The sequence below is a fragment of the Microcoleus sp. Pol17C6 genome, from assembly GCF_036701145.1.
Lineage (GTDB): Bacteria > Cyanobacteriota > Cyanobacteriia > Cyanobacteriales > Microcoleaceae > Microcoleus.
On sequence record NZ_JAUBQH010000001.1, the window covers coordinates 1 to 57,671 of the forward strand.

58 protein-coding genes (1 of these 58 running past the window's edge) are annotated in these 57,671 nt (G+C 46.0%); 34 read left to right on the plus strand and 24 right to left on the minus strand.

Going from position 1 to position 57,671, the window contains the following annotated elements; all coding sequences use genetic code 11:
• A partial coding sequence (locus QUA25_RS00005; protein ID WP_333034947.1) for a DUF3370 family protein occupies window positions 1-111 on the plus strand: 111 nt, incomplete at its 5' end.
• A 35-nt stretch (window positions 112-146) separates the two neighbouring features.
• Here the strand turns inward: QUA25_RS00005 and QUA25_RS00010 are convergent.
• The 5 genes from QUA25_RS00010 to QUA25_RS00025 all read right to left on the minus strand — a co-directional run bounded on the left by QUA25_RS00010 (window position 147) and on the right by QUA25_RS00025 (window position 4,617).
• The gene (locus QUA25_RS00010) at window positions 147-275 is read right to left on the minus strand and encodes a hypothetical protein (RefSeq protein WP_333034579.1); all 129 of its coding nucleotides are present in this window, start codon (window positions 273-275) and stop codon (window positions 147-149) included.
• 79 nt (window positions 276-354) lie between these two features.
• A complete protein-coding gene (locus QUA25_RS29365; RefSeq protein WP_333206223.1) occupies window positions 355-411 on the minus strand; it encodes a hypothetical protein in 57 nt (18 codons plus the stop codon).
• A 199-nt stretch (window positions 412-610) separates the two neighbouring features.
• Complete coding sequence (locus QUA25_RS00015; protein WP_333034582.1) at window positions 611-1,903, minus strand: dihydrolipoamide acetyltransferase family protein; 1,293 nt, start codon at window positions 1,901-1,903, stop codon at window positions 611-613.
• Between the two features lie 173 nt (window positions 1,904-2,076).
• On the minus strand, window positions 2,077-2,517 hold the full coding sequence (locus QUA25_RS00020; RefSeq protein ID WP_015179467.1) for a YlqD family protein: 441 nt from the start codon (window positions 2,515-2,517) through the stop codon (window positions 2,077-2,079).
• A gap of 150 nt (window positions 2,518-2,667) precedes the next feature.
• Window positions 2,668-4,617, minus strand: a complete 1,950-nt coding sequence (locus QUA25_RS00025; protein WP_333034586.1) for a long-chain fatty acid--CoA ligase — start codon at window positions 4,615-4,617, stop codon at window positions 2,668-2,670.
• 135 nt (window positions 4,618-4,752) lie between these two features.
• On the opposite strand from QUA25_RS00025, the gene QUA25_RS00030 reads away from it, so the two are divergent.
• Window positions 4,753-5,973, plus strand: a complete 1,221-nt coding sequence (locus QUA25_RS00030; RefSeq protein WP_333034588.1) for a leucine-rich repeat domain-containing protein — start codon at window positions 4,753-4,755, stop codon at window positions 5,971-5,973.
• A 12-nt stretch (window positions 5,974-5,985) separates the two neighbouring features.
• Window positions 5,986-6,747, plus strand: a complete 762-nt coding sequence (locus QUA25_RS00035; protein ID WP_333034589.1) for a leucine-rich repeat domain-containing protein — start codon at window positions 5,986-5,988, stop codon at window positions 6,745-6,747.
• Here QUA25_RS00035 and QUA25_RS00040 read toward each other — a convergent pair.
• From QUA25_RS00040 to QUA25_RS00050, 3 genes are all read right to left on the minus strand, one after another.
• Window positions 6,715-6,849, minus strand: a complete 135-nt coding sequence (locus QUA25_RS00040) for a hypothetical protein (RefSeq protein ID WP_333034591.1) — start codon at window positions 6,847-6,849, stop codon at window positions 6,715-6,717. The genes QUA25_RS00035 and QUA25_RS00040 overlap by 33 nt on opposite strands.
• A 172-nt stretch (window positions 6,850-7,021) precedes the next feature.
• On the minus strand, window positions 7,022-8,134 hold the full coding sequence (locus QUA25_RS00045) for a hypothetical protein (RefSeq protein ID WP_333034593.1): 1,113 nt from the start codon (window positions 8,132-8,134) through the stop codon (window positions 7,022-7,024).
• A gap of 59 nt (window positions 8,135-8,193) precedes the next feature.
• Window positions 8,194-8,292, minus strand: coding sequence for an RQC domain-containing protein (locus tag QUA25_RS00050; RefSeq protein WP_333034595.1), 99 nt, complete (start codon window positions 8,290-8,292; stop codon window positions 8,194-8,196).
• A gap of 777 nt (window positions 8,293-9,069) precedes the next feature.
• Between QUA25_RS00050 and QUA25_RS29370 the strand changes: the two genes are divergently transcribed.
• From QUA25_RS29370 to QUA25_RS00090, 8 genes are all read left to right on the plus strand, one after another.
• Window positions 9,070-9,231, plus strand: a complete 162-nt coding sequence (locus tag QUA25_RS29370; protein WP_333453329.1) for an HNH endonuclease — start codon at window positions 9,070-9,072, stop codon at window positions 9,229-9,231.
• A 116-nt stretch (window positions 9,232-9,347) separates the two neighbouring features.
• On the plus strand, window positions 9,348-9,629 hold the full coding sequence (locus QUA25_RS00060; RefSeq protein WP_333034597.1) for a hypothetical protein: 282 nt from the start codon (window positions 9,348-9,350) through the stop codon (window positions 9,627-9,629).
• 393 nt (window positions 9,630-10,022) lie between these two features.
• On the plus strand, window positions 10,023-10,229 hold the full coding sequence (locus QUA25_RS00065) for a hypothetical protein (protein WP_333034600.1): 207 nt from the start codon (window positions 10,023-10,025) through the stop codon (window positions 10,227-10,229).
• Window positions 10,230-10,615: 386 nt separating this feature from the next.
• Window positions 10,616-10,798: a CsbD family protein gene (locus tag QUA25_RS00070; RefSeq protein WP_333034601.1), complete on the plus strand. Its 183-nt coding sequence runs from the start codon at window positions 10,616-10,618 to the stop codon at window positions 10,796-10,798.
• A 77-nt stretch (window positions 10,799-10,875) separates the two neighbouring features.
• Complete coding sequence (locus QUA25_RS00075; protein WP_333034603.1) at window positions 10,876-11,319, plus strand: hypothetical protein; 444 nt, start codon at window positions 10,876-10,878, stop codon at window positions 11,317-11,319.
• A gap of 116 nt (window positions 11,320-11,435) precedes the next feature.
• Window positions 11,436-11,948 (plus strand): hypothetical protein, encoded by a 513-nt coding sequence (locus tag QUA25_RS00080; protein ID WP_333034605.1) that lies wholly within the window; start codon window positions 11,436-11,438, stop codon window positions 11,946-11,948.
• A 434-nt stretch (window positions 11,949-12,382) separates the two neighbouring features.
• The gene (locus QUA25_RS00085) at window positions 12,383-13,165 is read left to right on the plus strand and encodes a DsbA family protein (protein WP_333034607.1); all 783 of its coding nucleotides are present in this window, start codon (window positions 12,383-12,385) and stop codon (window positions 13,163-13,165) included.
• Window positions 13,166-13,528: 363 nt separating this feature from the next.
• Window positions 13,529-15,967 carry a VIT domain-containing protein gene (locus QUA25_RS00090; protein ID WP_333034608.1) on the plus strand — a complete coding sequence of 813 codons (2,439 nt, stop codon included), beginning with the start codon at window positions 13,529-13,531 and terminating at the stop codon, window positions 15,965-15,967.
• A gap of 233 nt (window positions 15,968-16,200) precedes the next feature.
• Here QUA25_RS00090 and rpe read toward each other — a convergent pair whose 3' ends face one another.
• Entirely contained in the window at window positions 16,201-16,902 is a 702-nt protein-coding gene (gene rpe, locus QUA25_RS00095) for a ribulose-phosphate 3-epimerase (protein WP_015179568.1), read from the minus strand.
• A gap of 245 nt (window positions 16,903-17,147) precedes the next feature.
• Between rpe and QUA25_RS00100 the strand changes: the two genes are divergently transcribed.
• The 3 genes from QUA25_RS00100 to QUA25_RS00110 all read left to right on the plus strand — a co-directional run bounded on the left by QUA25_RS00100 (window position 17,148) and on the right by QUA25_RS00110 (window position 19,692).
• Complete coding sequence (locus tag QUA25_RS00100) at window positions 17,148-17,522, plus strand: hypothetical protein (RefSeq protein WP_333034612.1); 375 nt, start codon at window positions 17,148-17,150, stop codon at window positions 17,520-17,522.
• Window positions 17,523-17,626: 104 nt separating this feature from the next.
• Entirely contained in the window at window positions 17,627-19,042 is a 1,416-nt protein-coding gene (locus tag QUA25_RS00105) for an LCP family protein (RefSeq protein ID WP_333034615.1), read from the plus strand.
• Between the two features lie 221 nt (window positions 19,043-19,263).
• Window positions 19,264-19,692: a DUF202 domain-containing protein gene (locus QUA25_RS00110; RefSeq protein ID WP_333034617.1), complete on the plus strand. Its 429-nt coding sequence runs from the start codon at window positions 19,264-19,266 to the stop codon at window positions 19,690-19,692.
• Between the two features lie 168 nt (window positions 19,693-19,860).
• Here QUA25_RS00110 and QUA25_RS00115 read toward each other — a convergent pair whose 3' ends face one another.
• The 5 genes from QUA25_RS00115 to QUA25_RS00135 form a co-directional block, all read right to left on the minus strand.
• Window positions 19,861-20,283 (minus strand): DUF2809 domain-containing protein, encoded by a 423-nt coding sequence (locus tag QUA25_RS00115; protein WP_333034619.1) that lies wholly within the window; start codon window positions 20,281-20,283, stop codon window positions 19,861-19,863.
• Between the two features lie 15 nt (window positions 20,284-20,298).
• Window positions 20,299-21,408 (minus strand): DUF4241 domain-containing protein, encoded by a 1,110-nt coding sequence (locus QUA25_RS00120; RefSeq protein ID WP_333034621.1) that lies wholly within the window; start codon window positions 21,406-21,408, stop codon window positions 20,299-20,301.
• 123 nt (window positions 21,409-21,531) lie between these two features.
• Entirely contained in the window at window positions 21,532-21,657 is a 126-nt protein-coding gene (locus tag QUA25_RS00125) for a hypothetical protein (protein ID WP_333034622.1), read from the minus strand.
• Window positions 21,658-21,699: 42 nt separating this feature from the next.
• Complete coding sequence (locus QUA25_RS00130; RefSeq protein ID WP_333034624.1) at window positions 21,700-23,322, minus strand: ATP-binding protein; 1,623 nt, start codon at window positions 23,320-23,322, stop codon at window positions 21,700-21,702.
• Window positions 23,319-24,002, minus strand: a complete 684-nt coding sequence (locus QUA25_RS00135) for a response regulator transcription factor (RefSeq protein WP_333034626.1) — start codon at window positions 24,000-24,002, stop codon at window positions 23,319-23,321. The genes QUA25_RS00130 and QUA25_RS00135 overlap by 4 nt, the downstream gene beginning before the upstream one ends.
• Window positions 24,003-24,145: 143 nt before the next feature.
• On the opposite strand from QUA25_RS00135, the gene QUA25_RS00140 reads away from it, so the two are divergent.
• Window positions 24,146-24,556 carry a hypothetical protein gene (locus QUA25_RS00140; protein ID WP_333034627.1) on the plus strand — a complete coding sequence of 137 codons (411 nt, stop codon included), beginning with the start codon at window positions 24,146-24,148 and terminating at the stop codon, window positions 24,554-24,556.
• A 158-nt stretch (window positions 24,557-24,714) separates the two neighbouring features.
• Window positions 24,715-26,025, plus strand: a complete 1,311-nt coding sequence (locus QUA25_RS00145) for a M10 family metallopeptidase C-terminal domain-containing protein (protein WP_333034629.1) — start codon at window positions 24,715-24,717, stop codon at window positions 26,023-26,025.
• A 197-nt stretch (window positions 26,026-26,222) separates the two neighbouring features.
• Here QUA25_RS00145 and QUA25_RS00150 read toward each other — a convergent pair whose 3' ends face one another.
• Window positions 26,223-27,137 carry an alpha/beta fold hydrolase gene (locus QUA25_RS00150; RefSeq protein WP_333034630.1) on the minus strand — a complete coding sequence of 305 codons (915 nt, stop codon included), beginning with the start codon at window positions 27,135-27,137 and terminating at the stop codon, window positions 26,223-26,225.
• Between the two features lie 244 nt (window positions 27,138-27,381).
• Here QUA25_RS00150 and speB point away from each other — a divergent pair, with 244 nt between their 5' ends.
• The 3 genes from speB (at window position 27,382) to modA (ending at window position 29,937) form a co-directional block, all read left to right on the plus strand.
• On the plus strand, window positions 27,382-28,311 hold the full coding sequence (gene speB / locus QUA25_RS00155) for an agmatinase (protein WP_333034631.1): 930 nt from the start codon (window positions 27,382-27,384) through the stop codon (window positions 28,309-28,311).
• Between the two features lie 133 nt (window positions 28,312-28,444).
• Entirely contained in the window at window positions 28,445-29,002 is a 558-nt protein-coding gene (locus QUA25_RS00160) for a thioredoxin family protein (protein ID WP_333034632.1), read from the plus strand.
• Window positions 29,003-29,136: 134 nt separating this feature from the next.
• The gene (gene modA / locus QUA25_RS00165; RefSeq protein WP_333034634.1) at window positions 29,137-29,937 is read left to right on the plus strand and encodes a molybdate ABC transporter substrate-binding protein; all 801 of its coding nucleotides are present in this window, start codon (window positions 29,137-29,139) and stop codon (window positions 29,935-29,937) included.
• Here the strand turns inward: modA and QUA25_RS00170 are convergent, their stop codons facing one another.
• A complete protein-coding gene (locus QUA25_RS00170) occupies window positions 29,938-30,147 on the minus strand; it encodes a hypothetical protein (RefSeq protein ID WP_333034956.1) in 210 nt (69 codons plus the stop codon).
• Between QUA25_RS00170 and modB the strand changes: the two genes are divergently transcribed.
• The 7 genes from modB to QUA25_RS00205 all read left to right on the plus strand — a co-directional run bounded on the left by modB (window position 30,068) and on the right by QUA25_RS00205 (window position 38,495).
• Window positions 30,068-31,828 carry a molybdate ABC transporter permease subunit gene (gene modB / locus QUA25_RS00175; protein ID WP_333034948.1) on the plus strand — a complete coding sequence of 587 codons (1,761 nt, stop codon included), beginning with the start codon at window positions 30,068-30,070 and terminating at the stop codon, window positions 31,826-31,828. The two genes, QUA25_RS00170 and modB, sit on opposite strands and share 80 nt — an antisense overlap.
• Window positions 31,829-31,918: 90 nt before the next feature.
• Window positions 31,919-32,317: a peptide-methionine (R)-S-oxide reductase MsrB gene (msrB, locus tag QUA25_RS00180; RefSeq protein ID WP_333034636.1), complete on the plus strand. Its 399-nt coding sequence runs from the start codon at window positions 31,919-31,921 to the stop codon at window positions 32,315-32,317.
• A gap of 131 nt (window positions 32,318-32,448) precedes the next feature.
• Window positions 32,449-33,177 carry a UMP kinase gene (pyrH, locus tag QUA25_RS00185; RefSeq protein WP_071884014.1) on the plus strand — a complete coding sequence of 243 codons (729 nt, stop codon included), beginning with the start codon at window positions 32,449-32,451 and terminating at the stop codon, window positions 33,175-33,177.
• Complete coding sequence (frr, locus tag QUA25_RS00190) at window positions 33,164-33,712, plus strand: ribosome recycling factor (protein WP_333034638.1); 549 nt, start codon at window positions 33,164-33,166, stop codon at window positions 33,710-33,712. Before pyrH ends, frr begins: the two co-directional genes overlap by 14 nt.
• Window positions 33,713-33,883: 171 nt before the next feature.
• On the plus strand, window positions 33,884-34,192 hold the full coding sequence (locus QUA25_RS00195; RefSeq protein ID WP_333034640.1) for a hypothetical protein: 309 nt from the start codon (window positions 33,884-33,886) through the stop codon (window positions 34,190-34,192).
• A gap of 474 nt (window positions 34,193-34,666) precedes the next feature.
• The gene (locus QUA25_RS00200) at window positions 34,667-35,119 is read left to right on the plus strand and encodes an NADAR domain-containing protein (protein WP_333034641.1); all 453 of its coding nucleotides are present in this window, start codon (window positions 34,667-34,669) and stop codon (window positions 35,117-35,119) included.
• A gap of 370 nt (window positions 35,120-35,489) precedes the next feature.
• Entirely contained in the window at window positions 35,490-38,495 is a 3,006-nt protein-coding gene (locus QUA25_RS00205) for a GAF domain-containing protein (protein ID WP_333034644.1), read from the plus strand.
• A 259-nt stretch (window positions 38,496-38,754) separates the two neighbouring features.
• Here the strand turns inward: QUA25_RS00205 and QUA25_RS00210 are convergent, their stop codons facing one another.
• From QUA25_RS00210 to QUA25_RS00225, 4 genes are all read right to left on the minus strand, one after another.
• Window positions 38,755-39,189, minus strand: a complete 435-nt coding sequence (locus tag QUA25_RS00210; protein WP_333034645.1) for a DUF4276 family protein — start codon at window positions 39,187-39,189, stop codon at window positions 38,755-38,757.
• Window positions 39,186-40,334, minus strand: coding sequence for an AAA family ATPase (locus QUA25_RS00215; RefSeq protein ID WP_333034646.1), 1,149 nt, complete (start codon window positions 40,332-40,334; stop codon window positions 39,186-39,188). The genes QUA25_RS00210 and QUA25_RS00215 overlap by 4 nt, the downstream gene beginning before the upstream one ends.
• Window positions 40,335-40,513: 179 nt before the next feature.
• On the minus strand, window positions 40,514-41,290 hold the full coding sequence (locus QUA25_RS00220) for a pentapeptide repeat-containing protein (RefSeq protein ID WP_333034647.1): 777 nt from the start codon (window positions 41,288-41,290) through the stop codon (window positions 40,514-40,516).
• 260 nt (window positions 41,291-41,550) lie between these two features.
• Complete coding sequence (locus tag QUA25_RS00225) at window positions 41,551-42,195, minus strand: pentapeptide repeat-containing protein (RefSeq protein ID WP_333034648.1); 645 nt, start codon at window positions 42,193-42,195, stop codon at window positions 41,551-41,553.
• A 958-nt stretch (window positions 42,196-43,153) separates the two neighbouring features.
• Here QUA25_RS00225 and QUA25_RS00230 point away from each other — a divergent pair.
• Complete coding sequence (locus QUA25_RS00230) at window positions 43,154-43,591, plus strand: helix-turn-helix domain-containing protein (RefSeq protein WP_333034650.1); 438 nt, start codon at window positions 43,154-43,156, stop codon at window positions 43,589-43,591.
• A gap of 143 nt (window positions 43,592-43,734) precedes the next feature.
• Window positions 43,735-44,889, plus strand: coding sequence for an ISL3 family transposase (locus QUA25_RS00235; protein WP_333034652.1), 1,155 nt, complete (start codon window positions 43,735-43,737; stop codon window positions 44,887-44,889).
• 244 nt (window positions 44,890-45,133) lie between these two features.
• Here QUA25_RS00235 and QUA25_RS00240 read toward each other — a convergent pair whose 3' ends face one another.
• Complete coding sequence (locus tag QUA25_RS00240; RefSeq protein ID WP_242723064.1) at window positions 45,134-45,487, minus strand: metal-sensing transcriptional repressor; 354 nt, start codon at window positions 45,485-45,487, stop codon at window positions 45,134-45,136.
• Window positions 45,488-45,664: 177 nt separating this feature from the next.
• On the opposite strand from QUA25_RS00240, the gene QUA25_RS00245 reads away from it, so the two are divergent.
• The 5 genes from QUA25_RS00245 (at window position 45,665) to QUA25_RS00265 (ending at window position 50,569) form a co-directional block, all read left to right on the plus strand.
• The gene (locus tag QUA25_RS00245) at window positions 45,665-46,864 is read left to right on the plus strand and encodes an HhoA/HhoB/HtrA family serine endopeptidase (RefSeq protein ID WP_333034653.1); all 1,200 of its coding nucleotides are present in this window, start codon (window positions 45,665-45,667) and stop codon (window positions 46,862-46,864) included.
• A gap of 233 nt (window positions 46,865-47,097) precedes the next feature.
• Entirely contained in the window at window positions 47,098-47,748 is a 651-nt protein-coding gene (locus QUA25_RS00250) for an RNA ligase family protein (protein ID WP_333034655.1), read from the plus strand.
• 52 nt (window positions 47,749-47,800) lie between these two features.
• The gene (locus QUA25_RS00255) at window positions 47,801-47,974 is read left to right on the plus strand and encodes a hypothetical protein (protein ID WP_333034657.1); all 174 of its coding nucleotides are present in this window, start codon (window positions 47,801-47,803) and stop codon (window positions 47,972-47,974) included.
• Between the two features lie 294 nt (window positions 47,975-48,268).
• Window positions 48,269-48,649, plus strand: a complete 381-nt coding sequence (locus QUA25_RS00260) for a hypothetical protein (protein ID WP_333034660.1) — start codon at window positions 48,269-48,271, stop codon at window positions 48,647-48,649.
• A 9-nt stretch (window positions 48,650-48,658) separates the two neighbouring features.
• On the plus strand, window positions 48,659-50,569 hold the full coding sequence (locus QUA25_RS00265) for a caspase, EACC1-associated type (protein WP_333034662.1): 1,911 nt from the start codon (window positions 48,659-48,661) through the stop codon (window positions 50,567-50,569).
• A gap of 118 nt (window positions 50,570-50,687) precedes the next feature.
• Here the strand turns inward: QUA25_RS00265 and QUA25_RS00270 are convergent, their stop codons facing one another.
• The 3 genes from QUA25_RS00270 to QUA25_RS00280 all read right to left on the minus strand — a co-directional run bounded on the left by QUA25_RS00270 (window position 50,688) and on the right by QUA25_RS00280 (window position 56,614).
• Window positions 50,688-51,881 carry a glutathione S-transferase family protein gene (locus tag QUA25_RS00270; RefSeq protein WP_333034664.1) on the minus strand — a complete coding sequence of 398 codons (1,194 nt, stop codon included), beginning with the start codon at window positions 51,879-51,881 and terminating at the stop codon, window positions 50,688-50,690.
• 235 nt (window positions 51,882-52,116) lie between these two features.
• Window positions 52,117-52,998, minus strand: coding sequence for a tetratricopeptide repeat protein (locus QUA25_RS00275; RefSeq protein WP_445242179.1), 882 nt, complete (start codon window positions 52,996-52,998; stop codon window positions 52,117-52,119).
• Window positions 52,999-53,356: 358 nt separating this feature from the next.
• Window positions 53,357-56,614, minus strand: a complete 3,258-nt coding sequence (locus tag QUA25_RS00280; RefSeq protein WP_333034667.1) for an ATP-binding protein — start codon at window positions 56,612-56,614, stop codon at window positions 53,357-53,359.
• A 396-nt stretch (window positions 56,615-57,010) separates the two neighbouring features.
• Here QUA25_RS00280 and QUA25_RS00285 point away from each other — a divergent pair, with 396 nt between their 5' ends.
• Window positions 57,011-57,671, plus strand: partial view of a circadian clock protein KaiA gene (locus QUA25_RS00285; RefSeq protein WP_333034669.1) — the 5' portion only. Its footprint extends 275 nt past the window's final position; 661 of the gene's 936 nt are visible here — the first part of the coding sequence; it begins with the start codon at window positions 57,011-57,013; its stop codon lies off the right edge, out of view.

Genomic DNA, 57,671 nt, shown 5'->3' on the forward strand with positions numbered 1-57,671 from the left:
TTGGTGAGTGTGAATATGAAGCCGGGGGAACGCCGTTTGGTTCAGGTGGATTTCTTGTATCCGCCGGATGCGACGCCCCCGCAAGTTTTGACTGTGCGATCGAGTAATTAGTTGGTGGTTGACTGTTGACTGTTGGCTGTTGACTGTTAACCTTTGGGTTTTTGTATTAATGAGTTAAGATAGGCATTAAGTTTTGGTGAAAGTTCATTTAATAACGGATGCAGTCGATCGCTCTGTTCTTGAGTCAAAAGATTGCGAGTGTAGGCAAGTCTCACCCAATGTCTTGTTTCGTTTAATGAACCTAAGAGCAATTTTCACAAAATGCGGATTATCTTGATAGGTATAGCATCCATGTCATTCTGCAAGATTAGCACCAACACTATCAGCCGATCGCACTATTTGTTTGCCCATCGTATCCTTCGCAAAGTCGTCCCACTTTTTAACAAAAAACTATATTTCGTTTGATATTTTTTCAGTTAATTGATAAACTCTTAGCTGTTGGAAGGTTTCTATATTAGCTTTTTTAACATAGTTGATGGCAAACCATTGACAGTCAACAGTCAACTGTCAACTGCGAACAGTCAACAGTCAACAGTCAACAGTCAACGAATTAAAGCGTCAAAGATTGAGGATTTGTCTCAATCAATTTAGCTAAATCTTGCAAGAAAGACGCCGCATCAGCACCGTAAATAATCCGGTGATCGCAAGTAATATTTACCTGCATTTGGCGCTTCACTCCCATCAAACCTTCCTCGTTTGCTACTACTTGCGGCCGCGAAGAGCCGATCGCCAAAATCGAGCCTTGATTCGGCGGCAAAATAGCGTCAAACTTGTCTACTCCAAACATTCCCAAATTGGAAAGAGTAAAAGTTCCCGTGCTGTATTCATCAGGCTTCAACTGCTTGGTGCGGGCGCGATCGACTAAATCCTTCCAAGTGCGCGAAAGCGAATAAATATCGAGGCGATCGGCATTTTGCAACACCGGCGTAATCAAACCGCCGCCATCCATCGCCACCGCTACCGCCACATTAATATCAGCGCGGTGTTGAATTCCCGATTCCACATAACAAGCATTCAGCAGAGGATGTTTTTGTAAAGTTACTGCTACAGCCTTCGCCAGCATAGCCGTCATCGTGACGCCCTTGGACTTAATTTGTTTGTAGAGTTTGTCCAGATTATCAGTAGTAATTGTGTAACCGACGCGGAAAGACGGCACGCTCAAACTTGCTTCCATATTGCGCACCACCGCATTTTGCAGCGCATTCATCGTTACTTTTTGGCCCGAAAGTGCGATCGCCGGGACTGGTGCGGGGGCCGGTTTGGCTGCTGCGGGTGCGGGTGCGGGTGCGGGTGCTGCGGGTGCGGGGACTGTTACCGCTTGCTGAACCGGAGCGGGTTGGGCTTTGCCTGCTGCTGCTTCCACATCCTCTGCGACAATGCGACCGTTGGGCCCGCTGCCTTTGATAGAATTCAAATCTACTTTAAACTCTTTGGCTAACTTGCGAGCGCGGGGAGAAACGACGCTGCGGCCGTTTTGGCGGCTGACATTTTGCTGCAAACCTGCTGACGATGTAGCTGCGCTCACAGGAGCGGGGCTGGGAGCAGCGGCGGCGGCTGCGGTTGGAGCGGCGGCTCCTTGCTGCTGAGCGACGGCGATTTCGGCTTCTGTTTCTGCTACTAGGGCGATTGCCGCCCCCACCGGAGCAACTTCGCCCGCAGGTACGATAATTATTGCTAAATAGCCTTCGTAGAAAGACTCCACGTCCATGTCGGCTTTGTCGGATTCAACCACCACCACCGTTTCGCCTTTTTCTACTTTGTCTCCGGCGGATTTGACCCAGGAAACAATTTTGCCCTCTGTCATTGTCGAACTCAGGGCTGGCATGAAAACTTCGCGAATCATCTGTAAAAAGTCCTTTTGTGTTGGTAATAGGTAATCGGTATTTGGCAATTGATCATTGGCGATCGGCCACCGGCAATACTTATTATTATGCCAGTCTCTCGCATTCTTGATGTGTGACTGTTGACTCAAAATCAATTGCCAATTACCGATCGCCAATTACCACTTACCAATTTCTAAATATCACCTCGAATTTCTTCGACTATGCCGTCGCGGAGGAGAATTTCTACTTGCATTTTTTGAATCAAGTTTTCTCCGAGCCCGACAGTGAACGTGCCGTCAATTTGACCTTGACTCACTTCTTGTTCCAGGTCTAGCACCTGCACTTGCTGAAGCTGTTGCAGGTTTTGGTTTTTCTGTTCTAGCAGTTCGCTTTTTCTTTGATTCACCTGCACTTGAATGTTTTCTATTTGCTGCATTACTTGCGGGCCTGGGGGCTGCAGATTTTGCTTTTGGATTTCTGAAATCATCCGCTGCCCTTGCATTTCTAACTGTTGTAGCTGAGAGTCTATTTGGTTGATTTGGGCTTGGAGTTGCTGTTGAGCTTCTTCTTTCCAGCGGGGAGTAACGACGACTTTAACGTTAATCGATCGTTTCAAGAGTAATTGTGGTTCCATAAAGTTGTTGCTTGTCAATTAGGAATTAGGCATTAGTCATTAGTCATTAGTTGGTAAACATGAACTAATGGCCCAGGACTGAGGACTCGGACTCGGACTCGGGTGTTGGGATAATTTTTTCTTTTCCATTCCCCAAGTCCTGCGAATATTTCAAAACATCCCGTCAATCATATCGCGGTAGTGTTGCGTCACAACCGGGCGCTTAATTTTCAGGGTCTGGGTCAACATTCCATTTTCGATCGAAAATGGCTCCTGAATCAACCGGAACGGGCCGATGCGATCGTCCGCGCGGTATCCGGGGCGATTTTGCACCTCTCGGTTCAATTCTTTGCGGAATAAGTCTTGGATTGTCTTGCTATTCCAGTCAGTTTCGTGTAAAGGGGGATTCTGAGTTTCTGCCCATTTCTGCACAGCTTCTGCATTGGGGACAATTAAGGCGCCGACGGATCTCTGGTCTTGACCTACTAGCATAATTTGGTCGATGTAGGGGCTGCGGAGGCAGGCATCTTCTATGGGTTGGGGCTCGATGTTTTCGCCGTTGCTGAGGACGATCGTATCTTTAGCGCGCCCCGTCAAGATTAAGTCGTTTCCCGGCGTCAGCCAGCCCAAATCGCCAGTGTCGAACCAGCCTTCGGGGTCGAGCGCCTTGGCAGTCGCTTGGGGATTAAGATAATAACCTGCCATGATTTGCGGCCCCCGCGCCAATACCAAGCCGCGCTGGCCTGTGGGCAGTTGCTGTCTGGTTTCTGGGTCTACTATTTTAATTTCCGTATGGGCGATCGGCTGTCCTGCGGAACCTTTAAGATTGTGCCAAGGGCGGCGCACAGTTAAAACCGGCGAAGTTTCGGTTAAACCGTATCCCACCAACAAGCCGATATTCGCTATTTCAAAGAAATTGTCTATATGCGCGGCCAAAGAACCGCCACCGCTAATGGCCCATTTTAAGCGTCCCCCTGTAGCTTCCCTGACTTTTTGGTAAACCAGTTTTTCGGCGAGGGCGTGTACGGGCGACAACAGAATGCTTTTGGTGCGGGCGATTAGTTTTTCGGAAGCAGAAGCCGGTTTCAAACTGAGAGTTAATCCTTGGAAAATGCGGCGGGCTTCTATGTATTGCTGGCTAGAAGATAACAGGAAATTCACCAATTTTTGTTTGTTAGGTGGCTGTTCCCGAAATTGCTTTTGTACGGCCTCATAAATCGATTCCCAGATGCGCGGAACACTGACCATGTACTGGGGTTTGTAAGTTTTAAAGTCTTGTTTGAAATAGCGAATATTGGTGTAAATTTGCGTGCATCCTTGGGACAGCAGGAAGTATTCTACGCTGCGTTCGTAGGCGTGCCAACTGGGCAGAATGCTGAGGACGCCGTCGCCGCCTTCGGGCTGGAGAATTGTGCCCAAGGTGTTGAGTTGGTGCAGCAGGTTGCCGTGAGTCAGCATGACGCCTTTGGGTTTGCCGGTGGTGCCGCTGGTGTAGAGGAGGGTGGCGAGGGTTTGAGGCTTGTGGTTGGTGGGTTTGAGGGGACGGTTTGCCCCTGTGGTCATCACTTGGGAAAATTTGACTGTGCTTAGGGTTTGGCTGGTTTCCGGTTCTTCGTCGGAAAGGAGGACGATGAGTTGAATGGGCAAATCAGGGAGGCGGTGTTGCAGTTTTGTCAGTAATGCCAGGTTTTCGACTACCAAGGCGGTGCTGCCACTGTCTTGGATGATGTATAGGAGTTCTTGAGGGTCGGCGGTGGCGCCTCGAACAACGTTGGCGGCCCCGGCCATCATGATACCTTGGTCGGCTATCAGCCAGCGGGGGCTGTTGTCTGCGAAGAGGGCGACGCGGGGAGGGACTGCTTCTTCGGGATTTGGTTCGATGCCGAGGGCTTGGAGGCCGGCGGCGAATAGCTGGATTTGCTGGTAGAGGTCGGTATAGGTGAGTTTGATTTCTGGCTGGCTGTGGGGGTCGTGGAGGGCGACGGTTTGACCGAATTTTTGTTTGACGATCGCCCAAATTTCGGGTACTGATTGGATGGAACTGTAATCGATCAGGCGACTGAGGTTAGCGCGATCGCGATCGGTCATTTGAGATGATGCGTAAGATGCTGGGCCGTTCATAGGGTATTTTCCTCAGTTTATGGAGATAAAATTATTGGCTATAAGTTTAATATCACAGTTATTTTATAATTATGTGGCAGTGTCGTGACAGTTTACCAACCTGCCATTGTCTATTCAGGAAATTAGAGGTACAAGATGATGAAACTTATAGTTACACAGAAACACATAAATTTAGTAAGTTTGATAGTAGTTGCTTTGAGTGCGATCGGCCTAGCATCATGTGGCAATGGATTTTCCGGTTGGCAACTGGGAAGTAGACGAACATTTGCTGATTGGTGTCGCCAAAAAGCTGATTTGAGTCCTGAAACTCAATATACTGTTGAGCTGCTGTTGAATCATGTTCAGACTACTGAATGCGATGAGGCTAATCAGAAACTTTTGAGTGTCCAGCAACTCTTTTTCAATGCCGTGCGAATCAGCGACCTCAAACCGCTAGCATTTTTGACTAACCTGACTGTGCTCGAACTCCAAAACAATCAAATCAGCGACATCAAACCGCTAGCATCTTTGACTAACCTGACTGTGCTCGAACTCGAAAACAATCAAATCAGCGACATCAAACCGCTAAAATCCTTGACTAAACTATCGCAGCTCAATCTCGAAAACAATCAAATCAGCGACATCAAACCGCTAAAATCCTTGACTAAACTGACGAAGCTCAATCTCGAAAACAATCAAATCAGCGACATCAAACCGCTAAAATCCTTGACTAACCTGACGGAGCTCAATCTCAAAAACAATGATATCAGCGACATCAAAGCGCTAGCATCCTTGGCTAAACTGCCTTCGGTCAACCTCAACTTCAATGAAATCAGCGACATCAAACCGCTAGCATCTTTGACTAACCTGACTCGGCTAGATATCAAAAACAATAAAATCAGTGACATCAAACCGCTAGCATCTTTGACTAAACTGACTTGGCTCGATATCAAGAACAATGAAATCAGTGACATCAAACCGCTAGCATCCTTGACTAACCTGACTCAGCTCGACCTCAAAAACAATGAAATCAGCGACATCAAACCCCTAGCATCTTTGACTAACCTAACTCATCTCTACGTCGAGAACAATCAAATCAGTGACATCAAACCCCTAGCATCTTTGACTAATATGATAATCCTCTACCTCCAGAACAATCAAATCAGTGACATCAAACCCCTAGCATCTTTGACTAAACTGGATTATCTCGGTCTCGATAACAATCAAATCAGCTACATCAAACCGCTAGCATCTTTGACTAAGCTGAGAATGCTCAGGCTCAGCGGAAATCCGAACGCTCCCAAAACTTGCCCTCTCAAGTTAAAGTCTTGTATATGGGAACCACCAAGAGGTCCGCGACGTGAATCGGAAGATTAGAGGTACAAAATTATGAGACTTATAGTTGCACAGAAACACATTAATTTACTAAAGTTGATAGCAGTTACTTGTAGTGCTATCTACCTACCATCATGTGGAAATGGATTTTCCGGTTTGCAACCGGGAAACAGTAAACGAACATTTGCTGATTGGTGTCGCCAAAAAGCTGATTTGAGTCCAGAAGCTAAACATACAGTTGAGGTGCTGTTGAAACGAGCTGAGACTACTGACTGCGCTGCGGCAAATCAAAAACTTTTAATGCTCCCGGCACTAGACCTTACAAACAATAAAATCAGCGACATCAAACCGCTAGAATCTTTGACTAACCTGAGAATGCTCAACCTCAACAAGAATCAAATCAGCGACATCAAACCGCTAGAATCTTTGACTAAACTGCATTATCTCTGTCTCGACAACAATCAAATCAGGGACATCCAACCTTTGCAATCTTTGAATAACCTCATGCAACTCAAGCTCTACAACAATCAAATCAGCGACCTCAAACCCTTGCGCTCTTTGGATCAACTGTCTGAACTCATCCTCAAAAAAAATCAAATCAGTGACATCAAACCCTTGCGCTCTTTGACTCGACTCAATAAACTCGGTATCGAGAACAATCAAATTAGCGACATCAAACCCTTGCGCTCTTTGACTCAACTGCATCAGCTCTACCTCAGCGGAAATCCGATCGCTTCCAAAAGTTGCCCGATCGAGCCAGAGTCTATCTGTAAATGGGAACCATCACCTACCGAATCGCGATTTAATATTTTTTGAGTTGCGATCGCTGTGTTGCTGATAAAGTTCGATCGCCAATTCTATCCTCACATCCGCTTCAGTCAGGGGGAGATTGTCGGGAAGGTCGATCGTAATTTGCATGATTTATGGTAGTTTTAGGTTTGTATAGGCTTTTAAGTGCGATCGTTTAATTTTGCAATTCGGGTTTAATTTTGTTAACAGGACTTACCCACAGATAGTATCTGTAGGGCGAAGCACACCGCACCTTATCCCCACAAATTGTGTAAAAATTGCTCCCTTGCATAAGTCCTATTTAAGCAACCTTGCGCGGTGCATCAACCATCGGTGCAGTACCAAACAAATGTCTGAGATAACTGCGACTGAGCTCGCGGTTCCAGCGCCGCAGACGCACCATCACTCGCGTGAATGTAAAAGTTAATTCCAACACCAAAGAAATCTGTTTGAGACTGAGTGAAGTATTAAACACATCATTGCCGTGCGTGCGTTCAATCTGATGATGCTTCAGCAAAGCAATCAGGTTTTTGGTAGAGCCTTTTAGTTGATTGAAATAACTCTGGGAGAATGCCCAGCGGCTGAAACCCCAAAACTTAGCCAAATGATTAATTTCATCCTGTAAAGGCTGGGAAATTGCCTGTTGCAACGCTCCAGTTGAGTGTACCATCAACCATAAATAAACAGAAGTAGCTCCCCACTCGGTACTCAGGCGACTAATCACGTGTTTGTAGGTATCTTGCCAAGCGTCACCTGTGGATTGACAGCCATTCACAGAGTTCGGTTTAACTTGCAGTTTTTCCCCTGTAAGTTGCTGGTAAATTTTCCTAAATGTCGGGCAATGTTGGCGTTCTTCTTTTTCCCAAACACCTATCTCTAAAATGTTGCCGTTGGCATCAAAAATTCCTCCCATAAACCGCGCCATTTGCGGATAAATATGCTGTAAGTAGCACCAACTTTCTCTACCGTAGCTGCGGATGGGAGCTTCAATTTCTGCCGCACTTGCCAAAATTTGTAAAAATATTTCTGGCTTGACACCAATAATTTGGTCGCGATTGATTCCTTGCCAATCTATGGGTTCCCAAGGGCGGGGATGCGGGGCGGAAAATTGCTGGGGCAGATCGGAAAGTCGATCGCTCAAAATTTCCAATGACATATAATGGTCGATGAGGGAGTTAATCCTCGCCCGACTTTGCAAGTAGCGAGGGCTTTGATACTGATTTCCAGCCAAATCAATTGTATATACCTTACCAGTAGCTTTCATTGTTTCTGCCTGTTCGTAACTTTTACAGCTATTGTGCAAAAGGCATTGGGGAAGTCGCAATGAGTAACGTGCAGGCTGCTCAATGACTAGCAGTTGCCTTGACTGAGCCGAACTCAGGTGAAACGGCATGAAGTAGGGTGAACTAAACAACAGATGATACGGCTAAGATGTCCCGAAAAGTAGCCTTCCTCCAATAAATCGTCTATACTTCAGTCTTGACCAATTCCATAAGTAGAAAGTTGGTGGTGCTGGCATTGCAAAAATTTTTGATTTTTAGAAGCGCGCAGCACCTCTAAGCTGTTGCACATTTAAACTGTGATACAAGGATTACCCTTGTTTTTGATTGGGCCATCCCATTTAATTATTAATTGTCCTTCATTTAAAAGGAGCTGCCATAAATAGTCTAGGCCTTCAATTGATATAAAAAATCGAGGGGTCATATATTATTTTGTCTAATGCCTTACTAATTCAATTAAGTTATAGTCGGGCTGTATTCGGGGAAAAATTATCCATGAAAATTAGGCATTTCGGTTTCAATTATTTTTAGGTACTCTTCTTTAGATATCTCCCAAATAGTAACATTAGGTAGTAAAAAAACATAAAAGACATTTTTTTACACATAAACCTGAGCGACATCCTGAATCATATTGAAGAAAATCCTAAAAAAACACAGCGATTAATTGGTCGGGCGTATGAACAGTTACAAGCATTGCTCCAAAATGCCGAACCATGTTAACTGTAGCATACATTGAGTGCCAGTTAGAATACGTTTAGCCTGAATGAATAACCCGGATTCTATTTCTTAGGATTCAACATCAGACAATTCCCTGTTGAACAAAACAACTCAAGCAAAGTTAATGGCAAGATCCTCTGATTTCCAACTATTATTGACCCAGGAAGGAAACTCACAAAAGACACTCCATAAAAGTTGCACAAGTAATAAATAAGTCGCGTGGGTTGGGAGCATCTCATATTTGTAAAAACACTTTTTCTGGCTCCTGCATTCTTCCTCTTTCCTCCTGGATTCTGACTCCAAATTCCAATTTCTAGCTTGGCTGCAAAAGTGAGATGCTCCCAGTTCAAGAATGGGAGTACACCCCGAAATACCCATAAAACTGGCTAAACTACTCAAGCGACAAAAAGGGAAATTTTCTCACTGCGATAACTACTTCAAAGATGGAGATTCGATAGAGGTTGACCACATAATCCCCAAATCGAAAGGTGGAAGGGAATCGTATGATAATTGACAATTACTCCATCGACATTGCCACGATCCAAAAACTGCCAAGGATGGCAGTCTCGCTAACAAATCTAGCTGCAAAAGTGCTAAACCTAAGCCACCAGTGGAACCAAGGCTTTGGGCGTGGGAAAACGATATGTTGGTAACGACGTACTGATGACAACAGCCATTTTATTGAGGAGCGGAATGATGGGAAACTATCACGTTCCGTTTTGGAGAGCCGTGGAGGAGGCGACTCCTTCACTGACTTTAATTATCCAGAAAAAGGGAATGAATATGCTAGGGATGGAGCGGCACAACGGTACCTCTGGGCAAGAGGAATCTGCCTCGAAAGAGGGAAGTGTGGGGAGAAGACCCCCTCTACTATTGACGATGCACCCTGAGATAGCAAGTGGACTTCGATGAACCATAAATTAGAATCTCCGTCCGCGACGGTCGGGGAGTCTATCAAAAATGTCGAAACAGCCTCATCAAACAAACGACAAAAGGTACTTATGGCGATCGCGCCCCAAAAAAATTCTCCCCCTTCCTCCCCTTTCCCCAACTCATTCACTGCCCGCGCCTTGCGACTCACTAAGCTATCTCACGCACTATTCTCCTTCCCCTATCTCCTTTCGGGCTCATGGAAGTTTCCGTAATTTATCTTAACTATAAAACTCAAAACTCAAAACTATTCACTAGCCCCTATCTCCCTTCAGACAGAGGGAAGTCTTCGTGATTTCCCTTATGATAGATATAAGGTTAACTTCTAAGTACCCTTGTTAAAAATAATTTTTGCAAACAATAGGGGAAAAACTAATGAATACTGAAGAAAACGCGACCCACATTGGTAGCGAAAATCAAGTCACCCTACCAAAATCGCGGGAAATATTGCTCGGTGAGGAAACAGAAAAAGCCCTCGGTCAGCAAAAACAAGAAGATGCTCAAACTAGGCGCGCTGTCGAACAGTTGAAAGAAGAACTTCAGCAAAAAATAGATAAAGAGTGTCATCACAAGGTAGATTAAAACTAATAGTTTTTTTTCGGGTGGGGGTAAGATAGGGTCTTGCCTACACCCGTCTTTTTAAGGCAAAGTTAAATAAAATTTTAAAATTATAAATTTTTTAGGGTTGAAAAAAATACTCTTGCACGCACGCGCGACCCTCCAACAGTTTTTTACAAAAATACTTAATTGCAGCCAGCAGAAACGGTAAAAAAAACAATAATTAAGTATGAAAGTCGCAGTTAGTTCAAGACTGCAAATAACTGTTCCCTATGCCATATTCCATATTTTCTATTCCATTTGTTATTTATTCTTTCTTCCTAGAGGTAGAGTGCAACGCAGCTCCTAGTTACCTATGATGAGTTCATTAAGTAAAAAACGTCAAATTAGATACAGATAGGGAGAAACCAATGAGCACTGAAGATAGAGCAAAGGCAACTGGCAACAACATCGCAGGCAAAGCTCAAGAAGCCCTAGGCAATGTTACTGGCGACCCGAAGGATAAAGCAGAAGGCAAAGCCAAGCAGGCAAAAGCTGAAGCTGGTCACGCGATCGAAGATGTAAAAGATGAGCTCAAAAAGAAACTAGACTAAGCCTAATAGTAATTGAGAGGGTCGAGCAACCTGACCCTTTCAAGTATTCAAGTTGTTTTCAGAAGGGAGGAAAAAAGGTGAGTTTATTGCAGCAGAGTCGCAAAATAATTGCGGGCTTACTCTTGGTTTTAATGCTGGCTATTACGACTGCCTGCGCGCCCAGCGTTTCAACCCAAAAACCGACTGATGTACCTGTAGCAATTGGCGGCAGTCAGGGTTATTACGCGCAGCTAGAACGTGGCAATACCGCCGCAGGTCAAGATTTTGGTCAATGGGTAACAAAAACGGCTAAGGGCCTGGTTCAGGATGCTTACGTTCGCGACAATAACAAATTGGGAGTTGTTATTACCCCGCAAGTCCGCCCGACTGAAGTGAAAGATTTGGCCAAATCTTTAGCACAAGGTTTTCACCGCAATTTCCCAAATCAGGATGTAAGTGTTTTGGTTTACGCTCCTGACAAAAAACTGATTTTGACTGCTAAGTACGACCAGCAATCAAATCAGATTGAATACAAGTCTTGACCTGGTTAGCCAGCTTATATGATAGCCGCGTGGCGGTTTAATATTCCGCAGTTTTTTGAAGGCGAAAGCATCTCAATTTAAGACTGAAATGTTGTGTAGATTGGAAGAAAGTTACCATGAGTAGCAGCGATAATTACAAGCGTCAAATCATGAACGATTTAGCCCAGGGCGATCGAGAAATGATGCCGGAGACAACTGGTGAAGATTACGAAAACTTTGACGATTTTGCTCAGAGAACTTCGCCTGCTCAGCGCAAACAATTATTCGGGCGTTCCCTGAATCACGACTCCCTCCCGCCGGCTCAGTTGGAACCGGAATTGCAAAAGGCGATCGCCCAAATTAAGCCAAACGAACGCGACGACGTGGCGCGCGAATTCTTCAAGCATTTGGGCAAGAGAGGATTGGACGATCGGCAATTGGAAAAGCAGCTAGGACTTTCTACCCACCACGCCAGCCGCATGAATGCTGACGATGTTACCAAGCTGGCCTCGTTTACCTATCACAATCATCCGGATATTTTCCGAGAAGTGCTGGCCGAACAGCCGAGTTTGATGAAGTTTTTGGGAAATCCAGTTGTTGCTGGTATTTTAGGAATAGTTGCTGCTAAATGGCTCAACAACCGCAAATAATCTTCGATTCAGACAAGTCTAAAAGCGGATAATAAGTGCAGCAAATAAAAGGACGATCGCTGGAGCGATCGCCCTTTTATTTTTATATTTTATATCTAGTCCTGTAAAATAACCGTGAGTGTGTTTCTCGTTAAGACTTGAGTCCTCAGAAGCTGATCAGGACTAAAGTTATCACTACAAACCTTTTTTATTGGGTCGTTTGAGGCGAAATTATAATATTATAATAAACTCCCGTGATTTAAATCTTAATTATTAGGTTAGTCTGTGTCCGGGTGATTAACAACCCTTGCCAATTACCGACTACGAATTACCGATTGCCAATGACTAATTATTGGTCAAAGCTAAAAATAGCTCGACAGCAGTCAACAGCGGTATACCTGACACTCCGCAAAATTAAATGTAGGATTAAGTGTTGCCGTGAATCAGAAAAAAAGATGAACGTATCCACTATTTGGCGAAAACTCCGTAGCCAGCAAGCCTTCTGCTTGGCTGTACTCCTGGCAGGTTGCCTTGTATTTATCGGTTGTTCCCCCGCGCAGTCAGCGGCTGGCAATTCAGTCGATCCCAAGTTGAAAGAGCAAGTCTTGCAGGTTATCCGCGAAAACCCGCAAGTAATTTTAGAGTCGGTACAAGGGTACCAGCAACAGCAGCAGCAGTCTCTCAAAGCAGCGCAGCAGTCATTTTTGCAGGAGATGAAAACTAATCCCAAATCTTCGATCGGGGATTCTCCCAGCACGGGTTCAGCTTCGCAGCAAATTGTACTTTTAGAATTCTCTGACTTTCAATGTCCGTTTTGCGCGCGCGCTCACGATACTGTCAAGCAGTTTATGGCAAAACACCAGGACAAAGTTACTTTAGCTTACAAGCATTTACCCTTGACTTCAATTCACCCTCAAGCGCTGCCAGCAGCTAAAGCAGCTTGGGCTGCTCAACAGCAGGGAAAATTCTGGGAATATTACAGCGCTTTGTTTGAAGGACAGAAAGAGTTAGGCGAGGCATTATACACATCGATCGCCCAAAAGCTCAATCTAAAATTAGATAAATTCAACACCGATCGCAACAGCCCCGCCGCCGAAGCCGCCATTGCCAAAGACGTGCAACTGGCTCAACAACTGGGCATTGAAGGGACTCCCTTCTTTATTATGAACGGCCAAACTTTCTCCGGGGCGGTCGAGCTTTCTGAGATGGAAAGCATTCTCGCCTCTGTCTCGAAATAAGAAATTAGGAGAGGGCAGTGCGGTGTTCCTACAATATTATTTTGGGATAGGGAGACGGCACTGCCCAGCGGGGTGTCACCCAACAGGTCAAACCCAGTCACAGAATCGTGTTTGACGTTTAAGGCCAGGTTCGCCCCGATCGTCGGAGGGGACAAGAATCTTCTCAAAGTTTTGCGAGTATCAGGGGGATGCCAGGGGATCTAGACTTCGCTGTGAACCAGAGATAAAAAGGTTTTCAGGCGATTGTTGACACAAATGGGAATTACCGTGTCCTTTTGCTCGATCGCATACAAAAAATCGATCTGAGACGATAATGGTGTTGCGATCGATCAACTCATATATCACTGATGGAGGAATAAGCTCATGACACCCGTGACATCTCCAACCGATCGAACCAGTGGATTATACGTGCGTTCCCCCGATGGAGAAAAACTCGCTTTTCCCCTGAAACATACAGAAGTCCGAGCCAAAATAGCGGGAAATTTATCGCGAGTTGAAGTCTCGCAAAAATTTGAAAATCCTTTCACCAAGCCGCTGGAAGCCGTCTATATTTTTCCGCTACCGGCAGAAGCAGCGGTAGATGAAATGGAAATAAAAATCGGCGATAAGACCATTAAAGGCAGCATCAAAAAACGCGAAGAAGCACAGCGCATTTACGAAAAAGCCAAACAAGAAGGGCGGACTGCGGGTTTGCTGGAACAAGAGCGAGATAATATTTTCACCCAGTCCCTTGCCAACATCAAACCCGGTGAAGAAATCGATGTCACGATTCGCTATACCGACAGCTTGAAATTTCTAGCTGGCGATTATGAATTCGTCTTTCCGATGGTTGTCGGGCCGCGATATATTCCCGGTACGCCGATGGATGAAACGGCAGCCAGCGGTAGTGTCCCAGCCCCAATGACAGTTAATTCCGATACCGATATTGTTCCCGATGCGTCGCGGCTGAATGCCCCGATTTTGCCACCGGGAAGGCGATCGGGACACGATATCGGCGTGACGCTGGAAATTGAGGCGGGCATACCGATTCGTAATGTCAATTCCCCATCCCACCAACTGCAAATTGAATATTTCGACTCTCCCCAAACTTCCTTAGCAAGCGAGCAGACAAATGGGCAGAGGGTGCGTATTCAGTTGGCAAATCAAGATACAATTCCCAACAAAGATTTGATTGTTCGCTATCAAATAGCGGGTGGAAAAACTCAATCTACGGTATTAACTCAAGCGGACGCTCGCGGCGGGCATTTTGCAGTTTACTTGATTCCGGCGATCGAGTACAAAACTGATGAAATTGTTCCGAAAGATGTCGTATTTTTAGTCGATACTTCCGGTTCGCAATCCGGTGCGCCTTTGCAGCAATGTCAGGCATTGTTGCGGCAATTTATTAACGGATTGAATCCAGGGGATACTTTCTCGATTCTGGATTTTTCCGACTCCGTGCGCCAACTTTCCCAACAACCGCTACCGAATACAGCAGAAAATCGACAACAGGCGATCGAATATATCAACAAACTCCGCGCTGACAATAGTACGGAAATGTTGGGCGGGATTCGGGCGGCGATCGATTTTCCCGCACCATCCGGGCGCTTGCGAACCGTGGTATTCCTCAGCGACGGTTACATCGGCAACGAAAACGAAGTTCTCGCCGAAGTGCAGCAACATCTCAAATCGGGGAATCGCCTGTACAGTTTCGGTGCGGGGAGTTCCGTCAATCGCTTTTTACTCGATCGCATTGCGGAAATCGGGCGGGGAATCTCGCGGATCATCCGGCATGACGAACCAGTTAACGAATTTGTCGAAAAGTTTTTCCGGCAAATCAACAATCCGGTGTTGGTAAATCTGGAAATTACTTGGCAGGGAGAGGGCGAAAATCCGGTAATTTATCCGTCAGTTGCGCCGGATTTATTTGCCGAACAACCGCTGGTTCTCTTTGGAAAAAAGGGCGATCGCCAAGCTGGAACACTTCAGATAAAAGGGGTTAGTGCAGGCGGACACCAGTACGTCCAAACCTACCAAATCGACTTTAGCGATCCTGGAAATCCGGCAGTTGCCCAGCTTTGGGGGCGGCACCGGATTAAAGATTTGATGAATCAGATGGTGCAGTACGAAACCAAGGTGGGGGTGGAAACAGTGACAGAAACGGCGCTAACCTATCAGCTTCTGTCGCAGTACACGGCTTTTGTGGCTGTCAGCGATGATGTGCGCGTCGAATCGGGTACGGAATCCATCTCGATGAACGTGCCGGTAGAAATGCCGGAAGCTGTGGAATATGAGGGCGTATTTGGCAACACGGCTTTTATGGTGCAGGAAAGTCCAGCTTCCCAACCTGTTGCAATGTTTATGCAAGCTCCCCCACCTGGAGGATATGCAGAACGAGCGCGCGGTATCCAATTTAACCGCATGGAGAAACCGAAAGTGTCCGCACCAGCCCCCTGCAGCGCCCAGAGCGCACCCTCAAAAGCCCGCCGGCGCCGCACATCACCTGTAGAAGTCGTTAGCGCTGCGGGGTTGGATGAAGTGGCGCGTGATAGTTTAAACCAACACTTGGCAACTCTGACTGTACCCCCCGGTATCAATGGCGAATTGGTGTTAGAAATTGTCTTCAGTAAGGTGCGCGCCAGCCGCATAGTTGTGGATGCTGAGGCTTCGACTTTGGCGGATGTGGAGTTGCTGAAAATCATCAAAAAATGGTTGTTTAGCTGGCGCATTCCTCAATCGATTACTAAAAAATGGCTGTTTAGCTGGCGCATTCCTCACTCGATTGAGAATCCAGTGCGCCTGACGTTGCGGGTGCGATCGTAAAACAGCTTGAGTTGTATCACAATCCGGGCGATACTTTTGCTTGATCGCCCACAAAAAAATGGAAGAATTTGCTCTTCCATTTTTTAATAATGACTATTCGTCCTGACTGCAAACCACTTTTTTTATTAGACTTCTCCCATAATTATCGTGGAACAGGCCCTCGTTGCCTGTTCAAAATCTGCTTTGAGAGGAGAAGTCTATTGGTAACTTGACGGACACGATCGAATTTTTGATTAAACGGCAGCCAACTCAGGAGTCGGACGCTTGCTGTGGCGGATACCCTCGATCGCCGCTGCGTAATCATTCGCCTTAAACACAGCAGAACCAGCGACGATCGCATTTGCGCCTGCTTCCAGAACCTGCCAAGTATTGTTCCCCTTCAAACCGCCATCCACCTCAATCCAAGGATCGAGGCCCTTGTCGTCGCACATTTTACGCAACTGGCGAATTTTCGGCAAAACAGCCGGGATAAAACTTTGACCGCCAAAGCCCGGATTGACGCTCATAATCAGCACCAAATCGCAAAGTTCCAGCACGTATTCGATCAACTCCAGCGGCGTCGAAGGATTAAGAACCACACCAGCCATTTTGCCCAATTCCCGAATTTGGCCGAGGGTGCGGTGCAAGTGAGGCGAAGCATTGTGTTCCGCGTGAACCGAAATAATGTCAGCACCAGCCTTAGCGAAGTCCTCGACGTACTTCTCCGGCTCCACAATCATCAAGTGGACATCGATCACCTTGGTAGTAACCGGGCGAATTGCCTCAACAATCAGCGGCCCGATAGTAATATTAGGAACAAAGCGACCGTCCATCACATCTACGTGAATCCAGTCAGCCCCAGCTCGATCGACCGCCTGAATCTCTTCTCCAAGACGGCTAAAATCGGCTGATAATATGGATGGAGCAATAACAATTGATTTTTGGGATTGGGTCATGGCTAAGTCTGTTCTCCTGTCTGCTGTGCTGTATCCAGTTTATCAAAATACGGGTCTCCGGGTCGAAAAGTTGCCAACGATCGGTCGCGAGATTGGGAGGGGAGAAAAATTTTACCTCTGACAGACAAGTTTGGCGATCGCGCACCAGCCCGGATCTCCGAATTTTGGTTTAGGATATAAATTTTGCCTCTAACAAATAACTTTTGTGCAAAATCCGACCTTCTGCAAATTTTGAGTAGCGAATTATGAAAAATACACATCCCTTAGAAAATCCTGAACTCGATCGTGCCAGTCTGTTTGTATTAATGATCCCAGTCATCGGCTTTTTCCCCGCCCTGTGGACTCTTTACCGCCGTCAGGGCAGCCCCGAACGCAAAGCCATCAGCCGCTTGGCAATTGCCCTTGCTTTTAGTTGGCTCTTAGGACATATTCTTTTAGAAGCTGGAGCGATTTCTGCGGAATCTCAGACACTTCCCATGTTATTAATGAGTAGCCTGCTAACAACCAGCTATTTCATCGTTGCTCTGGGACTCATGGTTCGCCTCTGGAAGCGTCAACCGCTATGGTTGCCCGGAATTAGTCGCGTAGCCGAGCAAGTAGTAGGCAAACATTTATCATAATTTAGGGTTATTTTCAGCCCCTACCCTATTGATTGATTGCGTCTTCAGCTTGATACTACATATTGCCATTATCTTTTTTATTTTTGTTGTGTGTGAGGAAGCCAGTGCCAGCTCAAAAAATTCCTAATCAAGACCCTATCCAACAATCAACTGCTCAACCTGCCACCAAAAAAGCTTCCCAGCCCCATCGAGGCCGCTGGCTGGGTTTTGGTTTTGGTTTAGCTGGAGTAGCCATGCTCTCAGCCACAGCCGGAGCATTGCTAGCCGTCTCCCTTTCCACAACGCCGCTTCAGCAACAAAAGTTGAGCCCTGAAGAAGCAGCAGTATTTTCTCAAGGCGACATGGCAAAGCTCAACATGAAGATGCCGGAGCTGACTCGGCCAGTTAATATTTTAGTTTTAGGACTTAAAGTTCTGACCTCTGACATCGAAGGAAGTGTCAACAAAAATGTCGGATACGAAGTTTGGGAAAACTCCTTTAAGGGCTTAACCGATACCATGCTGTTGGTTAGGTTTGACCCTCAAAATAAAAAGTTAAGCGTGCTTTCCATTCCGCGAGACACCCGCACCTATGTTGAAGGCAGGGGCGAGGTGAAAATAAACGAAGCTAATTACTACGGGGGCCCAGCTTCGTCAGCGAAGGCAGTCAGCGGACTCTTGGGCGGCGTGGGAATTGACCGCTATGTCACAGTCAATATTCAAGGCATAAAAAGTTTGGTCGATGCACTTGGTGGCATTACTATTAATGTCCCTAAAGACATGAAGTATACCGATGAAAGCCAGCATTTATATATAGATTTAAAGGCGGGCAAGCAGAAACTAAACGGCGAACAAATCGTGCAATATTTGCTTTACCGGCACGACGATTTGGGCGACATCGGGCGGGTACAGCGCCAACAATTGTTGATGCGGGCTTTTGTGGAACAGGAAGTAAATGTAGGTTTGCTGTCTCGACTACCGAAGATTTTATCGGTGATTCAGTCTCACCTTGACACGAATTTGAGTATAGAAGAATTGGTAGCTTTAGCTGGTTTTGCTACTCACACCGATCGCACTGGCGTGCAGATGTTGATGGTTCCCGGCAAATTTAGCGATTCTAAGGACTACAAGTCAAGTTTTTGGTTGCCAGACCAATATGCCATCGAAACTCTGGTGGCAGAACATTTTGACTTCGGCCAAAATACTTGGCAAATTGAGAATGCTGATTCGACTTTTCTGAAGGTGGCGATTCAAGATAGTACCGGCGATCCATCGGCTGTTGAAGCTTTTGTGAATAATTTGACTCAAGCCGGTTATCGGAATGTTCAGGTTTATAAAGCTTGGCCCGAACCGTTGGAGGTAACTACTCTAGTAGCTCAACAGGGCGATATTAAAGGTGCTCAAGCGATTCGCCAGTTTTTGGGTTTTGGAGATGTGCTGGTTGAGAGTACCGGTTCTTTGCAGTCCGACGTGACAATTAGATTGGGTAAGGATTGGTTGGAGAAAAAGGCTCAGTCCGGCGGTGCGGCTAAGTCTTTTTAAACTGGATTTTAACTGGGGCATTTGTAGGGACACAGCAATGCTGTGTCCTCTTCTTTTCGGTTGGTATGAGATGGAGGCGAGCGCTTTTTTGTCGATTTACTGATACTATCTTTTTTGGTGATGATGGATCGCGATCGCAATACCGATACTTCCCTCCACAATCTGAACTGAAACAATAATCAACGAGGGAAAGCTTAAGATATTTTATAAAGGTAGGGTTGATGAACAAGGGTGCTAAAATAGACCGACAGCGGGAACATCAGGCTAATGAACGCACGTTTCTTGCATGGCTACGAACTTCACTCGCTTTAATTGGTTTTGGGTTTGCGATCAGTCGGTTCAGTTTATTTCTCCGCCAATTTCAAGCTACAGTGACTCAGCAAGAAGTTTCCTCCCCTCCCTTCTTCAACTCCGAAACTTTAGGGCTGAGTCTGGTCGTTTTGGGGATTGCGGTGATTGCCTTAGCAGCATGGCGTTATAATCGAGTATTCTGGCAAATTGAGCGAGGTGATTATCGCCCAAATCGTGTGCTAGTTGGGATTCTGACTGTAGTTGTAATGATTTTAGGAACGTTAAGCATTCCGTTGTTGCTATGGCGAGATCGCGGAAATATAGCTCCCACTTCAACTCCTAAAAACTCTCAATTCTAAGTTAACCCGATCGCTTAGAATTGAGTGAAAATAATCGCAACCATATCATTAAGCTTTTGCATCTAGATTGTCTATGGCGTTCGAGAGATGGGGATAGAGTCCGATGGAGAGAGGATGTGACGATTTTGGCTCTGGTCAGGGAAATATACAATTTAAATGCAGTACAACTTACAAGCGGAAACAAGTGAAATGAAGCCATCGCACCCACAACCAACCTAAAAAACTCCCCACAAAATAAGAGATAAAATCTGACCAACTAAAGTGATTTCCCAAAATCAGCCTTCCGGGTAAAGTAGCTCGCATTGCTTGTAAAAACGGAGGTGTCCACAGTTGGAGAAACTCTACTCCGCAGGTAGCTAGACACACAGCTACAGCCGCCCTAATTTGCGAAAATCGCGGCAATATCAGAACAACCAGCAAAATCCAAAATACCTCATAAGCTATGCTCCCAAAAGAGTCGTTGAACCATTCCAGTGCAGGGCCGCGAGAAAATCTCACTATGTAACCTAAAGGGATAATCACGATTATACTGATGAGCAGGGCAACTCGATATTTGAAAAAACGGCGATCGGGAGAAATTGGGGAAGTCATTGATTCTGGGTACAATCACGCATTTGTTGTCACAGGTTGAAGTGGATAAACCTCAGAATTAAGTGCGATCTTCAATACTGCATTGGCTTGCAACGGCTCATTGAACCAATATTCTCTGTACCACCTATCCTCTTCTATCCATTCTGAAACCATCATCATAGGACAGCCGGAAAATCGACCGCCCGGCTCTAAATTGACGCTCCAGGGCTGGCGCCCCTGTCCTTCCAAAACCAGTATGCAATCTGGGTTGCTGGGTTGATCGTTGAGGAAATCATCACTAAGCTGAACCCAACTTGGGCGATTAACGCTGAGTCTTATAGCCATCTCAAGCCGCTCCAAGTCACGATGCTCTATGGATTTTTCTAGGAAGCTTGTAACTTCAATCTCGATATTTTCCGTGATGTGATCGAGCAGTACCCGGAAATCAGTGACCAAACAAGCCAGTTCATCATCGGCTGTGAACCCCCAATAACTGGCATAGCTACCATCCCCGTATCCACTTCCAAAAGCGATCGCATTGCCCCCAGTATCAGGGTCTAGGGTAAGATTGAAAGTGGCCCGATTATCGGGGTCTAGGGTGAGATTGAAGCCACTCCGATCCACAATTTGCTGAGATCGGTAGGTTAATTGAGTTACCAGATCCTGATCTGCTAGCCAGTTATGCAATTGCCAGCTTTGTTCAATGGCACGATCGACTAGATCCTGCAATTCTTCATCAGAACGCCGCTCAACTACCTGAGCATCGACAAAACACCCCATTCCCGCATCAACACCATAGCCAAAAAACTGATTCCGTCTTAACTCGGCCAAATCCTCACCTGGACGCACAGCCATCTCCCAACGGACAGGGGATTCAGAGCAAAACTCAACCATCGCACAGGCAGTGCGCCCACTGTCAACCACACTTAGCAACACAGGATAGCGCCCTGGTGGAACGGTTCTGCTAAACGGGTCAACGTCTTTGCACCACAGCCAACCGGGGTCGCAAGCAATAATACGCCCTGAAGGTAAAACTAAGTCACCCGCCTGAACAACATCACTGGTTATGCGACCCTCTGTGAGCGATTCGTAGACTTGATTGGGCTCGAATGCTGCGAGGAAGTTGGTATGAGCCTTTAGGGACATGAGGCGATCGCAGTTGGATAGAACATTTTTACTACTCTAATATATGATTTTTGGTTCAATATCAAAGATTGCTTGGGTAAGCCATATCTATTTAACCGGACTTGATATGACTGGCATAAAATCTTAACCTGTATCGGATTGAGTGTCTGGTACAACTTGCAAAAGAATTACATTGCTGTGGCGATCGCCACTGAGCAAAAACTTAACTTCCCCAGTCGCACCGTTAACTTTAAAGTTAGAATTAGCCAAAGTCTTAGCAAACAGAACTCGTCCTGCTTCACTGCTATAAGGTTAATCGCGATCACCCACAGGTAAGCTCAGTATAAACCCTGTTTGACCAAGTATTGCAGCATCTAGCTTGATATCGCCGCCGTGGGCCCGTGCAATTTCCCTTGCTAAACTTAGCCCCAATCCCGATCCCTCTATTTTTTGGATCTGAGTGGAGTCACCGCGATGGAAGCGCTCAAAAATGCGATCGCGCTCCCTCAAAGAAATATCCTGAGAACTATTGACAATTTTCACAATTACTCTTTTTCCCTGACATTTAGCCTGTAACCTGAGCCAACCCTTCGGTAAATTATATTTAATCGCATTACCAACCAGATTTTGCAAAACCTGCACCAGCAAATCGCGATCGCCCTTGATATATAAATTAGGAGCAATTGCCATTTGTACATCTAAATGCGGTGCCAGCAGTTCCATATCTTCGGCAATTTCCGATAGCAAATCCGACATATTCACCTCAACCAAATGTAAACCCATACGTCCGGCATCGGCGTGAGAAAGTAAGAGAAGTTTACGGGTTATTTCACTCAAACGGCGCACTTCATCCAATAAATTACTCAGCGTCTGCTGCACCTCAGAACCCGACTCAACTTGATGCAAAGCCCGTTCTAGTTGACCTTGCAAAATTGCCAGCGGAGTCTTTAATTCGTGAGCAGCATCTCCACTAAAACGAGAAGCTTGTTTAAAACTTCGTTCTAGACGTTCTAACATCTGATTGAACACAAAAATTAATTCTACAAACTCTATATCGGTTGCTCCGTCAGGGACGCGCCGATCTAGCCCCTGCACGGTAACATTGCGAATTGCCATCGTGAGTCGCTCAATTGGATAGAGAATACTCCGCGATATGACCCAGGCTCCACCCGCTACGAGTAAAAGCACTACGGGAATAGAAATTAGAAAGATATTGCGAATCGATGCCATTTCCCGATCGATCGCTTGTAAGTTAACAGCGATGGCTGCTTGATTATAAGGAGAATTAATTGCGCCAACACGCCAAATTGCAGTCCTAGTATGCTGGGTTGCTAGCTTAGCTTTGGGCACTTGAGGAGGATGAAGTGAATCGAATGGTGGCCTATCAAATGGGGGTCTATCCTGTCGAGGTCGATCGTGTGGGGGCAGATCCTGTGGGGGTCGATCCTGTGGGGGTCGATCCTGTGGAGGTCGATCGAATGGGGGTCTGCTTTCGGGCGGTGGAAATAAATTGAGGCGATCTGGTGGTGGTGGATCTAGTGGATTTTGTCGGGGGGGAGGTTCTGATTCAAAATCTATTATGTCAGGATTACCAGGGTGTAGTGGCAACGATTGCCAGATAGAATTCGCATCAAGTCCATCTTGCCACTGGCTCGATTTGTAGATTAAATTACCATCTCTTTGAGCCACTAGCAAAGCCACAGTTGTTTCTCCATTCATGCCCAAAAGTAATGGCAAAGAATCAGTATAAGCATCCCATTCGGGCGATCGCGGGCGGGTAGCGTGGATTAATTGAGTTTCTATTCCAGCATCAAGACGCTTGACTTTAGCATCGTAAATCAACCACCAGGAAACAACTCCAAAGCCAATCAGAGCAATACTTGCAAGAACAGAAGATGATAGAGCAATGCGAAAGCGGAAAGATTGGAGTTTCATGATGGTGAATCTGGTTTGCGAAACCGATAGCCAACGCCGCGCACACTCTCAACCCATCCTGTACCGCCAATCGGTTCAATTTTCTTGCGAATGCGTTGAATACATACATCTACTACATTCGTATTCGGATTAAAATCATAACCCCAGATATGTTCGAGGATTTGCGTGCGGGTGAGTACCCTACCGGGCGATCGCATTAGATATTCCAACAGATTAAACTCGCGGCTTGTAAGTTCTACCGCATGGCGATCGCAAGTAACTTCTCGGAGAATGCGATCGAGCTTAACTGGGCCAACGCTCAGAATATTTTGCCCACCGCCTGAAGCCCGCCGCACCACAGCATAAATCCGAGCCACTAGCTCCTCAACAAAAAATGGTTTAGCTAAATAGTCATCAGCACCGAGATGTAACCCTTCAATGCGATCGTCGAGTTCATTGCGAGCAGTTAATAAAATCACGGGTACGTTGCGTCCCGCCTTTCGCAGATGTTTGAGAATAGATAATCCATCTTTTCCCGGCAATACAATATCCAGGACGATCGCATCGTACTCATTATCCATCGCCCGCCCATAGCCATCATTGCCATTATCGCAATAATCCACAACAAAGCCTTGTTCTTTCAAGCCCATACAAACAAAATTGGCGATTTTTTCTTCATCTTCAACGTAGAGAACATTCATAGATTTACCTATCCGGTTGCGATTATACGGCCATCAGGGAATTACTTAAATTACAAAACTGTAATCCATCCACACTGTTGCAGGTAATGTTTGGGGAATTTGATGTAGTTATAAACATTTTTAGGTCGGCGATCGTAACTATCATGAAAATTGCTTCACTACTCGCGTTACCTGCTACAGCCTTGCTGCTGGGATTTAGCAGCTTGACTTTTCCCGATCGAACTACAGCTAATTCTAATACTGTACTAGCCCAGAGCCAACCAGAACCCAGTCAAGAGCGGAGACGCCCGCCCCGTATAGATTTTGCCGCAGCAGCCAAACAATTAGGAGTCACCGAAGCGGAGTTAATCGAAGCTTTGGGCCTACCCGCCAAACCCCCGGAACCACCAAGTGAAAATAATCGCCCGCCCAGCCCACCGCCCCGTCCTCGTTTAGATATTCCCGGTGCAGCGAAAAAGTTGGGAGTCACCGAAGCAGAGTTGATTAAAATTCTGGGCATTCCACCGCGTCCACCCGGCGATCGTAATGTACCTCAAAATTCCGAACAACGCTAATTTCTTCACATTACAAAACTGTAATCCTAGGACAGGGATAAATGTCATATTCCACCAGCTTAATGATTGTAGAGACTAACTCAAAGGCAGATCGATAATTCATTTCTTTAGCATGACAACTGCTTCAAACTTAGAAAATTAATCCAGGTAATTACATCATGCCAGCACTATTTCCTAATTCAATTAATGCACCGGGCAATCCTCCTCAAAACCAAGGCGCACCGGGCAACCAACCTCCCCAAAATCAAGGCGCAGCGGGCAACCAACCTCCTCAAAATCAAGGCGCAGCGGGCAACCAACCTCCTCAAAATCAAGGCGCAGCGGGCAACCAACCTCCCCAAAATCAAGGCGCAGCGGGCAATCCTCCCGAAAACCAAGGCGCACCGGGCAATCCTCCAGAGCAAAATCAGGGCGCAGCGGGCAATCCCCCTCAAAATCAAGGCGCAGCGGGCAACCAACCTCCTCAAAACCAGGGCGAAATTGGCAATATTCCTCCTCAAAACCAGGGCGGAATCGGCAATCTTCCTCCTCAAAACCAGGGCGAAATCGGCAATATTCCTCCTCAAAACCAAGGCGCACCTGGCAATCCTCCTCCCCAAAATCAAGGCGCACCGGGTGGCAATCCTCCTCCTCAAAATCAGGAAGCACAACTTACGAATTCTGCTTTACCTCCCCAAAACCCAACTCCACCCCCTCCGCCAGCTAACAGTATTAGCACCACAGGAGGAAACGACAATATTACCGGAGATAGTTTAGATAACTTTATCCTAGGCAGTAGCGGCACAGATACCATAACTGGAGGAGCAGGCACGGATACAATTAGCTATCTTTCCCTGGGCAGCGGCATTACCATTGAGGCTAAAGGTATTGTAGATAAAGGCGCAGCCGGTACAGATACCCTGCAAAACATAGAACAAATAATTGCTCCTTTAGGACAGATTAATACCATTGATGCTTCTACAGGTAGCGGCACAGCTTCTATTAATGTGGATTTGTCGCAGAATCGTTTGGCGGTTAACAATTTACCCGGTATCGGCACTCTGAATTTTACTGTAGAGAATTTTGTTAATGTCACAGGAACTCCGAATGTAGATGTCCTTACGGGAAACATCCAAAACAATTCTTTAGTAGGAGGAGATGGTAACGATACACTCTCTGGTTTGCGCGGCAATGATACCCTGATTGGAGTAAATCCATTGAGTGCTACACCGGGAAGCAATGATACGGATGTGCTGATTGGGGGTCGGGGTAGAGATACTTTTGTTCTCGGTGATGCGGCAATTAGCTACTATCAGGGAACAGGAGTTGCACTGATTCAGGATTTCCAACAGGGAATCGATCGCATTCAGTTACGTGGGAGTCTCTCTGACTACAATATTGTTGGTAACTCCATCAATTTGGCTGGTACATCTGACCAAATTGCTGTAATTCAAGGCGGCTTTACCCCTGATAGTTTCATATTCGTGTAATATCAATTCCGGTAACATCGGAATAGTAAAATCCAGTTAACAGTCAACAATCACCGATGTTGCAACCGAAATTGATATAAATCATCTGCGTTAATCTGTGTTAATCTGCCATCATCTGCGGTTAAAAAAAGAGAATGTGTTAACCGCAGATGACAATGGATTGACGCTGATTCACGCAGATGAAAGGAGCAAAAGCACTAATGTTCTGCAAATGCCGATCGCTCTTTAATCCAATCGAGTAAAATAGGATTGACCAATTCCGGCGCTTCATCTTGCGGGCAGTGTCCCACTCCCTCCAAAGGAATAAACTTTTCAACAGCCGGAAACTTTGCCAATTCTCGCCCCAATGCGATCGGCTCCCAAGGGTCATCTGTCCCCCACAAAATCAAAGCCGGACAGCTCAAACGCGGCAACAAATCCTCCGGTAGCGGGCCTTGAGAATAACTGATAAATGCTACAAATACTTCGACTGCGCCGCTGTCTTTGGCAGGTTCCAGCAGCATATTTACCAGTTCGTCGCTGACAGCTTCAGGACGGCGATAAGCTTGCAAAAGCACTTTTTTTACTGTTTTTGGCGTTGCTAATTGTTTAAAAAATAGTTGACTTATCCACTTGACATTTAAAACTTTTTGTGCAATTGGCGCTCCAAAACTGCGATACCAAGGCAATTCGGCGCGTTTGCGATCGTGCAGCAACCGCAGGGAACAATTGAGTAAAATTACGCCAGAAGCAATGTCGGGAAAATCAACAGCCGCTTGCATAATTGCCACGCAGCCGATCGAATTTCCCACCAAAAAAGCCGGCCCGCCCGCAACTTCCCGACAAAAATCAGCAATTAGCTGTCCCCAAGTTTCAAAAGTATAGTCAATCTCAAGTTTGGGCGCGGGTTTAGCAGAAGCGCCAAAACCGATGAGGTCGATCGCATAACAGCGACAATCAGCCGCCAGCGCCGGCAAATTCTTGCGCCAGTGGCCCCAAGACGCACCAAAACCGTGGACAAACACCACCGCAGGCCCCTGGGAACCCGCAGCCTGGTAGCAAATCGGAAAGCCTTTCCACAGCCAAGTTTGAGGCGCAACAACTGTTGACAAAGCGGGAGTAGAAGATGTCATGCGATTTTAGATTTTAGATTTTAGATGAATGCAAGGCTGCAAAGAACTCAAGTCAATACTACAAACCGTATCGCAATTCGAGGCAACCGCTAGGACAGAAATCCCAAACCCTCCTTCCCTCTGCGCCCTCTGCGCCCTCTGCGCCCTCTGCGGTTAATTCCTCTTCCTTCTTCGTTTGCAGTTAGAGCCGATATTATGTCACGATTAAACCTGCTGACTTCTTTGCTGTATTAAAATTTCCCTTATGCCAACGATCGTTTCCACTGCTGTCGTACCGTTTCTGGGGTCAGAAATCGTACCAGACTACGACACCGCCAAAGTAGTTATCTTACCAATTCCCTACGAAGCTACCACCACTTACCGCCGGGGGTGCGAAAACGGGCCCGCTAAACTTCTAGAAGCTTCTCATCAACTCGAGTGCTACGACGAAGAATTGGACTCCGAAGTTTGCTACGATGTCGGAATTTATACACAAGAGCCGATCGCCGATACCCGCAACAGGCAACCAGTTTCATCCTCAGAAATGCTGCGAGTCACCCAAGCCGCAGTGCATCAGCTAGTTACCGAAAATAAATTTGTCATCTCCCTCGGAGGGGAACACAGCATCACTGCCGGCGTTGTCGAAGGTTATCGCCAAGCATACCCGGATGAACCTTTCACAGTCGTGCAAATCGACGCCCACGGCGACTTGCGGCACGAATACGAAGGCTCGATCCACAACCACGCCTGCGTGATGCGGCGTATTGTGGATATGGGCTTACCGACACTGCAAATCGGGATTCGCGCTATCTGCAAAGAAGAAGCAGACTTGATTAAAGCAAAACAGCTAAACGTGATTCGAGCTAGGGAAATCGCTACTCAACCGGATTGGGCCGATCGGGCAATTGCCAGCATAACAACTAAGCGAGTATTTTTGACGATCGACTTAGACGGCATCGATCCGACTTTAATTCCAGGGGTGGGAACACCGGAACCGGGCGGGTTAAATTGGTATTCCCTCACCGCATTTTTGCGCCGCATCTTCGAGTCCTACGAAGTAATCGGGTGTGACATTATGGAATTAGCACCTATTGTAGATTCTGTAGTCTCAGAATTTACCGCCGCCAAATTAGCATACAAACTTATTGGATACCAAGCTCTGGCTCAAGGTTGGCTAAAGCCAGACGAGGGATAAATCGCGAAGTACGAATCACAATAGGCTGTTGGCAAGGCTAGAATTAAGCTAAAGCCAAACAACAGCCAATTTTATTCGTGCTGACAGTTTCATTTTTCATGCTGGCAAATACTGCTCTTCACCTCCTGAAAACATGAGTTTACTAATCGATACAACCGGTACTCCCATTAACGGCTACGCTCCCGATTTTGAACTGCCGGGAGTGGACGAAGAAGTTCACCATTTAGCTCGATATTTAGAAAAGTTTCGGGCGATAGCGGTGATATTTATGTGCAATCATTGCCCTTACGTGCAGTTGTATCTCAATCGTATGAAAGAACTTCAAGCAGATTTTCAAGATCGAGAGGTTACTTTAATCGGGATTAATGCTAATGATGCAAACCAGTATCCCGACGACAGTTTTGAGAACATGAAAATTTTTGCCGCCAACAATCAACTCAACTTCCCGTACATCCGGGATGTTGCTCAAGATGTGGCTGAAAGTTTTGGGGCTTCTAAAACGCCGGAGGTTTTTTTGTTAGACCAAGACGGCAAACTGCGCTATAAAGGTTTAATTGACGACAACGCTGACGATCCGGCGACGGTGCAGGTTTCTTATCTGCGGAGTGCGATCGACCAATTGCTCAACAGTCAACCCGTTGAGCCTTCAACTACAGAGGCGATAGGCTGTTCCGTCAAATGGCGATCGTAGTCATTAGTCAGCAGTCATCAGTCATTAGAAGATGATAATCCTGGACAAACAGACTCTACTTGTAAGGTGTGCGCGGCGCACCTTACTACTACAAATAGTGTAGATTGTCCTATGGCAAATTAGAAGATAGCCCTGTGGAAAGAAAACGTATTTTCAACTCGATCGTCGCAGCCGCTGTAGCGCTGACACTGCTGATTAGTTGGAACTTGTTTCAAAGCGTTTCCCCAACAACAGCGCAGCAGCGAACCTCTTTAACTGTATCTGCTGCTATCAGTCTGTCGCAAGCTTTAGGGGAAATCAAGACTGTTTATCAAAGCAGCAATCCCAATATTACTATCACTTATAATTTCGGTGCTTCCGGCGCTCTAAAACAGCAAATCCAGCAAGGAGCACCGGTAGATGTATTTTTAAGCGCCGCTACACAACAAATGAACGAATTGCAGCAATCTAACCTGCTAATTAACGACACGCGCCGCAATTTGCTGACAAATCGCCTAGTTTTGATTGCTCCCAAAAACGGTGTTGCTTTGAGCGATTTCAAACAGTTGACAGATGCCAGAATCAAGAAAATTGCGATCGGCGAACCGAAAAGCGTACCTGTGGGCCAATACGCTCAGGAAATGTTAACTAAGCTTGGATTGTGGCAGCAACTCCAGCCAAAATTAGTGCTAGCAAATAACGTCCGCCAAGTTCTGACATTTGTCGAAAGCGGCAATGCGGATGCTGGCATAGTTTATGCGACTGACGCCAAAGCCTCCGACAAAGTAACTGTGCTGCTAACGGCTGCCGAAAATTTGCACTCGCCCATTGTTTATCCGCTGGCAGTTATCAGAAACAGTCGCAATCCGGCTGCTGCGAAAGCGTTTGTTGACTTTTTGGCGGGCGATCGCGCTAAAATAGTATTTCAGAAATACGGGTTTGGCATAGTTAGATAACTAACTAATTATGGATTTTTTACCGCTGATGAAAGCAGATAAGCGCTGATTAACGCAGATGTATTTATAGATGGAATTTGATATTTCTCCGCTCTGGATATCTCTAAAATCCTCCGCTATTGCGACATTTATCACCTTTTTTCTGGGAATAGCGGCCGCCCGGTGGATGCTTTCAACTCGCATCAGAGGTAAAGCTTTGATTGAAGGCATTTTAATTTCTCCCTTAGTTTTGCCGCCGACTGTAGTGGGATTTTTGCTGCTGCTGCTGTTTGGGAGAAATGGGGCGATCGGGCAATTTTTGCTACAATTCGACTTAACTATAATTTTCACTTGGCAAGCTGCCGCCATTACTGCCACAGTTGTATCATTTCCCCTCATGTACAAAACTGCTTTGGGAGCTTTTGAGCAAATTGATGCGAATCTTCTCAATGCAGCCCGCACTTTGGGAGCCTCGGAGTGGCAAGTCTTTTGGCGCATTATGTTGCCGCTAGCATGGCCGGGAATTTTAGCAGGAACTATTCTCGCATTTGCTCGCGCTTTGGGTGAATTCGGCGCGACGCTGATGTTAGCGGGGAACATTCCCGGACAAACTCAAACTATCCCGATGGCAATTTATTTTGCTGTGGAAGCAGGGGATATGAGGCAAGCTGCTATTTGGGTTTTGATTATTCTTAGTCTTTCTTTGAGCGTGCTAACTGCTGTTAATTTTTGGACTGATTTACAAAGGATATCGCCCAAACCAAATTCGAGCCAAAAACTGGAATCTAATTTTCCCAAAGCTGCCTCTTCTTCTACCACAAAGTCCACAACAAAACAACCTGAAAGCGGACTTTGTTTAAACATTTTTAAACCTCTCTCCGGCTTTGCCTTGGATGTTGGCTTCGATATCAGCCCGGAAGTGCTGGGAATTTTGGGCGCATCAGGTTCCGGCAAAAGCATGACTCTGCGCTGCATCGCTGGTTTGGAAACTCCCAGCAGCGGTAAAATTGCAGTCAACGGCCGGGTTTTATTTGACTCAGCACAGGGCATTAATGTACCTTCTAAAGACCGCCGCATCGGTTTTTTGTTTCAAAATTACGCTTTATTTCCTCACTTGACTGTGGCTGAAAATATTGCGTTTGGCTTGCAGCATTTATCAGAAAGCGAGCAAGAACTTCGGGTAAAAGAACAACTAATTTCGGTGCAAATGTCGGGACTGGAAAACCGCTACCCGCACGAACTTTCGGGGGGCCAACAGCAGCGGGTGGCTTTGGCGAGGGCGATCGCCCCTTCTCCCGATTTGCTGCTGTTAGACGAACCGTTTTCTGCTTTGGATACTCACTTACGCAGTCAACTGGAAGGGGAGTTAATGCAGACTCTGGCTAATTATCGGGGAATTACTTTGTTTGTCAGCCACAATTTAGACGAAGTTTACCGGCTGTGCAAAAATCTGTTGGTATTGGCCCAGGGAAAGCCGATCGCCTTTGATACCAAAGAAAACATTTTCGATCGCCCCCCCAACTTCACTGTCGCCCAGTTGACGGGCTGCAAGAATTTCTCAGCAGCTAAACCGATCTCCGTAACTCTCGTGGAGGCGATCGACTGGGGCTGTACTCTGAGTGTAGTTGAACCAATTCCCAAATCTCTAGTTTCTGTGGGAATTCGGGCTCATCAACTGATTTTTGTTAGCGGGTGCGATCGTGAAAATACTTTTGCTTGTTGGATCGCCTCGACTGTGGAAACTCCGCACCGGGTGACATTATATCTCAAATTGCACTCGCCTCCCAATGATTCCCAAGATTATCACTTGCAAGCCGAATTTTTCAAGGAAAACTGGAGGGCTATTAAGGACAATCATTTTCCCTGGTATGTTCATTTCGAGCCAATTAGGTTAATATTAATGGAAGCCTGAGTTAACTAGGAATATACCGTTAACCGTCAACACTCAACAGTTAACCGTCAACACTCACCAGCTAAATACATCTTAACCCAACCTCTAATCATGACTGAAAAAGTTAAAAAAACAGACGCTGAATGGCAACAACAACTCACGCCCGAACAGTTTAAAGTCACCCGCAAAAAAGGAACAGAAAGAGCTTTTAGCGGGGAATATCACGACAACAAAAAATCCGGAACTTATAAGTGTATTTGCTGCGGCACTGAGCTATTTAAATCAGAAACAAAGTACGATTCCGGTACCGGTTGGCCGAGTTTCTACGCTCCCGTTAGCGAAGAAAATGTCAAGTGTGAGTCCGATAACACTTTGTTCATGCGCCGAACAGAGGTACTGTGCGCTGTTTGCGACGCTCATCTCGGTCACGTATTTAACGACGGGCCGAAACCTACCGGTCAGCGTTACTGCATGAATTCTGCTGCTCTTAATTTCGTCCCCAAGGATTAAATTTAGTCAACCGTTCTCACTCAACTGTTCTGGAACAGACTTTTGGGTCTGTTCTGGGTAATTGATGTTCAAAATGCACCCGTACTGCTATCTTATGGTGGAGGCAAAAAGAGTAAAAAAATAGTGGCGGCATGGGGATGGTTTATCAGCGAGTTTTGCTGAAGCTCAGCGGTGAAGCGCTTATGGGTAGCTTGGGCTACGGCATCGATCCGGTAGTCGTTCAGTCGATCGCCCAGGAAGTTGCCAAAGTCGTGTCGCAAGGCATTCAAATCGCGATTGTTGTCGGTGGCGGCAACATTTTTCGCGGGGTGAAAGCTGCTTCGGCAGGGATGGATCGGGCAACGGCTGATTATGTGGGCATGATTGCGACGGTGATGAATGCTATCACTTTGCAGGATGCCCTGGAACAAGCAGGAGTGCCAACGAGGGTGCAATCGGCGATCGCCATGCAAGAAGTAGCTGAACCCTACATCCGGCGGCGGGCAATTCGCCACCTCGAAAAAAAACGAGTAGTGATTTTCGGTGCCGGTTCTGGCAACCCTTTTTTTACTACTGATACTACAGCCGCTTTGCGGGCGGCTGAAATTGATGCAGAGGTGATTTTTAAAGCTACTAAGGTAGATGGGGTGTACGATTCCGACCCCCACCTCAACCCCAACGCGCGCAGGTATCAAACCCTCACCTATGCCCACGTCTTGAATCAAGATTTGCGGGTGATGGACAGTACGGCGATCGCCCTTTGCAAAGAAAATAATATTCCTATTATGGTATTTGACCTCTCGGTGTCGGGCAACATCTACCGAGCTGTAATGGGAGAATCTATTGGAACTCTTGTCGGAGGTTTTTGTGAAGTTAGCTGACGCAGAAGATCATATGCAAAAGGCAGTTGAGGCTACTCAACGGTCTTTTAATACTATTCGGACGGGACGGGCCAACGCCTCTCTCCTCGATCGAGTCATGGTAGACTACTACGGCTCTCCAACTCCGATCAAATCCCTTGCCAACATCGGCACCCCGGATGCGACTACGATCACCATTCAACCGTTCGATCGCACAGCGCTCAACTCGATCGAAAAAGCAATTTCCCTGTCCGATGTAGGACTCGTTCCCAACAACGACGGTTCAGTTATTCGCTTGAACATTCCGCCACTGACGAGCGACAGACGCCAAGAATTTGTCAAAATGGCCGGGAAGTTTGCTGAAGAAGGTAAAGTTGCAATTCGCAATATCCGCCGCGATGCCGTTGACTCGATTCGCAAGCAGGAAAAAAGCAGCGATATCTCTAAAGATGAATCCCGGGACTTGCAAGATAAAATTCAAAAGCTGACGGACAAGTACATTGGCAAAATAGAAGAAGTTCTGGCAGCGAAAGAGAAAGATATCACGACTGTTTAGGGAATCGGAAATTTGGCAGGGGGAATAGGAATAGTTTTGAGATTGCCGAGATCCGGCCGCGAACAACCAGCAGACGCTTAATGATTTGTCAGTTGTGAGTTAAAAACTCAAGATTTAACACTCATTAACTTACCAATTCCTCCTGCCCCATGACCAATCACCCATTACCAGTTGTCCGGTGAAGGAATTCTTCCTGCCATTGTTAGCGGATTTAAGGCTGCTGAGGGGATCGATCGAGCTCTTGGAGGTGCCGACGACGCTAAGGAGCCATACACTCAATCGATCGCCCAAGAATGCAACACTGATATGGTTTGGGCTAGTCGCTTGGCCCGAGCCTTCTATCAGTTTACAGGATCTGTTTATCAAGCGGGCCTCCTATTTCCGAGGACTACTCAGTTGATCAGCAAAATTTTGTGTAGCGAACTGCGTTATGCCGATATCGCTAACCGCGCTTTTCATTCTTCTGAGGCCGTTTTATAATAATGAAGGAAGAGGGAATAATAAATACTCTTAAATCCCCATTGCTTATTCTTGATTTCAAATTCTTAATCCTTAATTTAAAAATAGGAATTACGCACTAAGCTAATCCGCCTTTAAATTGCATGGCTCAATAAAATTTCACTCTTGTGGAGTGGGCCGGAAAGCCCGCCCTCAACACAAAACTTAAATGCACAACAGCTTATTCCTCAGAAAGCCAGTTGATTCCTAGATTTTTACTTGCCCAACCCGCTTTTTTCCAATAAACTGGGTTTAAAAGCGTACCTGCTATTTTAAATAAAGTCTATGCGAGGAGTTTTTAATACAAGCCCCGCGCTACTTATACAATCAATCTCAAATACTCCTGGAGGCAACAAGTGGTTTGACACGTTACTAAGAGCGCGGTAAGGCGCTTCAGGGGCAGCTTAAATAATTACATTCTACCTACATCCTGTAAAATATAAAATCTCAAATCTAATGATAATTTACTTTTATAAAGTAGAGGAGCCTTACGGCTGCTTTTCTAATTTTTCACTACACGACATTTCTCTGCACGGTCAATATTGGTTGACTGTGGAACATTACTATCAAGCCCAAAAATTTGTCAGCACGGATAAAAGATTAGTGGCGGCGATTCAAGCCGTAGCAACTCCTCAAGAAGCCGCTAAACTAGGTCGAGATCCCAACCACCGGATTCGCGATGATTGGGAAGCTGTGAAAATTCCCATTATGCGCGAAGCAGTTTTAACTAAGTTTCTGACTCATACAGACATTCAAGCGATTCTCCTCGCCACAGGGGATCGAGTGATTGTCGAGGATTCGCCAACGGATTACTACTGGGGGTGTGGCTGGGACCGAACCGGTGAAAATCATTTGGGTAAAATTCTGATGAGCGTGCGCCAAGAAATTGGTCAACGCTTTGCGCGCTGATAGAAACTCAAATTCTTTCGTTAATTATCATTATATGAAGTTATACAACAAATGTCAAGTTATCCTAACAATTAAGAATTCTCATAGTGAGAGTTGAAGATTGCGAGAAATTTATAAGAGCATTAAAATAATAATTATTATTTGCTTAAGTTGCTCTGCCTGTTGAAGGCAATGATTAAACCGGCGCGATCGCAGATTTTACTTGCCCCAGCCCACCCGAGGCGATACACCGTCGTCTCTCACCAATGCGCCACCGATTAATTGTACAGATCGGTTGAGTCAAAAACTCAGGGTGAGTTATTTGAGTTTGAACGCTCCAACAGCACATCAAAACTTCTTATTATCATTGTATAAGTACAAAAGGAGATTTATGCAACTCACAGAAAATACGGAAGAATTACATTATAAACTAGACAGAGAAGTTTTGATACGGCGGATAACAGAACGCATTCGTCAATCTCTAGAATTAGAAGATATTTTAACCAGTACAGTAGCAGAAGTGCGGGCTTTTTTGAAAACAGATCGCATTATGATTTACAGGTTTAGTGCCGACGGGAGTGGAGAAGTTGTTGCGGAATCAATTAATAACAACCATCTCCCTTCCTTGAAAGGACTGCACTTTCCCGCAGACGACATTCCCGCGAGCGCCAGAGAGATGTATGTCACTATGCGCCAGCGGACAATAATAGATGTTAACTCAGGGACGATCGTCCTGAGCCCCCTCGATGCTGCAGGCACCGGTCAACCTTTAGTAAAGGAAGAGATGCACTACAGATCGCTCGATCCTTGCCACACCGCTTACCTGATAGCAATGGGAGTGCAATCTTCCTTAGTCGTGCCGATTTTGCACCGCAGGATCGCGTCGCCAAACAGCAAAACAGATATCTGTGAGGCGCCCACGTGTCTGACTAGATACGAGCCAGGAAATAATCAAAAAATTCACATCGAACTGTGGGGACTTTTAGTGTCCCACCACTCCGCGCCCCTCAATATTTCACCAGCAGATTTAGAAGTAGTTCAGCTCGTATCAGATCAATTGTCTAGCGCTATAGCCCACGCGCTCCTCCTCCAGCAAACCCGCTCTCAAGCCGCCCGCGAAGCTACCGTGAGCCGCATAGCAGCCCTGTTGTACGGTCACGTCAACATTCAACTGCAACAGGGTTTAGAAGCTACCGTCACCGCTTTGGGTGGCAGCGGTGGCCGACTCTATCTCAACCCGCCGAAAATCAACGGTGAAAAGTTATCTGCTCCCAACATTGAGGGAGGATTTCCCATTGCCCCAGCCCACAGTGATGCTACCTTTGAAGTGTTCACCACAGGAGAACAACCGACACTTCCCAACTGGGAAAAAGTTAAGGCGCTCGAAGCTCATCCCCTCTGGCAGGAATGGCTAACCAAAGGATTCAAAAATACGGACCAACTTCCCAAAATTGCCAGTTTTACTAATTCTCAATTCCCTGTTTTGATAATTACCGACTTATACAAAGAAGCTCTATTTAGAGTATTAGTTCCCGCTTTCCAATCTACTCAAATTCGGGGTTTGCTGGTAATTCCCCTCCACTACCAACAACAAGTAGTCGGCTGTTTGACCATTTTTCGCAATGCAATTGATACCGAAAAGATGTGGGCGGGGCGCTTTGACACCAGCGCTGAACAAACCCTTCCTAGACAATCCTTTGAACTCTGGCGAGAAATAAAAAAAGGTCAGTCGCCCGAGTGGAATTACGAGGAAATTGAGCAAGCTTTAGCTATAGGCCGCCAATTTTGTTCGGCAATTGGGCAGTACATTCTTTATAAAGAAGTGCAAACCCTGAATGCCAACTTGGAGCGCCAAGTTCAAGAACGCACCGCCCAATTGCAACAATCTTTGGACTTTGCCAAAGTATTGACGCGAGTTAGAGACCAGATTCGCAGCACCTTAGATTTAAAAATCATACTGCAAACTATTGTGCGAGAAGTCAGAGTTTTGTTGGATACCGATCGCACGGTAATCTACCAATTTGCAGCAGACAGACAGGGCGAGGTAGTTGTCGAAGCTGTTTGCGGCGAGTGGCGGTCTATTTTAGGTATCACATCTCCACAACAATGCTTTCCCGAATTCTCAGACTGCTTTTATCGAGCCGGAGGGGTGCGAGCAATTAATGATATTTATACTGAGGATTTAACACCCTGTCACCGCGAATTTTTGGAAGAGTTGCAGGTAAGAGGAAGTTTAATTGTGCCGATGAGAGGCAAAGATTCCCAATTGTGGGGGTTACTGATTGCCCATGAGTGTTCGGGGCCGAGAGTTTGGCAAACAGCAGAACAGGAATTGGTGCAACATTTAGCGGCTCAAGCTGCGATCGCCATTCACCAAGCAGAACTTTATCAAGAAAGTCTCAATGCAGCAACTGCCGATCGATTAAAAGCCGAACAGCTAGCTAAAACCCTCACAGAATTGCACAATACCCAAGCCCAACTGATTCAAACCGAAAAAATGTCCAGTCTCGGACAACTCCTCGCCGGAGTCGCCCACGAAATAAATAACCCCGTTAACTTTATCTACGGCAATCTGTCCCACGCCAGCGAATACACCAAAGATTTACTCTGCTTGGTGGAACTCTACCGCCAGCACTACCCCAATCCCAACCCAGAAATTAGCGAGTGCTCCGAAGCAATCGACATCGAATTTCTTGCCGAAGATTTGCCAAAAATTTTGGGTTCCATGACAGTCGGAGTTGAACGCATCCGCCAGTTAGTTGTATCTTTGCGTAATTTTTCCAGGACCGATCAAGCCGAGAAAAAAGCCGTTGACATTCACGAGGGCATCGACAGTACCCTGTTGATTTTGCAGCACCGGATCAAAGCCAATTCCGATCACAACACCGTAGAAATTATTAAAGAATACGCCAGTTTGCCCTTAGTAGAATGCTATGCCAGCTCGCTCAATCAAGTATTTATGAATCTGATCGGTAATGCCCTTGACGCCCTAGAAATGGGAAAAAAAGAGCGAGTTATGAATCTTCCCTTTAAAGCGGCAAGTGCAGCGGCGACACATTTAAGCTCCCAAATACGGCCTATCGAGTCAGGAGATATAAATGCCACCACCGAGTGTTTGATTCCTGATTTCCCATCTCCTTGCATTCGGATTCGCACTGAATTAATCGATGAAAAAACGGTAGGAATTTGCATTGCAGACAATGGTCACGGCATCCCCAAAGAGTTAATCTCTCACATATTTAATCCGTTTTTTACTACTAAACCTGTAGGTCGGGGCACGGGTTTAGGACTGTCTATCAGTTACCAAATTGTAGTTGAGAAACACCAAGGCGTACTAAAGTGTGTTTCTGTACCGGGTCATGGTACAGAGTTCTGGATTGAGATTCCGCTGAATTAGGTAGAACAACCTAAAAAAACAACACACCCACATACCCGACTTCTTTGATGATAATTCGGGTAATTAACAGCGATCCCGTTTTAAGTCAAGAAATTATTTTTTCTTTATCGCAGAGAGAGATAATTCGATTCACAAAAGCTTTTAGCTCTGGACAAGCTTTAATCGCAATCATCAGATCGTTGTTTTTCAAAATAGCCATTCCATCAATCACTTTGTTATAGTCTTTTCCGCGTTTTCCAGAGCTAAAAATTTCCTTAATTCAATAGTAAGGTGGCTTTTGATGATTCACTGTTTCAGGCGAACCGCTAGGAGCAGAAAGGTTGTGTTTCGCTAGCTTCTGGATAGTTGTCCAGTAGGGAAGAAGCCATGCTTCAAAATCATGTGATGCTGTGTGAGGAGAGAATTTTGGGTTTTTACCTACCCATGTCCTCATTTTCTCTTTAGCATCATTGGCATCTTTAAAGTCCGGCTTTCCGGTATAAACGTCTGTAAGTGCAATTACAGCATCATAGCCATCATTATCGAGGAGAGTTTCAACTATTTTCTTGAGTTTCCCTTCCTTGGGAATTCCACCATGTTGTGGTTTAAAGTCTAGTCTGGGCATTTTTTGCTCTAAACGACTTTGCAGAAACTCATGAAGCTTCTTTCTAAATGCCATTTCAGTAGCACCTTCAACCAAAATAGCAATTCTCATGGACGGCCACCCATCACATTCATTTCCCAAACCTGGTCAAGACTGTAATCTTCTAACCATTTATCAAGGTTAAAAGTGTCACCCCACCTCATTTTTGCCTCCCCTTCTTCCAAATCGCAGACCAAAACCTCGCTTGGATCGAGAAATCGGATGAGTCTATCTGAGTGTGTGGCAACTATCAGTTGAGTGTGTTTTGAAGCTTCTCTCATTAGATAAACTAAGTGTCTTAAGAGTTCCGGGTGTAGGCTAACTTCTGGTTCATCTAGCAACGTGACGGTTGTTAAAGTTTGACTTTGCAGGAGCGCAACCAACCAGAGAAAGCGCAGCGTTCCTTCTGATAGCTCATGGACATAGAAAGGCTGAGGAAAATTTCTATCTGTCCAAGTCATAGACATAGTTCCTGCGGCAACCGGAGGAAAGTTTAACCGCTCGAAATCTGGAAAGGCAGCAGAAATGATATTTTCAACCATTTCAAAACTGTCTCGATCGGTTTCCCGAAGGTCATAAAGACAGGAAACCAGGTTTTCACCGCTTGCTCCAGGCAACTTTGCAGGGCGCATTGCTTGAGGTAGACGAATTGGACTTTTCTCTGAAACATCGAGTGCTCCATAATATGTGCAAGAAGCAAGGCTCTTTCTCAGGTTCTCTGGTTCGCGATACATTTTAGGAACTTGAGAAAGGGATGTTTCAAGAGGATTGTGATCCCAACTCGGTCTCACAAATCCTCTGCTTTCTTCTTGAGAATATTTAATATCCAAACCTTGTGATTCAATATACTTGAATGGTTCAGCTCTGTGGGGATTTCTCTGCTGTGTTAAAGATTCGTCTCTAACTTCATAAGATAAACCTTTAGGTGACAATGTTAAGCTGTACTTCAAAGGTTGTTCCTTTGGCACTTGCATTGAAATTTCAATTTCAAGTTCTTGTACTTTACCTCTTGTCAAAATTTCATTCAACCCGCCTTTAAGTTGCAATAAATTCTGTAAATTTCCACTTGCTGAAGCTGCTATTATTGAAATAATATCTAAAAAAGAAGTTTTTCCTGCTCCGTTTGCACCAATCATGACGATGAGATTTCTCATCTCAAGCTCAATATTTTGAAGACGCCGAAAACCCCTTACTGATATATTTTCAAATCTATTCATATTCTGTCCTTAAATAGTGAAACTAGCCTAGACACATATATTGAGACTAGGCTAAGTATATCTGCCTTAGATACTTTAGAGGTTTAGTAAAGCCAGATGGGTGTATGAAACGGTCTGCATCCCTTGGGTTGGCGCAGCATGAAAAGTCGTTGGAGGAGGCCGAGGTCGTTCACAACTATTTAAGGCAAGATTAGCTTCACCAGCACAGAACCGATCGAGCCCAGAAGACTCATAAAGTTGCCACCGCCGCCCGTGCGGGGTTCCGTAGGCTTTTGACGTGCAACAATGGCTTCGGCTAACTGCTTTGACAAATCCTGACCTTGGGGATTTCCTTGATCTGCAAAGAGTTTGTTTGCTTGCTCGGCGTCTTGAGTCGCGCCGGCGAAGTCTCCCAAGTCAGCGCGAGACATACTGCGCGCAAAATAAACGGCTGCTAAATCCGATTTCAGATTCAGGGCTTGATTGTAATAATCAATCGCGTTTCTGTAGTTTCCTGCTTGAGCTTCCAGCACTCCCAACCGGTAGAAGTCTTCAGCGGTGCCGATATTGGTTGGCATTCCTCTAACTCCGAGCAGTTGCGCGTTATTTAAATTAGCGCCTTGCAAATTGGCGTCGCTGAGATAGGCACTTCTCAAGTCAGCACCGCTGAGGTTAGCTCCGCTGAGGTTTGCCCCTGTCAGGTTGACGCCAAACAGGCTAGTGCCGCTGAGGTTAGCACCGCTGAGGTCAGCCCCCGTGAGGTTGGCTCGACTGAGGTTAGCCAACCTCAAGTCAGCACCTTTGAGATTGGCTCCTGTTAAGTTGGCTAAAACCAAGCCCGCACTGCTGAGGTCGCAGTTGGGGCATTGTCGGGTGGCTAGTAATTGTTGCGTGTGTTGGATGTTCTCGGCGGGTGCAGGAGCGATCGGGGCGATCGAGCTCAGCAGCGTTGCAGCAGCGAGGATTCTGAGTTTCATTTTAACCGTCCAAAATCCAAAATATTAAATCTAAAATAGCTTTTCTCGAAGCAATTGAAAATCACCATAACACAAGTTCACCCAACAAATCTTTTGACTTGCCGTATGTAGGAGTTCTGTGCGCCATCAGCACCCTACATTGAAGTTCTCGGCCTTACCTGAATGTCAAATAAAGATTTCGCTGCCAATAAATTAGGGTAATGAGTTACTCATTACCCTTTAGCCGCTGTTCTCGGCAACCATAAAAATTAACAAATAAATTAGTCGTGAATCGTGCCGTCGGGCATCGTTGTACCCTTAAGATATACTCCGCTCAAGTTAACTTTTGTAAGGTTTGCTCCCAACAGGTTTGCTCCGCTTAAGTCTGACGCACTTAAAATCGCTTCAGTCAAGTCTGCCCTAATTAGACTTGCCCCCATTAAATCGGCTCCGCTAAGGTCTACTTTGCTCAAGTTTGCGCCAATTAAATCGCATTCTGTGAGTACCGCCCTACGCAAGTTTACTCCGTAAAGATTTACTCCGTGCAAGTCTGCATGGCTGAGTGTTGCCCTAGATATGTTGGCTCCAATTAAAGTTGCTTGGATCAGGGAAGCTCCGCTCAAGTCTGCTTTACTGAGATTCGCTCCCATCAACTCAGCTCGATGCAGGTTAGCTTCAACTAAAAGTGCTTCTGTGAGGTCGGCTCCACCTAAGTCTGCTTTGCTCAAATTAATCTTGCACAAATTGGCTTTGCCAAAGTTGACTCTGTTAAGTTTGGCTTTGCTGAGATTGGCTCCAATCAGGTCGGCTTCATACAGATTGGCTCCAATCAATTCTGCTTCGTAGAGGTAGACCTCGTGCAGGTAGACCCCGCTAAAATTTCTTTCTCCTATTGCATATAGCTTGAGCAGTTCGTCAACGTTCATTGTGGCTTCTCTACACCTTTTAAATGAAGAATACTGTCAGCAAGCTGGTTACACCGGATGTTCTGCAATTTTAGATTCTGAAAGATTCACACCCAGGGTGAGACTTCCCTCAATCTGCAAGATTTGAGGTGGAAAGTGCTCAACTACCCATAACTTTTTGTGGGTAGTTGAGCTTACTGAGTAGTCGTGTGACTAAGATCACAAAAAAATGCTAGTAGGATCACATAGGAACTCGGCTTTCGATCACAGCAGGCAGGCAAAAATAGCCGATACTTATACTGTAATGCTGAAAAATTGACAATGCCACCCTCGTCGTGTTTTACTCAATTGGCGATAAAGCCAGTAGTTTCACGGATACTTCCCCGCTTGCTGTGAAAGTAGGTTGCAATGTCACTCGGCGCTACCCACTCCGGGTGATGAGAGTGTTGATGTATCAAGATTTCTCGCACAGCGAAAGCCAGAAATGCACTTCTGGGAGTAGGGGAATGTCTGTATAAAAATGCGATCGCTGGTGTAGAGACATTCGCCTGTTTGCTAGCACCTAATGACTAAAAATCGCCCATACGTTCGCAAAAATTACCAATAGATACCAGGAAAACCATGATAGATGTTTAACAATAAAAGAATAAATGGTATTCCTTAAGAGTCACCTATTGCCGCTAATCTTAGAGTCGAGCGGTTAACGGCTATCAGTATTAGCAATGACGCCTGTCCATCAAATACAAAACTGACCCAGAAACCGGGTTTTTTACCAAAAAAAATCGTTGCCACCTTGCTCCAGGTTAAAATAATGCGGTTTCTGAGCGTCTGAGTGCCTCCCGGAAGGAAAAAGTTTAATGAGAACGATCGCTTTTGTATGGCTTCAGGGCAAACAAAAGGTCAGCATTTAGGATAGGAGCAGCTTTGGCTCCATTGTCCAACAAAGGTATTGTAGAACGCGAATCTTGAGGTAATTGATATGGCTGGAGTATGTAAGCTTAGTATCACAGAGACAATTGAAGAACTAAAAAACCTGTTAAGTGAACAAAAAACGGCAAGCGGCTTTCAAAAAATTCAAGCACTTTACCTGTTCAAAATTTGTCATGTTAAGACAGTTAAAGAATTGGCTATGACGATCGGGGTAAATCGAATTACAGTCCAGCGGTGGCTGAGAAAGTACCGCTCTGACGGACTCGAAGGACTCCTCGAAACAAAGCACAGCGGCGGCCGCAAGCCTGCCATTCCTCCTTTGGCACGCGCTAGTTTGGCAATGCGCCTCAGCGACCCCCAGGAAGGCTTTAAAAGCTATGGAGAGATTCAAGAGTGGTTGCAGCAGGAATACAGCATTGAGGCTTCCTATAAAGCAGTTTATGCAACAGTCAGATACCAGCTAAAAGCCAAGCTGACGAAAGTCTAGACAGTTCATAGCACGTCGGATTAAGCACCGATTATCTAATTGTTTGCCGTCAGCTTTTGAAGATTGTGGGGAGTTGCGTCATCACGACAAACGGCTCTCCTGAGTTTATGGTGTAAAATGTACCTACTAATACATTTACTGTTATGAGCTTCCATCTAGACTATCTATTAGCCTTGCCTGGAGTCAGGGTTGAAACTTGTACTCAAGTTGAGGGAAAAATTTTCTTGGGACTGAGCATTTCATCAGAAGGAATTGTTTGTCATCATTGTAACAATCCTACCGAAAAACTGCATCAAAATCGACCAATTTTAGTAAGAGATTTGTCTGTTTTTGGTCGTCCTGTATATCTAAAAATCCCACGACGGCAGTTTTACTGTCCTTTTTGTCAACGGTATCCCACAGAAAAATTAGATTTTTTGGACGTTAAAAGACGGCAGACTCAACGATATGAACAAGATATTTATGAGCGTGTAAAACAATCGAGCATGGAGCAAATTGGACGAGAAGAAGGACTGAGTTATGACGAAATAAAAGGAATATTTGAGCAGGTAAACACCCTCAAAAGAAAACCGAATTGGCAACGGGTTAAACGAATTGGTCTCGACGAGATAAGTATGCGCTCATGTCAAGGAAATTTTGTGACTGTTGTGAGTGACCTGGGCGAAGGTAATTTAATTGAGATGATTGATTCTCATCGCTGTGAAGAAATCATTGAAGTCCTTATAGAACAACCAATTGAAGTTCGTAAACAAGTTGAGGAAGTCAGTGTTGATATGTGGGGAGGATTCCCTAAAGTTATCAAAAAAGTATTCCCAAATGCCAAAGTTATTATTGATCGTTTTCATGTTATGAAAGTAGTTAATAAAGACTTAAATAAGTTACGTAGAGCAGCCGGAATAACAGATAGGCAAAGTAAATATTTATTATTAAGTAATCGAGTAAATTTGAATCAAGACCAGATTGATAAATTAGAAGTGACACTAGGAAAATCCGGATGTTTGCGAATTGCGTATGAGATGAAAGAAAAATTTAGAGAAATATATGAGACTAATTTGACGATCCAAAAAGGGCAGAATAAAATCAAAGAATGGCTAAATCATGCACAAGTATTTTTTAGAGAAGCTGCATCAACAATTGAGAATCATTTTGAGGGTATTTGCAACTACTTTCTTCATCGCACAACAAGTGGAGTCATGGAAGGAATCAACAATCGAATTAAGTTGATAATGCGGCAAGGGTATGGTTTTTCTAATTTTAATAATTTTAGGAATCGCGTATTAGCTTGCTTTTCTGATTAGATAAACTTATAACCATAAGTTCAGGAGAGCCCGACAAACTTGACTAATTCTTTTTTAACAAAACTCGATCTCATAAACTGCGGAGCATATAAATTATGTGTTGTGGCAATGGGGGTGAGGGGGAGAAGATGTGATGCTTTTCCCGCGTTTTAGAAAGATGCTCAAAAAAAGCGCCAGAAATCATAACTTGCAAGTTTTGTTTAATTTGCAGGTTTTGTTATATGGAGGTAAAAATTGGCAACTGCTAAGGCAAAAACCGATCCAAAGCCGCTTTCAACTCTTCGATTTCCGTATCGATATTGCCTTCTTTAGCGGCTCTGGCAATGCACTCTGTTAAATGTTCATCAAGAATGATTCTCGCCACGCGATCGAGCGCGCCTCGAACCGCAGCAACTTGCACGAGAACTTCGGGACAAGGACGGTTTTCTTGCACCATTGTTTTAATGCCACGGACGTGTCCCTCAATCCGAGACAAGCGATTTACCAGCCGCCGCATCGATTCTTCATCGTGATGGTGAGGGTGGGCTGATTTATCGTCGTGATGGTGGTGGGAATTTGAGGGCAAGGATTTGTCAGTAGAAGTATCAGATAGAATCATTGGGGTTACGAAGGAAATTTAAAAGTTAGAATTCAGAATATGTTGAGTTGGTGCAGGCTGGTGACTCATGTATTGTAACTGTCAAAATATATTTAGGATCTTCATAGTGGCAGATTATTGAGCCCGCACGATCGCACACGTTTACCAGACTAACCCAGACTAACAAAAATTGACGCTATGCGACTATTTAAGTTTTTTCGCCCCGCACATCGAATCGGTGCTCGTTGGTTCGCCCTAATTTTAGGAATGACGATCGCCCTGAGTGCTTTAACAATCAATGCTGCATCCGCAGCAGCCGCCACTCCCCCGAATCCGCAACTGTTAGCGCTGCGGGGCGGGGAACTCCCGGCGGATACAGCCAGTTTTGTGACGGCGGCTGTCGATCGAGTTGGGCCGGCAGTTGTCCGCATTGATACCGAGCGCACTGTCAGCCGCAACCTTGACCCCTTAATGGAAGACCCCTTCTTCCGCAGATTTTTGGGAGAAGATTTACGCAGCATGACCCCCAGACAAGAACGCTTACGCGGTCAAGGTTCCGGCTTCATCATTGACAAAAGCGGGATTGTTTTAACCAACGCTCACGTAGTTGACAAAGCCGATCGAGTGACTGTCACCTTAAACGACGGCAGGACATTTCCAGGAGAAGTGCAAGGTACTGACGAAGTAACAGATTTGGCTGTTGTCAAAATTAATACCAAGGAAGTTAACTTGCCCGTGGCAACCCTAGGAGATTCCAACGCGGTGAAAGTAGGAGATTGGGCGATCGCCGTGGGCAACCCCCTGGGATTTGACAACACCGTCACCTTGGGCATTATCAGCACCCTCAAACGCTCCAGTGCAGCCGTCGGCATTCCCGACAAGCGGCTCGATTTCATTCAAACCGACGCCGCCATCAATCCCGGCAATTCCGGCGGCCCGCTGTTAAACAGCAGAGGAGAAGTGATTGGTATCAACACGGCGATTCGAGCTGATGCAATGGGTATTGGGTTTGCGATTCCGATCGACAAAGCCAAGGCCATCTACGCCCAGTTAGCCAAGGGAGAACAAGTCAGCCATCCGTTTTTGGGGATTCAGATGATTGCTTTGACTCCTGAAATGGCCAGAGAGAATAATTCTGACCCCAATGCTCCTTTGATTGTCCCGGAAGTTAATGGAGTGTTAGTGATGAGAGTTGTGCCCAACACCCCTGCTGAGAAAGCAGGCCTTCGCAAAGGGGATGTGATAGTTCAAATTGACGGTGAGGGAGTGACTGAGGCCGAACAGTTGCAAAGTTTGGTGGACAACAGCACAATCGGTCAAATTCTGAAACTGAAAGTGCGGCGCGGTTCCCAGATTAAAGAAGTAGCCGTTCAAACTGCTCAATTGCAAGATTTTTAGAAGTGAAGGGGAACGGGGGAAACTGTTAAACACCACATAAAGTTTGTAGTGAGGATTTTCGTCAAATCTTAATATTTTTAGGTAAGCTGTTGTGCATTTAAATTGTATGTTGAGGACGGGTTTTCCTGCCCACATCACCCGAGTCAAAAATTATTTTACCGTGCAATTTAAATACACAGCTTAATAGCGACTAAAATCCTCACTACAAACGAGTTTTATTATTGGTGATTGATATGACACGAGTTCAACTTGCCTATCCCAAAATTCCCGATAGTAAAAATTGCCCTCATGAACAATGTATAGCTTTTGAGAAGTACGATGGCACTAATTTGCATTGGGTTTGGGAAGTTGAAATTGGTTGGTATGCTTTTGGTACGCGCCGCAGTAGATTTGATTTGGATGAGATGGGAATTGCAGAATTTAATGCTGCACATCCAGGTTTAGAAGAAGCACCTGAAATATTTAAAAGAGATTTTGCTAGTCCCTTAGAGTCTATATTTCGAGAGAACGAACAGTATCAATGCGCTGAAATTACTGTGTTTACAGAGTTTTTTGGTGCTAACTCGTTTGCGGGAATGCACCAAAAGGACGATCGCAAACAACTGGTGCTTTTTGATGTGGAAACTGAGGGCGGTATGGTTGTTCCCGATCGGTTTATTCAGGATTTTGGTAAATTAAATATTGCGCGAGTGATTTATCGCGGCAAACTGACGGGCAAGTTTATGGACGAGCTTCGCAAGGGGAAATACGGTGTGGATGAAGGTGTTGTGTGCAAGGGAGGCAGCAATGCTAATAATCTGTGGATGGTGAAGATTAAGACTGATGCGTATATGCAGAGATTGCAGCAAGCTTTTAAGGATGATTGGGAAAATTACTGGGAGTAATATAAAATCTGAAGACTAATTTTTTTCATGAATCGATCGAGTAGTGCGATAGGTGAAACCCTCTTTTGCTCCCCCTTTAGCAGAAGAGTTGACAAACAACCTATCTTGTGCTGAGATGGCAGTGTTGAAGGTGCAGAGCGATCGCGTGAATGTCCGGGTCGCGGCTGAGGGGGCGGATTACCTGTATCGGATGACAACGGGCAATCTCAAACGGTTTACTACCTAGTGGCGGCTGAGGGGGCGGATTACCTGTATCGGATGACAACGGGCAATCTCAAACGGTTTACTACCTATTTTGATTTAGAGACTAGGACGGCGCGATCAGCCAGATGGAAAAGGTAGGATATCAAATCCGTTGGCATCGGAATTATTCATCTGTCTCTTCCCTTTCTCTGTCTCCTCTGCGTCAAGAGCGGTTTAATAATCATTCCGATACACCCGGAATTGATATGACAGCCTTAGAATAATTTTGTATAAATCCTCTGTAAAATAGTGGACTATAAAGAACAAAGGAATTCACATGGCTAGTACATCAAATATTCAGGTCACAATTTCTCTGTGCGATCCAGGTCTGGATGATGAGGAGTTACAAGCAGAGGTAGAAAATTTGCTACGACAGGTCAGGGAAGCTGATGGGGTCGAACAAGCGACTTTGGTGACAGTTGAAAAAGCTCCTCCCGGATCGAAATCATTAGGAGGGTTCTTGCTGGGGATGCTGACAGTTGAGGTCAATCCCAAGAACATCAAAGCTCTATTTGGTTTCTTGAGCGACAGATGGGGTGGGAAACCCATCGAAATGACTCTGAAAACCCCCGATGGTAGAGAAATCAGCGTTAAAGCTAGCAGCCAAGCAGAGTTTGAATTTGTGATGCAAAAAGCCCAGGAATTTCTGAAAGCATAGGAAGTCAAAATGGCGAAGGTAGCATTGTTGATTGGGGTCAGCGAATACGAACCTGGATTAAGCCGGCTACCGGGGGCTGTCAAAGATGTCGAGGCTATGCAGCGGGTATTGCAGCATCCTGAAATGGGTGGGTTTGACCAAGTAAAACCGCTAATAAATCCCGATCCACTGTTGATGCAGGGAGAAATTGAGTCTTTGTTCTCAGAACGCTCTAAAGAATATCTGGTACTGTTGTTCTTCTCTGGTCATGGGGTTAAAGACGATCGCGGCAAATTGTATTTTGCCACACGCATTACTCGTAAGAGTCCCAAAGGCGAACTGATGAAGTCAACTGCTGTTCCTGCCAACTTCATTCATGAAATTATGAGCAACAGCCGTTCTAAGCGACAGGTGGTTCTGTTGGACTGTTGCTTCAGTGGAGCGTTTGCAGAGGGAATGTTAGCAAAAGATGACGGCCTTGTGGATTTCAAGGAACAACTGGGCGGAGAAGGACGGGCAGTTCTGACTTCTTCGACCTCCACTCAGTATGCCTTTGAGCAACAAGGTGCAGATATTTCTGTTTACACTCGCTACATTATAGAAGGGATTGAGACAGGTGCAGCCGACTTAAATAACGATGGCTGGATTTCGATTAATGAGTTGCACGACTATGCCTACAAAAAAGTTCAAGAAGCTGCCCCCGCAATGAAGCCCAAAATCTATGCAGTGGAAGAAGGTTTCAAAATCCGTTTAGCTAAAGTTCCACTGGGCGATCCAAAGCTGACTTATCGTAAGGAAGTTGAGCGTTGTGCCACTCGTGGTGAGATTTACTCAATTGATCGCAGAATCTTAAACGAGTTGCAAGATAATCTGGGACTAACGCCTGAGAACGCTGCCGAAATCGAGGATGAAGTTCTTAAACCCTTTCGAGAGTACCAGAAAAAACTACAGCGATATGAGGAGGCTTTTGCTGAGGCAGTCCAGCAAGAGTATCCGATTAGTGATGATATTCGCGTGCGATTTCAACGTTACCAAGATATTTTGGGACTCAGGGATGAAGATGTTGTGCCTATTCGCGCAAGGTGTGTGCCACCCAAGGAAGCTCCAACTCAGCCGGTAAATACATCTGAACCCAAAGTAGCTACTCCCTTGCCAGTCCAACCTCAGTATCCTGGGGCAAGAGTTAGTCCCCAAATAAAGTCAGTTCAACCTCCAAACCCTCAAGCAAGAATCTCACAACCACAGGAATTACCTTTAACAACAGAATTCGAGCAAGGTGCTGGTACGAAGCAAGCTTCCTCAAGCCGAATAAATTGGAAGCATGTTGGAGTATACGGTGGTCTAGGTTCGTTGGTTACGATACTTTCTCCAATTATCTTTCTTCCCTTCCTGTCCCATCAGGTAACTAAGGCGAAACAAGCAGAGGCTAAACAGTATATTGCAGCTATGAACAGAGCACAACAGGCGTATTTGCGGGATCGAGGTACATTTTCATCTAGCTTACAAGGGCTAGGTATTAACCTCAAGCAGGAAACTGAAAACTACAGCTATGTTATTAGTGTCTCTGGCTCGAGAAAGCCAGCGCCGGGAAAGCCAGCGCTGGCTTTCTCAACAGCTATCTCTAAGAAAGATAGTTTGAAGGGCTATGTAGGTGGAGTATTGGTAACCACCAATAACGACCTGATAATCACTGTTATCTGTGAGGCAAATACACCTTCTACAAGTATGCTTGCTCCTCCTAACTTCTACCTAAGTATTCAGTCTCCATGCCCTTCAGGATCAACGCAGGTATTGAAGCCCATGTCTGCCCAATCTGGAGTAATCCTCCCTGGTCTGTCCATCACATCCGCCGGAGCACTACTGGGACGGACGAAGAGGTATTTATCCTCATCCTCCGGCGCGATGATCGTCAACTCCACCAGCCCAGTATCCTCCTCTTGAAACAGAACCGGATTAACAATCACATCAACCTTTAGTTTCATTAATCCAGCAGATAGCAAGCTGATGAAGTAAAGCAGCAGCAACGCCCATTGCGTCTGATTCCGATATGCCCAGAATCCTACACAAAATTAGCCGGATCTTGATCTCGCCGATGCTTCAGCAGAATCGGGGAACCTTGGCCATCACCCACCAAAGCCGCCGTTTTCTCCAACGCTTCCCTCAATCGCTTGGCGGCGTAGATGGACATATCACGGGGCACATTCACCCGATCGCGCAAATACCGCAAAGCTGCGTCAGAACCAGCCGGCGGCGTACAAACTTCGCCAGTCATCATCAAAGTTAAAGCACAGCGCAAAGCCTCATCAAATAAATTGTCCTCAGCAGGATTGACTCGAACGATATTGCGGTGGTGCTTAATGACGCGGTGAAGTGCTTCAGCGCGGGAGGTTTCCGGTTCTGGATACATCACATCCGGCAATCCAGCCCAAGGCCCATTATCCACGCGGGCTTTATTGAGAAGCATCTGAGGTTCGCCGTTTTCATAACACCCGCCCATCTGAGGTGGTAAATCGTGGACGTGGGTGTGAAAATCGCTCTGAGTGCCGCGATAGGTAGGGCGGGTTTCCATCGCTGCAAACCAGTCAGCAAAGCGCGGGTTTTCTTCCCGCATCGAGTAGCCTTTGTAGTAGTAAAGACTGGCATTCATCCGTTCGACGTAGGGCGTAAAGATGACATCCGCAGTGCCAAATTCATCGAGGAAATAAGGCCCCGGAGTGCTAGCCAGGGCTGCTTCTACCTGGGTGACGACGCTGATAAATTGGTTGCGGTTGTGTTGTTCTACTTTGGCTGAACTTGCTGGGTAGCACAGCCAAGAGCACCAGGCTCTAAACAGCAGTCGCTCTAACCGCCGCAGGGGTATTACTGCGGGGTTTTCCATGCCCAAACCCAAGGGGCCATAGACTCGTTCGAGGGCGATTAAGATGTCATCGCTTTCGGTGATGATGCGGCCGTCTAGTTCGATCGCCGGTAGCATTCCCGATGGCACTTTGCGTTTGTACCAACTTTCCTTTTCCCCGTAGCAGAACATTGTAACTTTGTCAATACGGTAGGGGATTTCTTTTTCTTCCAGCCACAGCCAGATTTTTTGGCAGTAGGGACACCAAGCATGGTTATCGCGGTAGAGGGTGACTCGCACATCGGATTCGGTTTTACCAAAGAGGCGCAAGCGGGCTTGGGCGTTGGTTGGCCCGTTGACGCGATCGACTTCAAAGTCTGTGAAGGCTTCTAATTCTGTCCAGCTTAGAGGGGTCATGCGATTTTAGATATTAGATATTAGATTTTAGATTGGAGAATTGAAGACAGCGACTGCTTCGTGGCAATAATAGAACTTACGCACCAACTCTATCTGTAGGGTGCGCTGTGCGCGCACCTTATCCCTACCCATAGCGTATTCAACTATTTTTTGGTCTTAGTGCTGAATAAGATAGTTGGTTCTCAGTTAAAAAAGGCTTTGAAGACTCAAGTCCTCACTAGAAACTTAACTACAATTAAGGCGACAGTTGGGGAGGGGGTGGGGCGTCTTGAATTTTAGCCAGTGCTGCTTTCATTTCAGGAGTGGCTAGCAACTTTTGGGTATCTGCGATTAAACGATCGCCCCAGAGGTTTTCTTTGAGATATTCTACGGTAGCATAGCGTTTGTCGAGCGTTAGAGCTGCTTCTCCCATCGCTAAGCCTTTTTCTTTGTCACCTTTGCCGTAGAGTGCTACTGCTAGAGCTAGCATTGATTCTGCTGCTTTGTCGTCGATCACGATCGCCTGTTCCCAGCGTTTGATGGCGCTATCCACATCTCCCATTTCGTATTTGACTAATCCGATATTGTTAATAGCTGGCCACAGGTTTTTTTCTAAAGCAAAGGCTTTTTCGTATTGGGCGATCGCCTGATCAAACCGCTTCAGCTTATAAAAAGCATTGCCTAAATCAAATAATGCACCTGGAGTGTCTGGTTTTAACTTTAACCCTGCTTGCAAATATTCGACTGCTTTCTCGTAGTTCGCTTTCCGAAAGTGAGCTTCTCCCAAGACAAATTTAATTGATGGATTTTCTGGTGACAGAGATTGAGCTTGCCCCAAAGCTTCAATGCCTTTGTCAAACTGCTCGACTTGAAGGTACAAGCTACCTAACAAAGTCCAAGTTTGAGCATTTTTGGGAGCTAACTGTGTGGCGAGTTCGGCTCTAGGTACCGCTAGTTGGTACTGCTGCAGTCTGGCTAGCTGGACGGCTTCTTCTGCAAGGCTCAAGGCTGTTTGTTCAAGTTGGGCCGAGTCGATTTGCAGGGTGTAAGGCAGGAGTGCCTGTGCGACAGCAGGCTCGGGCATTGTCCACAAACCGAGTGCGAGTAGCAGAGATATTAAAGGAATGCGATTAGGCACTGTACAGCCCCAGAAAAAAATATAAGGGTTTCTCGATCGCCTATAATAACTCATATTTTTGAGTTTTGATATTGCTTCTTGACTCGCCACACTTCTGGGTTTTCATTTAAATACTTCTCAAATTATATTTACACTCAGGGTAGTCGTTTTTATTCACTGTTTTATAGAGTACCGATCGCCTCACTACAAATAGGCAAAATTATGAGTTATTATAAACTTGACTGAGTTAACAAATAACGCTTCGCGGTTGACAGTTAAAGAGTTACCAAATTCTGTTTTTTTTCATAAAAAATAGTTAATTTTTCTTGGTTAATAAACGAGTTAATTCCTCTCTACAAACCTGGTAAATTGTTGATTTTCAGGAACTTGAATGCGTTAATAAACTCTGTTGAATTTTGTCTAACAATTGTGCTGCTGATAAGGAAGAAGGCAAAATTTTAGCAGATACTTCTTGCAGTAGAAAGTCGATCGCCTCGGATTCCGAATTTACAGCAGACCGATAATCCCAGACTAAAATCGGCAGTTTTACTGCCATTTGGCGCAGGTTCGACAGGGCCTGCAGCATAGCGGGGGATTCTGAGGGGGCATCTCGCAAACACAGCAAAACTAAGTCAACGCTTTGATATTGCAACTGCTGCAAAACTTCTGTCCAGCTCTGAGCGATCGACCCTCGAAATCCTGCGGTGTGGATGTACTGGATCAAAGCTTGAAAGTTGGGAGTAGAAAACTGGGAATTGGGGAGGGGAATCTCGGCATTTGTCGATCGATCGCCATATTCCAATTCTTCCGTCGGGTTCCCCCCAGAAGAGGAGTGCAAATCGGGTAAAGTCGAAATGTCGGCAAATAAAATGCTGGGCTTCCAACTCATGCCCGCAGCAACTTGAATCACTTGCCACAAAGCACTTGGCATTAACCCGGTTGGTGAAGTTTCACTGTCGTCGGGACTGCTAGTGGCTAAACAGGGAAATACCGACAATCCTTTGACTTGATTTGCCAGTTGCGTAGTTGGGGGGTCTAAAGTCACCAAGGGGAGAGAACCCAAATTTCGAGACCGACTTAACTGTTCGATAAAAGCTAAGGGGTTTTGCAGTTGACTTGTACCGTCCAAGACGATCGCATCGGGCCGCCAAATTCTGGCCACGAGTTCAGCTTGGCCGAGGTCGTCTGCTTCTAAAACCCGGCAGTAGTTGGGGTTGAGCAGTAAAGCGGAACCTTGAGACGAACTGTTTTGCGGGCTGAGCCACAACACGGTTAAAGAACTCCTTACTTTGGCGCTACTAGCATTACTGTGACCGATCAAGTCTGCCAGCAGCCGCCGCAAAGCGGGTTCTTCCACCGGCAAGATCAAAAAACCTTCGGCTCGGTTGACACTGGCCCGTTCTTTTTCGCCTCTGGTGGCCGTGACTATCGCCGGAATCGATCGGGTATCCGGGTCACTCTTGAGCAGCGTCAGCACGTCCCAACCCGAGAGCAGTGGCAGGAGCGGGTTGAGGAAAATCGCTTCTGGACTGAACCTGCGGGCTTTTTCCAGCGCTTCGGTGCCGGAACGGGCGACTATTACTTGGTAGCCCAAACCTGAGATGACGTTGGTTAAATCTTCGATATATTTGGGAACTGCTTCGACTATTAATACTAAACGAGAGCGAGAATTGGCGATCAGAGTCGGATATTGTGGTTTTAATAATTCTTCCTCAGCCGCTCCCGGTGCCGGGACTTCTTCACTGCTGTTTCCCGGAGGAGTTGGTGGCAGCAGCAGCGTAAATTGAGAGCCTTGGTTTTCTGAGGAAATAAACGAAACGTCTCCGCCGTGGAGCCGAGCTAGGCGTTGAGTTAGTACCAGTCCCAGTCCGGTTCCTTGAAAGCGCCTGGTGAGGGGGCTTTCTAGCTGTTGGAATTTCTGAAAGATTAGGTGCTGTTTGTCGGCGGGGATGCCGATGCCAGTGTCCCAAACTGTGAATGCGATCCAGCCTTCCCAAACATTCACTTTCAATCCGATTTTGCCACCGATCTCGGTGAATTTTAGGGCATTGGAAAGGAGGTTAACTAGCATTTGCCGCAGCCGCAGTTCGTCGGCAACTAAGTGGCTCAGTTCCGGTTCTATTTCGAGTGTAAATTCTATTTGGGCGGAGGGTTCTGCGTTTGCTGTACCGTCCGTTTGGCTGGCGCTGGGAGGGTTTTTTTCTTCTTGCTGTTGCAGTTGTTTTGCTTGTTCAAAGGCTCTTTGGCAGGTTGATGCTATTTCGACTGCTTCGGGAATTAGTTCTAGCTGCCCGGTTTCCATCCGAGTCAAGTCTAATATATCGTTAACTATTGTCATCAAATGCCGCCCGCTTTTATGGATTAATTTGGCGTAGCGTGTTTGGCGGTCGTTGAGTTCTCCGATCAATTTATCTTTGAGGAGGCTGGACAAACCGAGGACGGCCGTGAGCGGGGTTTTTAGTTCGTGGCTGATGCAGGATAAAAATTCGTCTTTTAGTCGGTTGAGGTGGATTAAATCTGCGTTTTTTGCTGCTAATTCTTTGGCGACTAAATGTTCTTCGGTGACATCTTGTCCCATTACTAGAATTAGCTTGTCTGAGAGCGGCTGTTTGACAAATTGCCAGATCCGTTCTTGATCTTTTTGTACGGGGCATTCGCAAATGTAGGTGTCTGGTTTGCCGGCGGTGGGGCACCAAGCTGGAGCGGTTAAGGTTGAGGGGGAGGCGGCTGCGTACAAGGGCAGCGGGCAACTGGTGGCTGCGGTTGAATCACGCGCGGCGAAGCTATCCCGCAGGGAATCGCCCGATCTACTTGCTCCTACTAGGCTCCTGCATTCTTTGGTGATGGCCTCTAACTGCACGCTCTTGTATTCGCTTGTTAAATGGCTTGGTTTGCGGGGCGAGTGTTTACCCAAATTTGCTGCTGGTTCTGGAACTGGTTCTGGGCCTGCTCCCAGCAAAATCCGCCACGCTGCGTTTTGACTGACTATTTGTGCGGTTGGGGTTTGCAATCTCAGGGGCAAGGGCAGTTTTTCCAACAGTTCGACTAGGGAGTTCAGGTTTTCCGAAGGTTTCAATCCTGCTTCTAGAAAGCGCAGTTGAGCGTCTAGGGCGGTGGCGATGGCTTCGGAAACCGGTTTTAATTCGATTTCTTTGACGACTGTTTCCTCTTCTGTGAGGCTGCATAGCGAGCTGCTGTTGAGTGCGGCGAATTGCAGCAGGCTCAGGCTGTCTAGCATTCCTAAAAATTGACCACTGGCATCTGTGACGGCGATCGGAGTGTTGGAGGGGGTGCCGGCGGTTTGGCGGTTTGGCCGGGCTGGGGTGTTATGTTCCTCTGTTTGCAGGTACTCCCAGAATTCCCTGACGCTCATAGTGGCGGGTAATGCCCTGACTGGTTCGATCGCGATCGAGCTTTCTGACAAAGGTTGCTGCCCGTCGTTTGTGCGATCGGCCGCGCGGGTCCAAAGGCTGCGGAGGTACACTAATCCCAGCGGCTGTAGCTGTTCGTTGACTACTGCGACTCGATCGCAGTTACAGGATCTGAAAATTGACTGCAGCGATTCTAGCGCACCCGTTTGGAGGCACAGCGGCACTGGCTCGATAAAATTTTTGAGACTGGGGGTGGTGAGTGGCATAACAAACCTGAGAGTCTGCTCACGAGAGCAGTAATATTTTTGATGCTCAATGTAGCTGCGAATTTCTGTATCTTATTTGTTTTATATCAGTTCGCTATCAGGCTCCGTATCTGCACCGACACCGGGGAGTTCGATGCCTACGCCTGATTTGAGGCGACTAGCAATTATTTTAAGGCTTAAGCTTAATTGCAGAAATCACGCTCAGGGTGCTTGACACAAAAACCACGGAGTACACTTTGATTCTTCTTCTGGTAGAAGCGCATAACTTATTTTGCGGTTAAGATTGGTTAAAATAAATATTGAGATGATTGTTAAAATGTTAAGTTTTTTGTAAAGGAGATATCAACTCTGAGCGATCCAGCACTTTCAGGCAACTTAGGTGGTGTACCTACAGCTTTGCTTCCTCAACTTTCTATCGGTATTTTTGTCCGCTCTGAGGAAATTGCAGCCTCTGCGATCAAGCTTTTGAGAGGCGAACGCTATACTTTAACGCACATTAAGTCGGCAGTGGAGCTTTTGGGGTTCCTTAAACACAATTATCACCTTGATTGTTTGGTTTTGGAGGTGGATGGGGCTCTGCGATCGCTTCTGGGCAAGCTGCAAGAACGATCGCTCTTTTTGCCTGCTGTGATTTTTTCGCCTCACGCACAGGTCGATGGCAGGCCCGAAGCACCATATTCAGATGGTTTTGAGGCCGCAGCCAGTACCGCCAACAAGAGTCTAGACGAAAGCTGTGCTTTTTTTTATCACCCTGCTGAGGTGCAACTGGCAATCGCTCGATCGAGCGAAATAGCTGCGGGTATCGATCAGGCGATCGCACAATTTCTGAAACTTTCAACTCCGGTTCCTGTCAATTACCAATCCGTAACGGTCGATGCGACAGCCCAATTGACTGCTCAAAGTTTGCTCAGCCGACAGCAGCGGCGACTGGCGGAAAAACTACGGGAGCGATTAGGATACTTAGGTGTGTATTATAAAAGAAATTCCCAGATTTTTTTGAGAAATCTGTCGGTACCAGAGAAGCAAAAGTTTTTGGAACAACTCAAGTCAAGTTATC

Bases quoted from the DNA above. Each gene is read 5' to 3' on its own strand.
- QUA25_RS00015 (WP_333034582.1), bottom strand. From the start codon at position 1,903: ATGATTCGCGAAGTTTTCATGCCAGCCCTGAGTTCGACAATGACAGAG.
- QUA25_RS00130 (WP_333034624.1), bottom strand. From the start codon at position 23,322: ATGAAACTCCAATCTTTCCGCTTTCGCATTGCTCTATCATCTTCTGTT.
- QUA25_RS00200 (WP_333034641.1), top strand. From the start codon at position 34,667: ATGATAATTTACTTTTATAAAGTAGAGGAGCCTTACGGCTGCTTTTCT.
- QUA25_RS00120 (WP_333034621.1), bottom strand. From the start codon at position 21,408: ATGTCCCTAAAGGCTCATACCAACTTCCTCGCAGCATTCGAGCCCAAT.
- QUA25_RS00280 (WP_333034667.1), bottom strand. From the start codon at position 56,614: ATGCCACTCACCACCCCCAGTCTCAAAAATTTTATCGAGCCAGTGCCG.
- QUA25_RS00025 (WP_333034586.1), bottom strand. From the start codon at position 4,617: ATGAACGGCCCAGCATCTTACGCATCATCTCAAATGACCGATCGCGAT.
- QUA25_RS00020 (WP_015179467.1), bottom strand. From the start codon at position 2,517: ATGGAACCACAATTACTCTTGAAACGATCGATTAACGTTAAAGTCGTC.
- QUA25_RS00145 (WP_333034629.1), top strand. From the start codon at position 24,715: ATGCCAGCACTATTTCCTAATTCAATTAATGCACCGGGCAATCCTCCT.
- QUA25_RS00085 (WP_333034607.1), top strand. From the start codon at position 12,383: ATGAACGTATCCACTATTTGGCGAAAACTCCGTAGCCAGCAAGCCTTC.
- QUA25_RS00170 (WP_333034956.1), bottom strand. From the start codon at position 30,147: ATGCCTTCAATCAAAGCTTTACCTCTGATGCGAGTTGAAAGCATCCAC.
- QUA25_RS00110 (WP_333034617.1), top strand. From the start codon at position 19,264: ATGAACAAGGGTGCTAAAATAGACCGACAGCGGGAACATCAGGCTAAT.
- QUA25_RS00205 (WP_333034644.1), top strand. From the start codon at position 35,490: ATGCAACTCACAGAAAATACGGAAGAATTACATTATAAACTAGACAGA.
- QUA25_RS00035 (WP_333034589.1), top strand. From the start codon at position 5,986: ATGAGACTTATAGTTGCACAGAAACACATTAATTTACTAAAGTTGATA.
- QUA25_RS00225 (WP_333034648.1), bottom strand. From the start codon at position 42,195: ATGAACGTTGACGAACTGCTCAAGCTATATGCAATAGGAGAAAGAAAT.
- QUA25_RS00150 (WP_333034630.1), bottom strand. From the start codon at position 27,137: ATGACATCTTCTACTCCCGCTTTGTCAACAGTTGTTGCGCCTCAAACT.
- QUA25_RS00235 (WP_333034652.1), top strand. From the start codon at position 43,735: ATGAGCTTCCATCTAGACTATCTATTAGCCTTGCCTGGAGTCAGGGTT.
- QUA25_RS00230 (WP_333034650.1), top strand. From the start codon at position 43,154: ATGGCTGGAGTATGTAAGCTTAGTATCACAGAGACAATTGAAGAACTA.
- QUA25_RS00100 (WP_333034612.1), top strand. From the start codon at position 17,148: ATGAAAAATACACATCCCTTAGAAAATCCTGAACTCGATCGTGCCAGT.
- QUA25_RS00030 (WP_333034588.1), top strand. From the start codon at position 4,753: ATGATGAAACTTATAGTTACACAGAAACACATAAATTTAGTAAGTTTG.
- QUA25_RS00250 (WP_333034655.1), top strand. From the start codon at position 47,098: ATGACACGAGTTCAACTTGCCTATCCCAAAATTCCCGATAGTAAAAAT.
- QUA25_RS00215 (WP_333034646.1), bottom strand. From the start codon at position 40,334: ATGAATAGATTTGAAAATATATCAGTAAGGGGTTTTCGGCGTCTTCAA.
- QUA25_RS00080 (WP_333034605.1), top strand. From the start codon at position 11,436: ATGAGTAGCAGCGATAATTACAAGCGTCAAATCATGAACGATTTAGCC.
- QUA25_RS00270 (WP_333034664.1), bottom strand. From the start codon at position 51,881: ATGACCCCTCTAAGCTGGACAGAATTAGAAGCCTTCACAGACTTTGAA.
- QUA25_RS00210 (WP_333034645.1), bottom strand. From the start codon at position 39,189: ATGAGAATTGCTATTTTGGTTGAAGGTGCTACTGAAATGGCATTTAGA.
- QUA25_RS29370 (WP_333453329.1), top strand. From the start codon at position 9,070: ATGGGAGTACACCCCGAAATACCCATAAAACTGGCTAAACTACTCAAG.
- QUA25_RS00135 (WP_333034626.1), bottom strand. From the start codon at position 24,002: ATGAATGTTCTCTACGTTGAAGATGAAGAAAAAATCGCCAATTTTGTT.
- QUA25_RS00220 (WP_333034647.1), bottom strand. From the start codon at position 41,290: ATGAAACTCAGAATCCTCGCTGCTGCAACGCTGCTGAGCTCGATCGCC.
- QUA25_RS00070 (WP_333034601.1), top strand. From the start codon at position 10,616: ATGAGCACTGAAGATAGAGCAAAGGCAACTGGCAACAACATCGCAGGC.
- QUA25_RS00115 (WP_333034619.1), bottom strand. From the start codon at position 20,283: ATGACTTCCCCAATTTCTCCCGATCGCCGTTTTTTCAAATATCGAGTT.
- QUA25_RS00050 (WP_333034595.1), bottom strand. From the start codon at position 8,292: ATGTGCAACAGCTTAGAGGTGCTGCGCGCTTCTAAAAATCAAAAATTT.
- msrB (WP_333034636.1), top strand. From the start codon at position 31,919: ATGACTGAAAAAGTTAAAAAAACAGACGCTGAATGGCAACAACAACTC.
- speB (WP_333034631.1), top strand. From the start codon at position 27,382: ATGCCAACGATCGTTTCCACTGCTGTCGTACCGTTTCTGGGGTCAGAA.
- QUA25_RS00260 (WP_333034660.1), top strand. From the start codon at position 48,269: ATGGCTAGTACATCAAATATTCAGGTCACAATTTCTCTGTGCGATCCA.
- QUA25_RS00240 (WP_242723064.1), bottom strand. From the start codon at position 45,487: ATGATTCTATCTGATACTTCTACTGACAAATCCTTGCCCTCAAATTCC.
- QUA25_RS00160 (WP_333034632.1), top strand. From the start codon at position 28,445: ATGAGTTTACTAATCGATACAACCGGTACTCCCATTAACGGCTACGCT.
- QUA25_RS00245 (WP_333034653.1), top strand. From the start codon at position 45,665: ATGCGACTATTTAAGTTTTTTCGCCCCGCACATCGAATCGGTGCTCGT.
- QUA25_RS00090 (WP_333034608.1), top strand. From the start codon at position 13,529: ATGACACCCGTGACATCTCCAACCGATCGAACCAGTGGATTATACGTG.
- rpe (WP_015179568.1), bottom strand. From the start codon at position 16,902: ATGACCCAATCCCAAAAATCAATTGTTATTGCTCCATCCATATTATCA.
- QUA25_RS00265 (WP_333034662.1), top strand. From the start codon at position 48,659: ATGGCGAAGGTAGCATTGTTGATTGGGGTCAGCGAATACGAACCTGGA.
- QUA25_RS00065 (WP_333034600.1), top strand. From the start codon at position 10,023: ATGAATACTGAAGAAAACGCGACCCACATTGGTAGCGAAAATCAAGTC.
- QUA25_RS00140 (WP_333034627.1), top strand. From the start codon at position 24,146: ATGAAAATTGCTTCACTACTCGCGTTACCTGCTACAGCCTTGCTGCTG.
- QUA25_RS00040 (WP_333034591.1), bottom strand. From the start codon at position 6,849: ATGCAAATTACGATCGACCTTCCCGACAATCTCCCCCTGACTGAAGCG.
- pyrH (WP_071884014.1), top strand. From the start codon at position 32,449: ATGGGGATGGTTTATCAGCGAGTTTTGCTGAAGCTCAGCGGTGAAGCG.